This window comes from Xanthomarina gelatinilytica (assembly GCF_000348685.1).
GTDB lineage: Bacteria > Bacteroidota > Bacteroidia > Flavobacteriales > Flavobacteriaceae > Xanthomarina > Xanthomarina gelatinilytica.
Map to the genome: position 1 here is coordinate 57,672 of NZ_ANLA01000005.1, position 57,671 is coordinate 115,342.

Genomic DNA, 57,671 nt, shown 5'->3' on the forward strand with positions numbered 1-57,671 from the left:
GCTTATGGTGTAAAGTATTTACGTGGAACCGATGGTTTAAGGTTGAAACAAAAAATTGGCAATGGACAATGGAAACCTATTGCGGATTATAATCAAGTAGAACCAAAAGATGGGTATGACTTGTATACAACCATTAGTGTTAACATTCAGGATATTGCGCATAATGCGCTATTGCAGCAATTGGAGCACTACGAAGCAGAACATGGTTGTGTGGTTGTTATGGAAGTGGCAACAGGTGAAATACGTGCTATTTCAAATTTGGGAAGAACCAAAAACGGTTCGTATTACGAGAAATTAAATTATGCAGTGGGTGAATCGCATGAGCCAGGCTCCACATTTAAGGTCATGGCTTTAATGGCAGCTATGGAAGATAAGCTTGTGGACACATCTACAGTTGTAGATACCAAACAAGGTGTGAAAACTTTTTACGGAAGGAAAATTAGAGATTCCAAACATGGAGGTTATGGAAAAATTTCTGCAGCAAGAGCTTTGGAAGTGTCATCAAATATAGGATTGGCAACCATTATAGATGAAGCCTATTCCAAAAACCCTGAAAAATTTCTCAACCGTTTAAAAAGTTGGAATTTAGATAAGCCTCTAGGCTTGCCAATTTTAGGAGAAGGAAAGCCTGTGATTTACGAACCTGGACATTCAAAATGGAGCAAAAATGCTCTGCCTTCCATGTCTTATGGATACAATTTAAAGTTAACACCTTTGCAAACACTCACATTTTATAATGCCATTGCCAATAATGGTGTGATGGTAAAACCTACCTTTATTAAAGAGGTTAGGGAGCTGAACAAACAAATAGAGACCTTTGATAAAACAGTTATCAACAATAAAATTTGTTCTGATAAAACCATAAAGGAAATGCAGGAGATGCTCAAGAACGTTGTGGTTCGTGGTACAGGAAAATCTTTATACACGCCATACTTTTCTATGGCGGGTAAAACTGGAACGGCTCAAACAGAGTATTGGATGGACGATTGGGATGACAATAAAAGATATGTGTCTTCTTTTGCTGGATATTTTCCAGCTGAAAACCCAAAATATTCCTGTATAGTTATTATACATAAACCTAGTATAGAAAAAGGCTATTATGGAGCAGATGTATCTGGGCCGGTTTTTAAACGTATTGCTCAAAAAATATTTACAGATACTCCTATTATTGATGAAGTTGAAACATTGGAAGTTAAGCATGTTGCTGTAGAAAAGGAGTTTGATAGTTATTACAAAACGGCACAAACCTATAAAACCATTATGCCGAATGTGGTTGGTTTACCATTAATGGATGCTTTGGCTCTCTTAGAGAATATGGGACTTAAAGTTAAATTTCAAGGTGTTGGCATCGTAAAATCCCAATCTTTGGATAAAGGATTGAAAATCAAGAAAAACCAAACAGTAGTAATAGAAGCCTCATGATGATTTTAAAAGACATATTGTATAAAGTTACCCTCAACGCTGTTGTAGGGAGTACAAACCTGTCTGTTAAACACATGGATTTTGATTCCAGAAACATTTCAGAACACGATGTGTTTGTTGCAATTAAAGGCACTGTTTCCAATGGTCATGAGTTTATAGATATTGCTATAGAGCAAGGAGCCATTGCCATTGTTTGTGAAACCTTGCCAGAGAATATCAAGCAAGGGATTACGTATGTTCAGGTGGAAAGCTCATCAAAAGCTTTAGCCATTATGGCCTCAAATTTTTATCAAAATCCTTCTGAAAACTTAAAGCTTGTTGGTGTAACAGGAACCAATGGTAAAACAACTATAGCTTCATTGTTATATCAGCTGTTTAAAAAGGCCGGTTTTAAAGTGGGTTTACTCTCAACTGTAAGAATTATGGTTGATAACAAAGCATACAAAGCAACCCATACCACACCAGATTCCTTGACCATAAATAAATATTTAAAAGAGATGAATGATAAGGGTGTGGCTTATTGTTTTATGGAAGTGAGTTCTCATGGTATTCACCAACACAGAACCGAAGGCTTACATTTTCAAGGAGGTATTTTCACCAATTTGTCTCATGATCACTTGGATTATCACGATACGTTTGCTGAGTATAGAGATGTTAAAAAAACTTTTTTTGACCAATTGCCGGCAACAGCTTTTGCTTTGGTAAATGTGGATGACAAGAATGGCTTGATCATGCTTCAAAATACCAAAGCAAAGAAATATACTTACGCCTTAAAAGGCTATGCCGATTACAGGGCTCAAATTTTAGAGAACCAATTAAATGGTTTGTTGCTAAAAATAAATGAGAGTGAAGTTTGGACCAGACTTATTGGAAATTTCAATGCCTATAATGTGTTGGCCATTTATGCTACTGCCGAATTATTAGGTTTGGAGAAAGTGGAAACTCTAAGAATGATCAGTGAATTGGAGAGTGTGGCTGGGAGGTTTCAATATCTAATTTCAGATAACAAAATAACGGCCATAGTAGATTATGCCCACACACCTGATGCCTTAAAAAATGTTTTGGAAACCATAAACAGTATCCGAACCAAAAACGAAGAATTGATTACCGTTTTTGGGTGTGGAGGCAACAGGGACAAAACCAAACGTCCTAAAATGGGACATATTGCTTCGGCATTGAGCAGCAAAGTGATTGTAACCAGCGATAATCCAAGAAACGAAGCCCCGGAAAGCATCATGGAAGATATTGAAAAAGGGATAGAACCACAAAACTTCAAGAAAGTCCTGTCCATAGCCGATAGGAAACAGGCCATTAAAACAGCTTGTCAGATGGCAAATCCCAACGACATTATCTTAATTGCAGGAAAGGGTCATGAAACCTATCAGGAAATTAAAGGGGAAAGATTTGATTTTGACGATTTTAAAATAGTAAAGGAATTTTTAAAACAACTGGAAAAATAACCAAGGGTCACCTAGAGCACCTGTAGTCGAGCAGGTTGGCAAAAGGGCTTAAAAAATGAAATAAATATATGCTGTATTACCTATTCGAATATTTAGAAACACAGTTTCAGATTCCTGGAGCATCTCTCTTTGGTTTTATAACTTTTAGAGCTGCTTTTGCTGTTATTCTATCATTGCTTATTTCTACCATATTCGGAAAGCGTATTATTAAGTATTTACAAAAGCAACAGGTAGGGGAAACCATAAGGGATCTTGGGTTGGAAGGACAGGTAGAGAAAGCTGGAACACCAACCATGGGAGGTGTCATTATTATCCTTGCAACGCTTATTCCGGTTTTGTTGTTGGCTAAATTGGAGAATATTTATGTGATTCTTTTAATAGTTACAACGCTCTGGATGGGAACCATTGGGTTTATAGATGATTATATCAAGAAATTTAAAAAAGATAAAGAAGGGTTAAAAGGAAGGTTTAAGGTTTTGGGACAGGTAGGACTTGGTATTATTGTAGGGGCAACACTCTATTTTCACCCAGAAGTTACCATAAAAGAAAAACTGCCTATAGCGCAGCAACAGGAAATTCTGGCTGAAAACGCAAAGGTGGAGTCGTCCAAGTTGTTTCAAAATGAAGAGCGATCAACCAAAACAACCATTCCCTTTGTAAAGTCCAATGAGTTTGATTACGCCGAAATAATTTATTGGATAAATCCAGCGTGGGCCAAATATGCTTGGATTATTTTTATTCCCATTGTTATTTTCATTATCACAGCCGTTTCCAATGGTGCCAATTTAACTGATGGTATCGATGGTTTGGCAGCAGGCACTTCGGCTATTATAGTTTTAACCTTGGGTATTTTTGCTTGGGTTTCGGGAAATATTATTTTTTCAGATTACCTAAATATCATGTACATCCCAAGAGTAGAGGAAATCACCATTTACATAGCAGCTTTTGTAGGTGCATTGGTTGGATTTTTATGGTACAATGCTTATCCAGCCCAAGTATTTATGGGAGATACAGGAAGCTTAACCATAGGAGGGATCATTGCTGTTATTGCCATAGCTGTTAGGAAAGAATGGCTTATTCCAGTGTTATGTGGCATTTTCTTGGCAGAGAATTTATCTGTGGTTTTGCAGGTAAGCTGGTTTAAATACACAAAGAAAAAATATGGTGAAGGCAGGCGTATTTTCAAGATGTCACCTTTACACCATCATTATCAAAAATCAGGATATCACGAAAGTAAAATAGTTACCAGGTTTTGGATTGTTGGAATCTTGTTGGCAATTATTTCAATTGTGACTTTAAAAATCAGATAAATTTTGTCTTGCTTAAACAGTTGAAGCATTTCAAAAAAAACATAGAATGGCAAAACAAAGATTAGTCATATTGGGAGGAGGGGAAAGTGGCGTGGGAACAGCCCTTTTAGGAAAGGCGAAAGGCTTTGAAGTTTTTGTTTCAGATAAGAATAAAATTAAAGAAAAGTATAAAGACGTTCTTATACATCATGAGATTGAATGGGAAGAAGAAACCCATACGGAATCCAAAATTCTAAATGCCAATTTGGTTATGAAAAGCCCTGGGATTCCAGAAAGAGTGCCTTTGGTAAAACAGCTTCGGGAACAAGGGGTTCCAATTGTTTCAGAAATAGAATTTGCTGCCAAATTCACCCAGGCGACCCTAGTAGGTATAACAGGAAGCAATGGAAAAACAACCACAGCATCGTTAACGCACCATATTCTTAAACAAGAATTGGAGGTAGGCTTGGCCGGAAATATAGGAGATAGTTTTGCCAAGCAAATACTGGAAAAAAATTACCCAAACTATGTGTTGGAGATCAGTAGTTTTCAGTTGGACGATATTGTAGGGTTTAAGCCTCATATAGCAATAATTACAAATATTACCCCAGACCATTTGGACAGATATAATTATGAGTTTGAAAATTATATCACTTCAAAGTTTAGAATTGCCGAAAACCAAACAAAAGCAGATTATCTCATTTTTGATGCAGATGACCCAGTAATTGTGGATTGGTTGGAGAAGCATCCCGTTCAATCCACATTATTGCCATTTTCATTAGTAAAAAAAAATAAAAATGGCGCGTATTTAGAAAACGATAAAATTATAATAACAATAGATAACAACTCAATAGACATGTCAACAAAGGACCTAGCATTAGAAGGGAAGCACAACATTAAAAATGCCATGGCTGCTTCAACAGTAGCTCATTTATTACGAATTAGAAAACAAACCATTAGAGAGAGTTTGGAGAATTTTCATGGCGTGGAGCACAGATTGGAAAATGTGTTGAAAATTAACAAGGTTCAGTATATAAACGACTCAAAAGCAACCAATGTCAATGCCACGTATTATGCTTTGGAAAGTATGGATGCCCCAACTGTATGGATAGTTGGAGGACAGGACAAAGGCAACAACTATCAAGAACTCTTTCCGTTTGTAAACGAAAAAGTAAAGGCTATTATTTGTCTTGGTGTAGACAACCAAAAGCTGATGGAAAACTTTAGCTCTATGGTAGATGTCATTATTGAAACCCAGTCTATGAGCGAGGCTGTAAAAATAGCCTATAAGTTGGCCGAATCAGGTGATAATGTTCTGCTGTCTCCAGCTTGTGCCAGTTTTGATTTGTTTGAAAACTATGAAGATAGAGGAAGACAGTTTAAAGAAGCTGTAAGGAATTTATAAACCCAAATACCAATTGTTGACAAAGAGGTGGCTTAAGGTCTGGAATCGATAACATGAAAACAGTATTTAAAAACATAAAAGGAGACCGATTGATATGGGCGATTGCTGCTTTGTTGGCAATTTTCTCATTTCTTCCTGTGTATAGTGCTGCAAGTAATTTAGCTTATGTAGGAGACAGTGGAAATACATTTGCTTTCTTTTTAAAACATTTAATGCACCTGTTTTTAGGGTTTACCATTATGTATGGCGTCCATAAAATACCTTACAGATATTTTAGGGGCTTATCCATTGTATTGATTCCTGTTGTTTTGGTTCTATTGGTTATTACCATGTTGCAAGGTACAACCATAGAAGGAGCCAATGCCAGTAGGTGGATTCAAATCCCGTTGGTTAATATGTCTTTCCAAACATCCACTTTTGCTTTTGTGGTTTTAATGGTGTTTGTGGCTAGGTACATGTCTAAAATAAAAGATACAGAGATCACTTTTAAAGAATCCATTTTACCACTTTGGGTTCCCGTTTTCTTGGTATTGATACTTATTTTACCTGCAAATTTTTCCACAGCAGCCATTATGTTTGTTATGGTGTTGATGTTGGTGTTTTTAGGGGGTTATCCTGTAAAGTATTTAGCTGTTATAGTTGGTACAGGTATTTTGGCATTAACGTTTTTTGTGCTTATTGCAAAGGCATTTCCAGATGCTATGCCAAATAGGGTTGATACATGGATGAGTAGAATTGAAAGTTTTTCTGACGATGGTGATACCGAAGCGGATTACCAAATAGAAAAAGCGAAAATAGCCATAGCTACTGGAGGGATCCAAGGGGTTGGTCCTGGAAAAAGTATTCAGAAGAATTTTCTGCCACAATCCTCCTCCGATTTTATTTATGCCATTATTGTTGAAGAATACGGCCTGTTAGGAGGGCTTACCTTAATGGTATTCTATTTATGGTTGTTGTTTAGAATAGTGATAGTGTCGCAAAAGGCAGATACCATTTTTGGAAAATTATTGGTGCTTGGTGTGGGTTTGCCCATTGTATTTCAAGCCTTGATAAATATGGCAGTTGCAGTGGAGTTGTTTCCGGTTACAGGACAGACCTTGCCATTAATAAGCAGTGGTGGAACCTCGATTTGGATGACTTGTTTGGCATTGGGGATTATATTGAGTGTGAGTGCCAAACGGGAGGAAATAAAAGAACAAGAAGATAAGGAAGACAATCCGTTGGAAATTCTTTCGGAAGCCATATAAGTAATAAAGTTTAAAGTCAAGAAAATTAGTGTCAACTAAAAAAACATATAGAATCATATTGTCGGGAGGAGGTACAGGAGGCCACATTTATCCTGCCATTGCCATTGCCAATGAATTGAAGCAACGTTTTCCTGAGGCTCAATTTTTGTTTGTAGGAGCAAAAGACAGAATGGAAATGGACAAAGTGCCTCAAGCAGGTTATGATATTGAGGGGCTTTGGATTTCTGGAATTCAAAGGGAATTTACCTTAAAGAACTTAAGTTTCCCTTTTAAATTAATAAGTAGTTTGATTAAAGCGCGAAAAATCATTAACAAATTTAAACCAGATGTGGTTATAGGAACAGGTGGTTTTGCCAGTGGGCCTTTATTGCAAGTGGCCACTTCCAAAGGGATTCCAAGTTTAATTCAAGAGCAAAATTCCTATCCAGGAATCACCAATAAATTATTGTCCAAAAAAGCCAATAAGATTTGTGTGGCTTATGATGGTTTGGATCGCTTTTTCCCTAAGGAGAAAATCATTAAAACTGGAAATCCTGTAAGGCAGGGCTTGTTGGATATTGATACCAAAAAAGAGCAAGCCCAAGCAAATTTTGAGCTTAGTAAAGACAAAAAAACACTTTTTGTATTGGGAGGCAGTTTAGGGGCCAAACGGATTAATGAACTAATAGAAAAAGAATTGGATTTTATCCTTGCTCATAACATGCAGGTTATTTGGCAATGTGGAAAATTGTATTTCGACCAGTATAAAATCTATAATAACACCAAACACGTTCAAGTACATGCTTTCATAAACCAAATGGATTTAGCTTATGCAGCTTCCGATGTTATCATTTCAAGAGCAGGAGCGAGTTCGGTTTCAGAACTGTGTATTGTTGGGAAACCTGTTATTTTCATACCATCGCCAAATGTGGCTGAAGATCATCAAACCAAAAACGCCATGGCCATTGTAAACGAAAAGGCAGCTTTGTTGATAAAAGAAGATGAATTGGATGTGGATTTTGAAAATAAGTTTTCACAATTAATGGCTTCCATAGAGAAGCAAAATGAATTAAGCGAGAATATAAAAAAATTAGCATTGGTGCATGCTACCAAACAAATAGCAGACGAGGTAGAGGCATTGTTGCAAAAGTAGGTTTTAAATGAATTTAGACAACATACATAACGTTTATTTTATAGGAATTGGAGGCATAGGCATGAGTGCTTTGGCCAGATATTTCCATGCCAAAAACAAACGTGTTGCCGGATACGATAAAACCAAAACAGAGATCACTGACGCTTTGGAAACCTTGGGTATTCAGGTTCATTTTAATGATTCGGTGTCAAACATACCAGAGCCTTTTTTTAATTACGATACCACTTTGGTGGTTTACACGCCTGCGATCCCAAAAGACAACATGGAATTGGTTTATTTTAAAAATCAGCCTGGTTTCATGGTTTTAAAACGGTCACAGATTTTAGGCATTATTACAGAGAACACTTTTTGTTTGGCGGTTGCAGGCACTCATGGCAAAACAACAACGACCAGTATTTTAGGGCATTTGCTATACGAATGCCAAGTGCCAGTAACAGCTTTTCTTGGAGGAATTAGTGAAAATTACAATTCCAATTTAATTCTTAATGGAACCGAAGTAACTGTGGTTGAGGCAGACGAGTTTGATAGGTCGTTTTTAACGCTTTCTCCAGATATTGCATGTATCACATCAATGGATGCAGATCATTTGGATATTTATGGAGACGCTAAAGAGTTGGTAAAATCCTTTGAGGGGTTTTCAAAACGCGTGAAAGCACAAGGCAAGTTGTTTGTTAAAAACGGACTGCCAATTCATGGAATTACCTATGGAATTGAAGATGATTCAGACTATTCCATTCACAATATAACGATACAAAATGGGGTGTATGTTTTTGATGTTAAAACACCAGAAACCACCTTGGAAAATTTACAATTTAACCTACCTGGTAGACATAATCTGTCGAATGCATTAATAGCCTTGGCGATGGCTGTAGCGTATGGTTGCCCTCACCAACAGCTCGCCAAAGCTTTAGCATCCTACAAAGGGGTAAAACGTAGATTTTCCTATCACATCCAAACAGATGAGTTGGTTTTTATTGATGATTATGCACATCATCCAGAAGAGATCAATGCTGTTTACCAAGCTGTTCGAGAGATGTATCCCGGAAAAAAAGTGTTGGCTGTATTTCAGCCACATCTCTTCAGTAGGACAAGGGATTTTGCAGACGAATTTGCCAAAAGCCTGTCGCAGTTCGATGAGGTGATGCTATTGGATATTTATCCAGCTAGGGAATTGCCAATTGAAGGTGTGACATCTGCTTGGTTATTGGATAAAATGGAAACTAAAAACAAACAGGTAATCAATAAAACCGAGCTTGTTTCAAAAATAAAAGAGAGTCAGGCCCAAATAGTCTTAACCATTGGTGCTGGCGATATAGGAGAAGAAGTAAAACACATTAAAAAAGCATTGAGCGTTGCGAGTTAATTGGAATTACATAAAAATGGTTGCCCTACTGATATTGGTAGTGTTTTTATATGCTTTTTCTTCAGCAAAAAATAAGGATAGAAAAGTGTCTCAACCTATCATTCATTTTAAAGGGGACAACAACCTTTTCCTAACCCATGAGAATGTTAGTAAATTGTTAATACAAAATAAGGAGAGTGTTAAAAATAAGTCTAAAGAAACTTTAGATTTGAATGATTTAGAAGCTGCCCTGAATTCTAATCAAATGGTCAAGTCTGCTCAAGTGTATCTGTCTGTAAATGGACAACTTACGGTAGATATTGAACAAAAAAAACCTATAGCAAGAGTAAGTACACATGCATCTTATTACATAGATGACCAGGGAAGTTATATGCCTTTGTCACCTAATTACACTGCTAGAGTACCTCTTGTAACTGGAACTGTTGAAAAAAATAACCTAATACATGTTTTTAAGTTAGCTCAAAAAATTGAAGCAGATGCCTTTTTAAAGAAACATGTTATAGAGATTGAACAAACAGAAAAAAGCACATTTTTTTTAAAATTCAGACAATGCAATTTTACAGTCCAGCTAGGAAGTTTAAAAAATTTGGAAAAAAAAATTATGAATTTAAAAGCTTTCTATAACAAAGCTTTAAAAGAAAAATCGCTAAATCGTTATTCGAATGTTAATTTACAGTTTGATAGTCAGGTTGTGTGTACTAAAATATAAACTATGGAAAACAATATAGCAGTAGGATTAGACATAGGAACCACAAAAATTGTGGCCATGATTGGTCGTAAAAATGAGTATGGTAAGGTTGAGATTTTGGGAATAGGAAAATCCAAAAGTCTAGGCGTGCATCGTGGTGTTGTAAATAATATTACACAAACCATTCAATCTATTCAATTGGCAGCACAAGAAGCCGAAGCTGCTTCCGAATTTAAAATTGAAAATGTCACTGTAGGTATAGCTGGTCAGCATATTAGGAGCCTACAGCATAGCGATTATATAACCAGGCCAAATTCCGATTTGGTTATTGATGAAGAAGATATAGAACGATTGATCAATCAAGTACATAAATTGGTCATGCTTCCTGGAGAAGAGATCATCCATGTCTTGCCACAGGAGTATAAAGTAGATGGGCAAGCAGAGATTAAAGAGCCTATTGGAATGTACGGAGGCCGTTTGGAGGCCAATTTCCATGTGGTTGTTGGTCAGGTGTCTTCTATAAGAAATGTGGGGCGCTGTATAAAAAGTGCTGGTTTAAATCTAGAGGGCATCACCTTGGAGCCCTTGGCATCGGCAAATGCAGTTTTAAGTCAGGAAGAAAAAGAAGCAGGTGTAGCCTTAATTGATATAGGTGGAGGAACCACAGATTTGGCTGTGTTTAAAGATGGCATCATTCGTCATACAGCTGTGATCCCATTTGGAGGAAATGTCATAACAGAAGACATAAAAGAAGGATGTTCCATCATAGAAAAACAAGCCGAATTATTGAAAATAAAGTTTGGATCTGCCTGGCCAGGAGAAAATAAGGAAAACGAGATTGTATCCATTCCAGGGTTAAGAGGAAGGGATCCTAAAGAAATTACACTTAAAAACCTATCTAAAATAATTCATGCAAGGGTTGTGGAAATTGTGGAACAGGTTTACGTGGAAATAAAAAATTACGGTCACGAAGAACAAAAAAAGAAGCTGATTGCTGGGATTGTTTTAACAGGAGGAGGCGCTCAGTTAAAGCATTTAAAGCAATTGGTGGAATACATAACAGGAATGGATACCAGAATAGGCTATCCAAACGAGCATTTGGCAGGAGACAGTGACGACGAGATTACCAGTCCTTTATATGCCACAGCAGTGGGATTGGTTATGGATGGCTTAAAAAGACAGGAACGCAAAAAGGCCGAAAAAATTGAAAAACAGGCTGAGGTAGCGCCTCAAGTAGAGCCAGAAGATGTGGAAGAGCCACCTAAACAAAAACCGGAAAGACGTTCGTTTTTAGATAAATTGACGGAACGGGTAAAAGATTTTTTAGATAACGCAGAGTAAAGCTAAAAACCAACATAAAGAAGAATTAATCCAATAACGGATATTTAAAAATATCGCAAAAAGTAATAGAATAATTAAAAAACGAAATTCATGAGCAGCAACAAAGAATTCGAAAGCAATATTTCATTCGATTTACCAAAAAACCAATCGAATGTTATAAAAGTCATAGGTGTTGGCGGTGGAGGCAGCAATGCTATCAACCACATGTTCCAGCAAGGTATTAAAGGAGTCGATTTTGTAATTTGTAATACAGATGCACAAGCACTTCAAAATAGTGGTGTTCCAAACAAAATTCAATTAGGTGTTAACTTAACCGAAGGTTTGGGAGCTGGTGCAAATCCGGATGTAGGGGAAAAATCTGCTATCGAGAGTTTTGAAGATATCCAGCGCATGTTGGATACCAATACCAAAATGGTTTTTATTACAGCTGGAATGGGTGGAGGCACTGGAACAGGAGCAGCACCAATAATTGCTAAAATGGCCAAAGATCTGGATATTTTAACGGTTGGAATTGTTACCATGCCTTTTCAGTTTGAAGGAAAAATGCGTAACGAGCAAGCCCAAATAGGAATTGAAAACCTACGTAGTGTGGTAGATTCTTTGGTAGTAATCAACAACAACAAACTTCGAGAAGTATATGGAAACCTAGGGTTTAAAGCAGGTTTTTCTAAAGCAGACGAGGTATTGTCAACTGCTGCACGTGGTATTGCAGAGGTAATAACGCATCATTATACGCAAAACATCGATTTACGTGATGCTAAAACCGTATTAAGCAACAGTGGAACGGCCATTATGGGTTCTGCCACATCCTCAGGACAAAACAGGGCACACGATGCCATTAGCAAAGCCTTAGATTCCCCTCTATTAAACGATAATAAAATTACTGGAGCCAAAAACGTATTGCTGCTTATTGTTTCTGGTTCCCAAGAAATTACCATAGATGAAATAGGTGAAATCAACGATCATATTCAAAATGAAGCTGGTCATGGAGCCAACATCATTATGGGAGTTGGGGAAGACGAATCTTTAGAAGAATCTATTGCTGTTACCATTATTGCTACAGGATTTAATATCGATCAACAGGATGAAATCTCAAATACCGAAGCTAAAAAAGTGATTCATGCCTTGGAAGAGGACAAACCTTTTGAGCAAGATTTAACCAAAAAAGAACAGGCACCTCCAATTATTACTCCCAACATTGAGTTGGAAGAGAAAAAAGAACCACCAGTTGTGAAGCATACTTTGGATTTGGATGAACTGGAAGAGTTGGATGGTCCGAATCACATTTTAAGCGAAAATGAACTCGTTCCAACTACGGAAGCCATAAAAAATATGGATGTGGTTTACGATGAGGTGTTGGTAAATGCCGAGGAAGAAGATTTTGTGATTACTGAAGTTCAAAATACAGTTGAGGAACCAAAAATTGAATTTGAAGAAGAACAACAGATCACGCTTACTTTTGATATGCCCATAAGCAATTCGAACATAGAAAACAAGGATGATGACTTTGTGGTCCATGATTTGGACGAAAACATAAAAAAGATTCCTGTAAACGATTATGTTGAAATTATTCCGGTAACCGAAACCAATGAACATGGTGAAACCAGATATGCTTTGGATGATTATGTGGAAATAGAATCTGGCATCAACAAAAATCAGAAGCAAGAAAAAGTTATTGAGATTGCTGAAGAGTTGGACAAAGAAATAGTTTTCGAAAAAAAGGTTGTAAAACCACAGGAAACTGAGGAAACTTCTGGGGAAATAGACCCTATGAATACGCCAATTTCCGAACTGTTAAAAGAACGTGCAGAGGAAAGAAGACGTAAAATGAAGGATTTCAATTATAAATTCAATAATTCCAAAATTGATGATATAGAAAAGACACCAGCCTACAAACGTCGTGGGATAGATCTGGATGAGACACAACATTCATCAGAAACCAACATGTCTAAAACCAGTGTGAGTATAGACGATAACGACGACATACAATTTAGGAGCAACAATTCGTTCTTGCACGATAATGTAGATTAATTAATAGCAATTAAGTTTAGTTTTAGGGCTTCTTTCAAAACCCGAAGTGTCCATTGGATTCTTCGGGTTTTTCTTTTTTGTCACTCAAAAAATTTCTTGATAATGCATAAGCTTAGCAGTAGGTTTAACTGCATACTTTTTGTTATCTTCGTAGCCTCTTAAAATAGAAACAATGAGTCTACAGCAAGAAATCATGGCTGCGTTAAAAGAAGCCATGAAAAGCAAAGATCAAACAGCGTTAACAGCGTTAAGGGCTGTTAAATCGGCCATCTTATTGGCTCAAACAGAAAGTGGAGCCAAAGAAGAACTGACGGAAGAACAAGAGCTTAAAATACTTCAAAAACAAGTAAAACAGCGAAAAGACAGTGCAGCTGTTTATTTAGAACAAGGTCGTGAAGATTTGGCAGCTCCAGAATTGGCAGAAGCAGAAGTGATTTCCCAATTTTTGCCAGAGGCGCTTACCGAAGAAGAAATAGAAAAGGTAGTCGTTATGACCATAGAAAACATTGGAGCAGAAGGTATGAAAGATATGGGGAAAGTTATGGGGATTGTAAGTCAGGAATTGGCTGGAAAAGCCGATGGAAAGACCATTTCCAATATTGTAAGAGCTAAACTGTCTTAACAGAAAACCTACGGTCTACCAGGTTTAAAATCCAGTAGATCTTTTAAGGCCTGGTATCTGTCTGTCGGCAGGCAGGGAATATCAGGTTTATAGAATATGAAATCTTATTATGTATATGTTTTGCGAAGTGATATTGACGGAAGGCTTTATAAAGGTCACGCCAATGATGTTGCAAAGCGTTTAAAAGAACATAATACAGGAAAAACTAAATCTACAAAAGGATATTTGCCCTGGAGATTAGTTTACTTTGAAACTTTTAAAACAAAACCGGAAGCAATTTTTCGTGAAAAGTATTTTAAAACTGGAAGTGGAAGAGAGTTTTTGAAAGGAAAAATAGTTAGTTAATTAATGGCCTCGTAGTTCAATTGGATAGAATATCAGATTTCGGCTCTGAGGGTTGGAGGTTCGAATCCTCTCGAGGTCACAATAAATAAAACATCCAAACATCAAATCAGGTTTGCTTGCATTTGAAAGTTTGGGTGTTTTGTTTTTTTCAATTTATTTTTTTCTAATATTGTAAGATTAGATTTTAATTTCCATGCCCATAATTGCCCCAGAACAAGATTATTATATAGGACTATTTATTTTAGTTGTTCTGCTTGGGTTTTTACTTGTAATAGTTTCCATATGGTTGAGACAAATAGCAGTGAGTGTTTTTGATGGCATTGAAATGGGCTTTATGATTATAACAAAACGTCCCGTTTTTATATATTTCCATCCTTTTTTAAACAAGTTGTCGGCAAAGCAAGAAAGCATATTAAAACAACAATTCACCTTTTATAACAGACTGAATAAAAGAAAAAAAGCTTATTTTAAACATAGGGTAGCAACTTTTATCAAACAAAAACAATTTGTGGGGAACGAAGGGTTTTTAATTACGGATGAGGTAAAAGTGTTGGTTTCTGCAACTGCTGTTATGCTTACCTTTGGTTTTAGGGATTATATTATTAGATCCATAAAAACCATCATAGTTTATCCAACCCAATATTATTCAACCGTAAATGACGATTACCACAAAGGGGAATTTCATGTGAATCTAAAAACATTGGTGCTGTCTTGGGATCATTTCATGGAAGGATTTAGAATAGAAGATGATAAATTAAACCTGGCCATTCATGAGTTTGCACATGCCATTCATTTTAATAGCATCTACCAAAACGATATAAATTCGGTTATATTTCTGGACACTTTTAACGAACTGAGGGAATTACTTTCAAACAACGATGCCTTGAGGTCCCGGTTGGTTCACTCCGAATATCTAAGAAATTACGCCTTTACAAACGACTTTGAGTTGCTGGCCGTGATTTTAGAGACCTTTATTGAATCTCCCAATGAGTTTCATCAACATTTCCCTAAAATCTATGCTCTGGTAAAGCAAATGCTAAATTTCAATTTCTCTGGGTATTAATTGAATTTTTTAGAGTTTTAGTCTCTATTTCTTGGCAAGTTGCGTTATTGTGTTTCTGGAAATTGGGAATATAAAAAACAACCTGTTGTTGTATTAAAACGTCTAATACCAATTTCATGTTATCATCCTTTGAATCCATTAAGCATTCTTTTTTCAATAAGGTTTCAACTTGAAGTTTCATGTTTTTGTTATGATATTCCAATAAAAATTCGTTGTCGTAAAGTTTTATCAAACAATCGTTTTTGCCAAAATCCAGTATTGCTTGTGGGTTGGTTTTTAAAATGGATTTTTCATTGGAATAGGCTTTTTGTAGCACTTTGTAAAGCGCTTCAAGAACCCTGTTGACAGTTACGGAATTTAAACAGATTTTATGTTCGCAATTCAAAATAACATCGTAATTACATCTAACGTTGCACACCCCTTTTTTACCCCAAATCAATTCGTTGTATTGGGCAAAATTTCCCCAACTTCCAGGGCCAGTTGGACCATAAATCCCTACTGTAGGAATATTATAGGCTCCAGCAACATGTGTAATTCCAGCATCGTTGCCAATGTGGAACAAAGCTCCTGAAAGTGCTTCCCCAACCTCGTTCATGTCTCCTGTAATATAGCTTATATGCGACATGGGCTTTGAGAAATATGGTTCAATGGCAGGATCGTTTGGGCCCATAATAATTTTACAGTCTAAATAAGGAAAAAGTTTGGCTAAGGTTTCAATAAGTTGTGCGTATTTTTCCGTAGGCCAAATTTTAAGCAAAAAACCTGCACCATGATGAACTGTAAAATATTTCCGGCCCTTGGTTTTTTGTTGTTTAAAAAAGGGATACTCCTTATAGCTATTGTCTATTGAAATATGAAGTTTTGACACTGTATCTATATAATGCTGGATGGCATGTTGTTTAACTTTTTTATGGGTTGGGTATTTTAGGGCATGAGGCAAATCGTAGCCTCTAAAAGCGGGATAATTGCCAAGTTCGAATATGTGGTCAAAATTATCTTCTTTTAATCTGGCCACTTCTTCGTTAATAATATTGATATTTTTTAAGTGCTTGGAAAAAAAGGAAACCAATCTAGGAGCTACGGCAAAACTTAAGCTACTCGATACAGCAGCCAATTTATTGATGGCAGGAATGGCAAAAAAGATATCGCCTAGGCCACCATAACTTTTATAAACCAGGACTTGGCCCAAGGAAATTTCTTGAGGTTGTTTGTTTGTGTTTAAAATGGCTTCCACTTCAAGCCAGAAATCGTGTAAGGCAGCTTTCATTTCTTCTATAGCCTTTGGTTTATTGTCTGGATAGAAATCAAAGGAAAAAGTGCCAATTCTGTCGTTGCCAAGAATGTTACAACCAGAAAGAAATGCCTCTGCAGCCAATCTCCCTGATGGCTCAGGCCAAACAGGCTGACAAATAAAGGTTTTGGTCTGACCTAAAATCCCTAACACTTCTTTGTTTGAAACGGGCTCATGGAAACTTATATTTTCAGGAAGTGATTCTCTTAATTGGTTTTTTCCATAAACAGGAAATGTTTTGTCTGGATGAGCTTTGGCATAAGCAACATAAGCTTTTCCTCCTTTTAAAAAATTTAAATCCCCAAAAAAAGGAATACTGTCTTCATCTTTAAATTTTGAAGGCTGAAGATCTTCAACAGACACTGTAGGAGGCTTTATGCTATAGTTTGAAATGGCTTCGCCATAAAACTCATAATGGGATTGATAATGCTTGGGGGATTGAAATATATTCAGTTTGGCTTTGGCAAACAGTTTTCGGTACAGATGGAATTTTTTAGTGTCGCAACAGCTGCTAATCTTTCTGTCCACTGTGCAAATTATGTTACGTCTCACACAAAAATTGTAATCAAATTCTATTTTTACATAGGGTTGTTTGATGGATAATAGAAACTCGATTAGCTCTATTTCATAACGACAACGAGATGTGCTGCAAACCACAACCAACTGGGCCCAGTGAATGCTTTTTTTTGTAACTGAAATGTTTTTAAGATTATCTAATGTAACCTGAAACTTATTGCTAGAAGGATGTGAAATAAGTTGATTGATGGTAAGTTCGGCACCTCTGGGAGTTGATAAAGAGGTATCGTGCAAAAAAAGTATGTTCGTCAAGACATAGGGATTTTGAGACCCTTAAGTAGGGAAATTAAAAATATAATTGATATTAGCAATCAATTACCCGCCATAATAGCCATCATCATAATAACCATCGTCATAGTAACCGTCATCATAATAGCCATCGTCATAATAACCGTCATCGTAATAACCGTCATCATAGTAGCCATCGTCATAATAACCGTCTCCATAATAGCCATCATCAAAAGAGCCGTTGTCATCATCACTGCTGCAAGAAGTTGCAACAGAAGCTGTTATTGAAATAGCTGAGATTGCCAATAACGCCTTTCCTGATTTTCTTAAAAAGTGCCTTCTGTTCATGATTAAAACTTATATTTTAAAAGTAGTAAAAAAACAATTAATTGCAAAATTTATAATTTTAAACGAAAAAATATGAGATATTATTATGTATGATGACATTTATCATGATTTTTCGCATTTTTAATTCATAATTTTAGAACTGAATTTAAAACCAATAACACATGAAGAAAAGAGCACCAATTTCAGACATAATGACTAAAAAAGTCATCACCTTAAATCACACAGACGATTTGGAAACGGCTGAACGGATATTTAAAAGCAAAAAAATTAGGCACATTCCCGTGGTTAGTGGCGAAAAAATTATTGGCATGTTAAGCTATACCGATTTATTGAGAATCAGTTTTGCCGATGCTGTTGATGAAGATGAGGAAAATGTGGACACTGTTGTTTACAACATGTTTACCATAGAGCAGGTTATGGCCAAGAACTTAACCAGCGTGAGTTCTACAACCACAATTAAAGAAGTTGCAGAAATATTGGCTAAAAAAGAGTTCCATGCATTGCCAGTTGTAGACAACAACAAACTTGTAGGTATTGTTACCACCACAGATTTAATAAATTACCTTTTAGAACAATTCTAACCAATTAATTATTAGTTCTAACTTGAAAAAGCTCCGAAAGGAGCTTTTTTTTATGAATTGGCAATTTGTTTTAATTGTTTGATGGTTTCTGTAGGATTCTCGCTTTTAAACACATGGCTTCCTGCAACAAAAACATCTGCGCCAGCTTCCACCAGTTGTTTGATGTTTTTATCGGTTACTCCACCATCAATTTCAATTTTGGTGCTTAAACCTTGTTCATCAATCATGCGTCTTAGTTTCTTGATTCGGTTGTAGGTTATGTCTTCAAATTTTTGGCCACCAAAACCCGGATTTATGGACATGAGCAGAACCATGAAACATTTGGGTAAAATATCTTCCAACACCGAAACTGGCGTTGTTAAGTTTAAGACCACTCCAGCTTTACAGCCTGCATCTTCTATTTGGGTAAGTGTTCTGTGCAAATGCACTGTAGACTCGTAATGAACAGTAATAATATCTGCACCAACCTTAGCAAAGTCTTCAATGTAACGTTCAGGTTTTTCAATCATTAAATGCACATCAAAAGGTTTGGTGGCATGTTTTTTCATGGCTTGTATTACTGGCATGCCATAAGAAATGTTAGGGACAAAATGGCCATCCATAACATCTATATGAAACCAATCGGCATCACTGTTGTTTACCATTTCCACATCGCGTTGCAGGTTGCCAAAATCGGCTGCCAACATGGAAGGTGCTATTAATTTTGAATTCATTGTTGAGTTTATGTGTTGTTTCTGCAAAAATAGGTAAAAAAATGAAGCCAGAGTAATCAGCTCTGGCTTCTTTCATCAATCAAAAAACGAACAGTTTTCATATCCACAAAAGTGGATATATTATACTGTTTGTTGCTGTTATTTAGTAGTACTCATTAAAGATTACTATCCTAAATAGGTTTTTAATATTTTGCTTCTAGACGTATGTTTCAGTCTACGAATGGCTTTTTCTTTAATTTGTCTAACACGTTCCCTGGTCAGGTCGAATGTTTCTCCAATTTCTTCCAAGGTCATAGGATGTTGATTTCCTAATCCAAAGTACAGTCTAATTACATCTGCTTCACGAGGAGTAAGGGTTTCCAAGGCTCTTTCAATTTCCGTGCGTAAAGATTCGTGTAACAGATCTTTATCAGGATTTGGAGACTCACCACTATTCAACACGTCGTAAAGATTGGAATCTTCACCTTCAACCAAAGGCGCATCCATACTTACGTGACGGCCGGAATTTTTCATGGACTCTTTAACATCGTTAATGGTCATGTCCAGTTCTTTGGCTATTTCTTCAGCACTTGGTGGACGCTCATGGGCTTGCTCTAAAAACGCAAAGGTTTTATTTATTTTATTGATAGAACCAATTTTGTTAAGGGGCAAACGTACAATACGGGATTGCTCTGCCAAGGCTTGTAAAATGGATTGTCTAATCCACCAAACGGCATACGAAATAAATTTAAAACCACGTGTTTCATCGAAACGTTGTGCTGCTTTAATAAGTCCTAAATTCCCTTCGTTAATTAAATCTGGTAAGGTTAATCCTTGATTTTGGTATTGCTTCGCTACAGAAACAACGAAACGTAAGTTAGCTTTTGTCAACTTTTCCAAGGCAATTTGATCGCCTGCTTTAATACGTTGTGCTAATTCTACTTCTTCGTCTGCTGTAATTAAGTCAACTTTTCCAATTTCTTGAAGATATTTGTCCAACGAAGCAGTCTCTCTATTGGTAACCTGCTTGGTAATTTTAAGTTGTCTCATCTAATGAATGCCTATAAATAAGTTAAGTTGTTTCTTTAATGTTATGCTTATACGTTAAAAGAACAATTTTTGTTACAAAAGAAGCGGGTTATTTTTTTTAAAATTCAAAATAATCAGGATGTGCATATAATTTATTATCTTGATAGACTTAATCAAAACAAAACATATCCATATGAAAAAACTATTATTTCTATTTTTTGCTTGTAGTATGATGCACATTTCCGCACAGGACTTGTCCACTATGGCAAAGAGTGATTCCTCTTCGGGGAATTCCATGATTGAGAACTTGGCAGCAGATCAAGTAAAGAGTTTCACTAAAAAGTTGAATTTAAACGAAAAACAACAAGAGCAAGTTTCTGGATTGGTGGTAAGTCAATTAAAAAGCGAGAAATTTAAAAAGTTGATGGGCAGTCTGGGAGCTGATAAATTGATGGGTTCCAGTGATAATACAGACAGGATTCAATCGGCTTTACTGAGCGATGAAAGCTTTCAAAAAGAAATGGGCTCCATTTTAGATGAAAAACAAATGGAAGCCATGAAGACTTATATTCCTAAATAACGATTCATTTATAATAAAAAAAAAGCCCATCAAATTTTGATGGGCTTTTTTTATTAATTATAATTTAACAACTAATAGATGCTAATGTAATTATAGCATAATACTGTATGTTATTTTCTAGGTCATCTATTCTAACATAAATAGATTGATTATCTTCTGTGTTTATAAATGCAATGTCAGAGGCTAAAGCATTAATCATATTAACAGCATCGTCTTCTGTTAGGTAATAGCTTATCTCAAATGTATCTTCTAATTCTAAAGTATCAAAAATACAATAGGTATAGTCATCTAATATAAACTCTGAAATACCACTATCTACTTGTGTTTCGCATTCTTCGAAAATAAAGTTACTACATTCTTCAAAATTTGCATCACATCTTTGGTTTAAAACAAGTTCACGATTTTCATTTGTTAGTAGTAAAGAGTTTCCATCTATATACTCAACTTTCCAATCATAATTGAAAAAATCACCAGTTTCATCAGCATTAATTAGATTAATATTTATATGTAATTCATGTTCAATTATAAATACAGTCCAGGATCCATTAAATAATATACCATCCATAGTAAAGTTTGTAGCACCATCTTCTTCTATAAATATTCCACCTAAATATGTATTATCATAATTATAGCTATATCCAACTTTCAAAACACAGTTTTGTATTAGTGTGCTACACTCTAAAATTAACTCCTCATCTAAACAATAATCAATTGCGTCTTTTAATTCCTCCTTAGTATTAATAATAACTTCATCTCCAGAGAGTAAAGTACTTGTAATTGGAAAACTAATACTTATACTATATGTTAGGTCTATAGCTTCTAAAAAAGTACTAAACTGTGTGTCATCTTCAATAACTGTAGTTGAGACATATTCATTTGTTTCATTAAAAGTATAAATGGTTAAAGGGTATATAAAATTTATACAAGCAATGCTTAATTCTGGTTGTTCTTCGTCTGTTGCAATTTCTACGAGGTATTGAAACAAATCTGAATCTGCTTCAATAATTTCTACCGTATTATATTTAGGATCAGAATTGGTTATTATTTTGTCATCTGCATCATCAGAACATGAAGTTGTAAAAATTAATAATAATAGGAATGAGAGTTTGAGAATTTTCATAGTTAGTAGTTTTAAGTTTTTTACTTAGCAACAAAAACTATGCCTGAAAAGTGGAGTATTTTAAATAAATCAATTATTTATACTAAAGTAAAAAGCCCATCAAATTTTAATTTGATGGGCTTTTTTTATAAAACATAAAAGAAATTAATCTCTTTTATCTCCTCTTGGTTTTCTATCGTCGCGTCTGTTATCTCGTCCACGATTGTTACCTCTGTTGTCTCTATTGTTGTCTCTAGGAGGTCTTTCCTTAAACCCTTCAGGTTTAGGCAAGATGGCTTTTCTGGATACTTTTTCTTTTTTGGTTCTTGGATCCAATCCAAAGTATTTTACATCAAAAACGTCTCCCATGTTCACCACGTCCGATACGTTTTCTGTACGTTCCCAGGCCAATTCACTTACGTGCAGCAAGACTTCGTTTCCTGGAGCTTCTGTATATTCCACTACGGCACCAAAATCAAGCATTTTAATGACTTTTACTTCGTAAATGCTTCCAACTTCCGGTTTGAACAATAAAGCATCTATTTTTGCCAAAACAGCATCAATACCATCTTGATTGGTACCTAAAATCTCCACAATACCTTCTTCGGTTTCTGGATCTTCATTGATAACAATGGTTGTTTTGGTTTCTTTTTGTAATTCCTGAATAACTTTTCCACCAGGACCAATAAGGGCTCCAATAAATTCGTTTGGAATTCTTCTGGTTATCATTTTAGGAGCATGTGCTTTTACATCGGCATTAGGTTGTGCTATGGTTTCCACCAATTTATCAAGAATATGTAAACGTCCTTCCCTTGCTTGTTTTAAAGCTTTAACAAGAATTTCGTACGATAAGCCTTTTACTTTGATATCCATTTGGCAAGCTGTGATTCCATCTGCAGTTCCTGTTACTTTAAAATCCATATCGCCTAAATGATCTTCATCACCTAAAATATCAGATAAAACAGCATATTTGTCGCCTTCAGAAATTAATCCCATGGCAATACCAGAAACGGGTTTTTTTAATTGCACTCCAGCATCCATAAGTGCCATAGTACCAGAACAAACCGTTGCCATAGAAGACGACCCGTTACTTTCCAATACTTCACTAACCACACGCACTGTGTATGGGCAATCTTCTGGAACCATGCCTTTTAAGGCACGTTGTGCTAAGTTACCATGTCCAACTTCACGTCTAGAGGTACCACGTATAGGTCTTGCTTCCCCTGTTGAGAATGGCGGGAAGTTGTAGTGTAAATAAAAACGTTCTTCGCCTTCAAAAGACGGCATGTCTATTTGGTTGGCTTCCCTACTGGTTCCTAAGGTAACAGTTGCTAAGGCTTGTGTTTCCCCACGAGTAAAAATAGCAGAACCATGTGTTGATGGTAAATAATCCACTTCGCACCAAATAGGTCTAATGTCTGTGGTTTTACGTCCATCCAAACGCAATCCTTCGTTTAGGGTTAGGTCTCTAATGGCAGCTTTTTCGGCTTTACTGTAATATTTGGAAATTAAACCACCCAAATCTTCCAGTTCTTCTTCAGAAAACGTGGCTTTTATTTCCTCTTTAATTTCAGCAAAGGCTGAGCTTCTTTCGTGTTTGGAAGAACCTGCTTTGGCTACAGCATATACTTTATCGTAAGCCATCTCGTGAATTTTCTTTGCCAAGTCTTCATCTTCTCTTTCTGGCTCGTATTCACGTGTTTCTTTTTTGCCAACAGCTTCAGCTAATTTTACCTGAGCAGCACATTGTACTTTAATGGCTTCATGAGCAAATTTAATGGCTTCTGCCATTTCTTCTTCAGAAATCTCATCCATTTCACCTTCAACCATCATTACTGAATCGGCCGATGCACCTATCATCATGTCTATATCAGATTCCAATAATTGGGACTGAGTAGGGTTGATGATAAACTCACCATTGATACGTCCAACCCTTGCTTCAGAAATTGGTGTTTCAAAAGGAATATCGGATAACTGAATGGCTGCAGAAGCTGCCAATCCAGCCATGGCGTCTGGCATAACATCATCGTCATGAGACATTAATTGAATCATGACTTGGGTTTCTGCATGATAATCTTTAGGGAATAATGGACGTAATACCCTGTCCACTAAACGCATGGTCAATACTTCGCCATCACTTGGTCTTGCTTCTCTTTTGAAGAATCCTCCAGGATAACGTCCTGCAGCTGCAAATTTTTCGCGATAATCTACCGTTAAAGGTAAGAAGTCCACGTCGCTTTGTTGGTAATTGGAAACAACTGTACATAACAACATACATTTTCCTGATTGAACAACTACCGAACCATGAGCCTGTTTGGCTAATTTTCCGGTTTCGATGGAGATTTCTCTGCCATCGCCAAGGTCTATGACCTCTTTAAAAACTTTTGGAATCATAAATTTTTTAATTCTAATTAAACAATGGTCTCCGCCATACTGGACGGACAGGGTTGTGTTGTTGTAGTAGTAGAAAATGGCATGTAATGCCTGACCAATGAAAAACTATGAATAGCTTCTTATTTACGTATGTTAGACTCTTACGTATGAGTTATTTTAAAACAAAAAAGAGGCGCGAAGCCTCTTAATAATGTGATTATTTTCTTAATCCTAATTCTTTAACAATGGCACGATATCTCAAGATATCCTTTTTAGTTAAATAGTCAAGTAATGCACGACGCTTACCTACCAGTTTTACTAACGAACGCTCTGTGTTGTAATCTTTACGATTGTTTTTTAGGTGTTCGGTTAAGTGGTTAATTCTGTGCGTAAATAACGCAATTTGACCTTCTGCAGTACCAGTATCGTTCTTCCCTTTACCGTGTTTTGCGAAAATCTCTTCTTTTACTTCTTTAGTTAAATACATTCCAATATTATTTTAAATGATTTTTATGTATGGCCCAATTACAGTTGGACAGTGATGAAAGTTTTTCTTTCAAGCTGCAAATATACTACTTTTTCACTAATTGCAATCTTTTGTAAATATTTTATTTTGAGGGGATTCATAATTTTTTAACAAAAATCACGTTTTAACAACATCTTAACCTTAAAAAAAAACAATTATGAAAACCATGAAATTAAAAACCAAAACCCTTTTAAGTCTTTTGTTTTTAGGGCTTTTATTTACGGCTTGTACTGATAATGAATCTACTGAGCCGGTTTCTCAAGAAGAGGACCTTACCGAAATGGTACAATCTACTGAAATGGACCAAATTTCTGCATCCTTGGAAGATGTCATTATTGAAATATATGAAGATCAGGAAAGCGCAGAAGCAAAAGGGATTATGAACTCCAGAACAGCTTTTGATACTTGTGTGACTGTGAGCCTGGATATGGAACAAAACTTTAGGCAGTTGACCGTTGACTTTGCTGAAGGCGGCTGCATCATTAGAGGCCATCTATATGAAGGGCAAATAGTTATTACCTATGAGCGCGATCCACAAGCGCAAAACATTTTCTTAGGATATGTTTTAAACAACTTTTATTTTGATAACAAACATGTTATGGGGAACAATTCCATTTTAAAGGAACTTTCCAACGATCAAGGTAATCCTCAGTTTACCCATACGGTTGATTTAACGGTTGTTTGGCCAAATGGCATGCAAGCTTCCAGGGAAGGGCAGATTGTTAGGGAGTGGATTGAAGGTTTTGATACAGGTGATTTTACCGACAATGTATTTGAGTTTACAGGTTATTGGAATGCAAGTTTTGTAAATGGAGGTTCTCATTCTTATGAGATTATTCTGCCATTGCGTCGTGAGGTAACTTGCTATCATTTTGTAAGTGGTTCCATAGATGTGGAACGCACATTTTTTGGAGGCGTGTTAGACTATGGGGAAGGAGCCTGTGATAACTTAGCAACTTTCACCTTTACAGATGGTACTGAAATTGATATAGTTTTAAACTGATAAAGTTTTTTTTCATAAAGCAAAAAAATGCGACCATTATGGGTCGCATTTTTTATTTCATATCAAGCTTGTTTATTCCCTTATAGGTTGATTGGTAATCAAGTCAATATATAGATTCACTTTGTTTTTTAAGTGTTTTCTATGGGTAATAAAATCCAAGAAACCGTGTTCCAGTAAAAATTCAGAGGTTTGAAACCCTTCCGGTAGTTCTTGTCCAGTGGTATCTTTTACAACACGTGGTCCTGCAAAACCAATCAAGGCTCCAGGTTCGCTAATATTGATATCGCCCAACATGGCAAAGGAAGCTGTGGTTCCACCAGTTGTTGGATCTGTACACAAAGAGATGTAAGGGATTCCAGCATCTGCCAGTTGTGCTAATTTAACTGAAGTTTTGGCCAGTTGCATTAAGGATAAAGCTGCTTCCATCATTCTGGCACCTCCAGATTTGGAGATAATCATGAAAGGGATTTTCTTTTTTAGGGAATAGTCTGCTGCACGAGCAATCTTTTCGCCAACCACAGAACCCATGGAACCACCAATGAACGAAAAATCCATACAAGCAACAACTAAATCTTTTCCTTTGGATTTTCCAACGGCTGTCCTTACGGCATCTTTTAATTTGGTTTTCTCCATCGCCGCTTTTAAACGGTCTGGATATTTTTTTGTGTCCTCGAATTTTAAAGGGTCTTTGGATTCCAATTTAGGATCTAGTTCCTTAAATTTATTATCATCGAATAAAATTTCAAAATATTCCTTACTCCCAATTCTTACGTGGTAACCATCTTCTGGGCTCACATAAAAATTTTGTTCCAATTCTTTGGTATCTACTATTTTTCCAGTAGGGGATTTATACCACAAACCTTTAGGCGTGTCCTTTTTTTGTTCGGTTGTGGTTTGAATTCCTTTTTCTTTTCTTTTAAACCAAGACATATCGATTAACGATTTTAGATTTTTAAGTACCGATTTTAATAGTTTGGATAAAACCGATTCGTGTTAAGCTAGACCACAAAATTATAGTTTTGTTTTTAATAATGTGGAAACACTTATATTTTTTTATAAAGTATTTACATTGTTTAAATCTTCGAAAGCCTTTTTTAAACGTTCTACAAAGGTGTTTTCTCCTTTACGTAACCAAACTCTTGGGTCGTAATATTTTTTATTTGGAACATCGTCTCCTTCAGGATTTCCAATTTGTGATTGCAGATACGCTTCTTTTTCTTTCATATAATCCCTAACCCCAGACATGAAAGCGTATTGCATGTCTGTGTCTATATTCATTTTAATCACACCATAGCTTATGGCTTCACGAATTTCCTCAACTGAAGATCCAGACCCACCATGAAAAACAAAATCAATATGGTTATGGCCTACACCAAACTTTTTTGAAACGTATTCTTGAGAGTTTTTAAGGATTTTAGGTGTTAATTTTACATTCCCAGGCTTATACACACCATGTACATTGCCAAAGGCAGCAGCAATGGTAAATTGCTTGCTTATTTTGCTTAATTCTTCATAGGCATAAGCTACTTCTTCTGGTTGTGTGTAAAGTTTGGAATCGTCCACGTCTGTGTTGTCCACACCATCTTCCTCGCCACCAGTAATTCCTAGTTCTATCTCCAAGGTCATCCCCATCTTGCTCATTCTGGACAGGTAAGATTTGCAGATTTCTATGTTTTCTTCAATAGGTTCTTCACTTAAATCAATCATGTGGGAACTGTATAACGGTTTTCCGGTTTCTTTAAAATGTTGTTCGCTGGCATCCAGCAATCCATCAATCCAAGGCAACAGTTTTTTAGCACAATGGTCTGTATGTAAAATAACAGGAACTCCGTAAGCTTCTGCCATTAAATGGATGTGCTTGGCTCCTGCAATGCAACCTGCAATGGCAGCTTTTTGGTTTTCATTGCTCAATCCTTTACCTGCATTAAAAACACCACCACCATTAGAAAATTGGATAATAACAGGCGCATTTAAATCCCTTGCAGTTTCCAAAACACCATTGATGCTGTTGGAGCCTACTACGTTTACAGCTGGTAAAGCAAAGCCTTTTTCTTTTGCCAGTTTAAATATATCTTGAACTTCTTGTCCTGTTGCAACTCCAGGTTTAATGTTGTGAGCCATAATTATATAGTTATAAAGTTTGAAACTACAAAAATAAGAAAATTAAATAGCTTAGAACGGGTAATTGATACCTATGTTATAAACAGCGTTTGAAAAATTGTAATCGTTAAACCATCTATTGTTTTCAGGATAAGACGGATCGTAGGTTTTAAAGCCTATATCGAAACGGAACACAGCAAAGCCAAAATCGTATCTTAAGCCAAAACCTGAACCAATGGCAATATCTTTCAAGGATGCAAAATTGGTGAAGGTGGCCTTGGGGTCTGTAACATCATCAAAAACGTTCCAAATATTTCCTGTATCGATAAAGAGGGCTCCATTGAATTTTTCGAAGATGTTAAATCGATGTTCAATATTAAAAGCGAGTTTAAGGTTGGCTTCATTAAATTCGTCGTTACTGTCTAAACTTCCTGGTCCAAGACTGTAAGCGGTCCAAGCACGATTGTCGTTTGTACCGCCAGCAAAGAAACTCTTGGAAAAGGGAATGTTTGTGGAATTGCCATAAGGAATGGCTATTCCGGCAAAACTGCGTAGGGCCAAAACGTTTTTCTTGCCCAAGTCCCAATGTTTAATGTAATCGAATTCTGTTTTAACATATTGTGAGTATGCTACATTGAACATTTCGTATTGACCAGCATTGTTTTTTGGTAAATTTCCAATTTTGGAAATGGCAGAAAACAAGTTTCCAGCCAATTCTATCTTAAACCTAAAGATGGAAAACGTTTCGTCATACAAGTTTTCCCTGTTGTCTCTGGTGAAATTAAAATTGGTGGCAAAGATCAGGTTGTCTTCAGTAAGCCTTATTTTTCTTTCGTTTATGGAATACACATCATCGTATTCTTCGTCTCCAGGTTGTAGAGAGGTGTTGCCAGAAAGCACATCGTTAATAAACGCATCGGTTTGGTTGGGATATGCTAAGTCCTCTCCATTGTTGTAACCAATGTCTTTTGAGATGTCGTTTAAGGCATCGTATGAATTGCCATAGATGCCAAAATAGTTGTCTAGATTTAAGTTTTTAACAAACTGAATGTTGAATAAATCCAATCTGTTGGTTACTAAATTAGAGGCAAACCATTTGTAGTTAAAAATTCCGGAAACCGTTTGTTTATCTAGACCAACGTTGGTTTGACTGGAGGTAGAGATTGAAATCCTGGTACTTGGAAACATGGTTTTGGGAATGATTTTTTCGGTATTGAATGGAAAAAATAATCTTGGAATGGTAAGCTTTAAGTCGACACCAAGTTCGTTGATATCAAAAAACGGATCGCTTTCGTCTCCACCATCCTTGGAAGCTCCAATAGAACCAAATGCTGATAGTTCCAGTGTTTCGGCACCTCTAAACACATTACGCATAAGCAAACTTGGGTTAAAAGCCAAGCCAATAGATTGAATGTTGCTTTGAGACACTTCTGCACTAAAGTTTAAACCAAACTTTTTATAGGGAGTCAGTAAGATGTTGGCAGTGAGTGTGGTGTCTGGATTTTCAACATAGTCTATGCTTGGATGCTTAAACGTCTGTAAATTGTTAATATGTCTATAGGTATTGGATCTGTCTTTGTCCCTAAACACATCTCCAGGAGTTATAAAAATGGCATCAGTAATGGCTTTGGGCTTGAAGCGCATTTTGCCAAAACTATACAGGTTGAAATTTTTAAAGTTGGTGGAATCCACAATTTCCAAGTCTTTGTTCTCATAAGAAAAATCCGTGAAAACATTGACTTCTTTAATTTTGTAAATTTTAAAAGGTTCTTTGTAGGTGGAATCTTCGGTTCTAACAGACCTGTTTAAAATTTGCAATTCTACCTGAACTTTATTGTTGGTATTGATGGTGTCCATATCAAAATACACATAATCCTGACTAAAATGGTACACACCAGAATTCCTTAAGTCTTTTGTAATCCTGTCTTTTTCGTTGGCAAATGTAGCTGTTCTATATTGCTCGTTTTTTTTAATAAACGATTGCTTTTCGCTTACTTTATAGATGGAGTCTACTACTGGAGAGGCTATTTTTGTGGTAAGGGAATCTATAATATAGGGTTTGCCGGTTTTTACAAAATAGCTTACTGTGGCTTTTTTGTTTACCAAGGTATCGGTTTTTGAGGTGGCATCTACATTAAACCAGCCATTGTTAAAATAGTAAGCTTCCAGTTGTTTTTCAGATTTTTCAATCTTTTCCTTATTGACAATTACTGGAGCCTCACCTGTGGTTTTAAGCCAATTGTTAAAACCAATTCTGGCCTCGATATATTTGTCCAATTGTTTTTTGGAAAGAAAACGTTCAAGCCTTTTTCTTTTTTTTGGTTTGGAGTCTATATTGGCATTAACTATAGAATCGATATTGGGTCTGGCTGCATTGTAAATATAGAGCCTTAAAGGTATGTTGATGATTTTTTTGTTGCGTTGCTGAAACAACAAGTTGTTAATACGTTCTGTATTGTTCTTTTTACCGTTAACATAAATGGAGTTTTCTACAAGTAAGTGCTTGTCTTCAGGAACTCTTTTTACAGAATTACAAGAATACAAAAAACCAGTAATTACAATAAATAATACTATTTTTGAGAATTGTAGTTTCAAATACAAATAAATTAACTAGTAATAAAAGAGTTGGTGTTTTTTTAGAGTAATTTTCAGTTGCTCCAATCAAACTCAAAAATACATTATTTCAATTGAAAAATATATTTAAATAAGTTTGAATGTTATCTAAAAGTCAAATAAAAACAATAACGAGTTTAAAACAAAAAAAATACCGACTACAACAGGGATTATTTGTTGCCGAAGGTGTTAAGACCATTAACGAATTGCTCGCGTCCCAATTTAGTTTACAACAGTTATACACAACCAATTCCTTCAAAATTGATGCCAATCTGGAAACGGTTGTTTCTGAAAAGGAATTGAAAAAAATAAGCTTTTTAAAGACTCCAAATACTGCTTTGGCCATTTTTAAAATTCCAGAACCCAAAGCCATCAATACCAATCAACTATTGGTAGCATTGGACAATGTACGTGATCCGGGAAACTTAGGGACCATTATTAGGCTATGCGATTGGTTTGGCATAACGGACTTGGTTTGCAATATAGAAACGGTAGATTGTTATAATCCCAAGGTGGTTCAAGCCACAATGGGCTCAATAACCAGGGTAAATGTGAGTTATTTAAATTTGACTGATTTTTTAAAAACTACCCATATGCCAATTTTTGGAGCTTTTATGGAAGGGGATAACATCTATAAGAGCCAGTTGCCAAACAAGGGTATTCTTGTGCTTGGTAACGAAGCGAATGGTATTTCCAGAGAGATAGAGCAGGTAATTACCACCAAAATAAGTATTCCCAGGTTTGGCCAATTACAATCCACCGAAAGTTTAAACGTAGCTACTGCAGCAGCCATTTTGTTGAGTGAGTTTCGCAGAAGTGAAAGGTAATGGGCTGTTTGTTATCCGGTTGTGGCAAACCAACTTAACAGCTTGATCTTATTGAAACGTAAAGTTAATAAACACACCACGTGTTTTCATGGATTCTATGTTTCCAGTCCAAGGGGAATTAGGGTCTGCATCTCTAACCAGTTCATCGTTAATGGCAAAAACGCCACGAATGGATGGCGTAAACTTAAAGTAATAAAGATAAAAATCGATACCAAAACCTACTTCGTAAAAGTACATGTTTTTCTTGGTCCTAAATTTCCCAGCACTATTGTCGTCTGGGTTATCTTCGTTACTGGACAGGTTTAAAGCCGTAGAGATACCACCTACAATAAAGGGTTTAAAATTGTTTAAACGTTTGGTGGAAACCTTTAGCAACAAAGGTACGTGTATGTATGTGGATTTCACTTCCCTTTCTAAATCGGAAGGAGAAAAGTCTATTCCGTTAAAATAAGATTCAGGATACTCCAAGGTTCTGGTGGTTATGTATAAGCCAGGTTCCAACCTTAAATCCAGATAATCGTTTATTCGCATGTTTCCTACAAGTCCTACGTTAAAACCTGTAGATTTTGCGACTTGAATGTCTGGTTTGTCCTGTTTGTAGTCAAAATTGAAATCGTAACTGTTAAAACCAATAAAATAACCATAGCTTAAAAAAGCCTTATCAACATTTTCATCGTTTAATATTTTTTCTTTTGAAAACAGTTGTGCCGAAGCCAACTGGAACATGAATAAAAAAGCGAACAGAAAAATGATGTTTTTCATATTATTTTTTTGATGATGTATAAATTGTAGCCACTCCAAAAGTTTGTGGTCTGTTTACAACATTTATAAACCCAATTTCGCGCAAAATATTGTTTAAAGTTTCGCCATAAGGAAAAATGGAAGCAGAATCGCTTAAATATTTATAGGCGCTTCGGTCTTTGGAGAACAATTTACCAATAAGCGGCATGATATTTTTAGTATAGAGATTGTAGCCCTGTTTAAAAGGTGTTTTTGTGGGAACAGAGGTTTCCAAGATAACAAAGATGCCACCAGGTTTGAGTACGCGAAGTATTTCTACCAGACCTTTTTCCAGGGTTTCAAAATTTCTTATTCCAAATCCTACTGTAATGGCGTCAAATGTGTTGTCTTCAAAAGGTAAATTTTCAGAGTCACCAACCACCATTTCAATTCTATCCTGCAAAGACTTGTTCAATATTTTTTCTTTCCCAACATTCAGCATGCCTTCGCTAATATCCAATCCAATGATTTTTTCGGCATTGGTTTCAGCTAGATTAATGGCCAGATCACCTGTTCCTGTAGCAATGTCCAGAATGATATTTGGATTTGTGTCTGCAACCAATTGAACAGCTTTTTTTCGCCATTTAATATCTATACCAAAAGAAATAACACGATTCAATCCATCGTATTCCTTGGAAATGGTATCAAACATTTTGGTTACTTGTTCTTTTTTACCTAGCTCACTATTTTTATATGGCTTAACTTTTGTCAATGTGAAATTTTTGCACAAACCTACATATTTATTTTCAATTTAATTGAGTCCGTGAAACTCAAAATGCGTATTTGTGGGTTTTTATTTAGTATCATCTAAAATTAAGGAACATGAGAGAAAACAGAAAGTTTTTTTAGGATTATGGTAACTTAAAATCAAATAATTATATCTGGATATTTCCTTTAATAAATCTAATTTACAGTATATTTGCACTACTTTATTACTATTTAACACATGAAAATAATTATTGCTGGAGCTGGTGAAGTAGGATTTCATTTAGCAAAATTATTGTCTTACGAATCTCAAGAAATTACCTTAATAGATACCAATAAAGAGAGTCTAACTTATGCGGACAATCATTTGGATATCAAAGTTATAAGAGGAGATGCCACTTCCATAGCCATTTTAAAAGATGCCAAAATAGAATCAAGTGATTTGTTGATTGCGGTTACCTCTTCTGAAACAACAAACATAACAGTTTGTGTGTTGGCCAAACAACTTGGTGCCAATAGAACGATAGCCAGAATATCCAATACCGAATTTGTACACTATAAAGACGAAATAGGGTTTACCAAGCTTGGTATAGACGAACTTATATCACCAGAATCCTTGGCAGCCTCTGAAATAGAATTGCTATTAAGTCAATCGGCATTCAATGATAGTTACGAATTTGATGGAGGTGCCTTAACCATGGTAGGATTAAACCTATCAAGAACAGCACTTTTTGTTGGAAAAACAGTGCAGGAAGCCGCTAAAATTTATCCCGAAATACATTTCGTTCCAATAGCGATACAACGTTTTGGAACACAATATACCATTATTCCAAGAGGTGATACCCAATTCAAGGAAGGCGATAATGTGGTTTTTATTACTTCTGAAGGTGGTGGACAGGAGCTTTGTACCTTAACCGGAAAAATCAATACCGAGATAAGGAACGTAATGATTCTTGGTGGAAGTAAAATTGGTTATAAAACAGCAAGGGACTTGAGCAAACAATATCCAAACATCAAGCTTATAGAGAAAGATAAAGATCGAGCCTTTGATTTGGCAGATGAATTGATTGATGTTCTTGTAATTAATGGTGATGGGAGAAATGTGGACCTTCTGGATGAGGAAAACTTGAAAGACATGGATGCGTTTATTGCCGTAACCGGAAACTCCGAAACCAATATCATGTCCTGTCTTGTGGCAAAATCCAAAGGTGTTAGGAAAACCATTGCCTTGGTTGAAAATATGGATTATTTTGAACTGTCACATTCCATTGGAATTGACACTTTAATCAATAAAAAGCTATTGGCAGCCAACAATATTTTTAGATATATTAGAAAAGGTGAGGTTATAGCCATGACAAAACTCAATAATATGAATGCCGAATTATTGGAGTTTAAGGTAAAACCAACCTCCAAAATTTGCAACAAATTAATAAAGGATATCGATTTTCCTAGATCTGCCATAATTGGTGGGATTATAAGAAACGGAAAAGGGCATATTGCACTTGGTGATTTTAGGGTAGGTGTAGAAGATAAAGTAGTGGTTTGCTGCTTGCCAAGGTCCATAAAACAAGTAGAAAAATTATTCCTATAATTACTGTCTGTGAAACTTAACTACAAAATAATTTTTCATTTTTTAGGACTTCTGTTATTGTTTAATGGAGGGTTTATGCTATTATCGTCTTTAATCAGCTTGATCTATAAAGATGGTGTTACATTCAACCTGTTTCTTTCAGGAGGAATCACTATTTTGGTTGGTCTTTTGGTTATGTTCAACACCAAAGACCACAACAAGGAAATGAACAAACGAGAAGGTTATATAGTTGTTGCCTTTGGCTGGATTGTAATGACCTTGTCTGGAACCATTCCTTATCTGTTAACAGGAAGCATTACCAGTTTTACGAACGCTTTTTTTGAGACCATGTCTGGGTATACCACTACAGGTGCAACCATTTTAAACGATATAGAGATAGTACCCAAAGGGGTTTTATTTTGGAGAAGTTTAACCCATTGGATTGGTGGTATGGGAATTATTGTGCTGGCAGTTGCTATATTGCCTTTGTTGGGTATTGGCGGCATGCAAATGTTTGCAGCTGAGGCTCCTGGGCCAAGTGCAGATAAATTGCATCCAAGAATTACAGATACAGCTAAACGTTTGTGGTTGATTTATTTTGGTTATACAGCTGCTGAAACCATTTTGTTGAAAGTTGCAGGTATGTCTTTTTTTGATGCCATCAACCATTCCTTGTGTACACTGTCAACAGGTGGTTTTTCAACAAAAAATGCCAGTATTGCTTATTGGAATGGACAACCTATAATACAATACATTATAATTGTTTTTATGTTCCTGGCAGGAACCAATTTTGTATTGAGTTACTTTGCTTTTAAAGGTAAAATCCAGAGGGTTTTAAGGGACGAAGAACTTAAGCTATATTTCAAATTCATTGCCATTTTTACCATAATAGCAGCTTTGATCATTTATTTTAAAGCAGATTTAACAACTTCAACAATTGAACATCCCATGGTTTGGGGAAAAGCTGAAAGTTCTTTTAGGCATGCTTTGTTTCAAGTTATTTCTGTGGTTACTACAACCGGTTTTATCACTGCAGATTATACCTTATGGACTCCTTTGTTGTTGGTTTTCTTTTTTGGGCTCATGTTTCTTGGAGGTTCGGCAGGAAGTACTTCAGGAGGTGTCAAGGTGGTAAGACATTTAATCCTTATTAAAAATGGGTTTTTGGAATTTAAAAGAGCTTTGCATCCCAATGCTGTATTGCCTGTTAGGTATAACAATAAAGCGGTAACTGGAGATATTGTATTTAATATTCTGGCCTTTTTTATTCTATATATGTTGTCTTTTATAGTAGGAGCCTTAGTGTTTTCTATGTTTAACATCGATTTTATGTCGTCCATTGGGCTTTCGGCCTCTAGTTTGGGGAACGTGGGTCCAGCTTTGGGTAATTTTGGTCCAGTAAACAATTATGCAGCTTTGCCATCTCTTGGCAAGTGGTGGGCTTCGTTTTTAATGCTTATAGGACGTTTGGAATTGTTTACGGTTCTTATTTTATTAACCCCTTTCTTTTGGCGTAATCGATAGACAGTTTTTCTAATGTAACATTTTGTAAGTTTTTTCTACTAATAAGTAAAGCGCTTTTTTCAGATTGTTAACTGATGTTCTTTGAGTGCGATCTCAATAAAACTATCTTTTATATGTTGCCAAAATCGAAATCATACAAATGATTTGATGGGTTTTTACAGTTACTACGTTTCATTACAAAACACATATTATGGGTGGAGAAGGATCAATGATGCAAATGATTCATACTTTGAGAAACAATAAAAGTATGTTGAATAAAAGAAAAGACAGACGTGTTGTCAATACAAGCATTTCTGGAAAAAAACTTGAATTTCACAATACGTCAACAGAAAAAGATTTGTTGGAAATAAGATTAAAACTTCAAAAGGAAAGAAAACAAAAGCAAGTAAAAACAATCCTAGTATTTTGTGTTTTTATGTTCGTATTGATAAGCGTGTTTATTTATTTTCATTGATAAAAAAATCCACTGGAAATAGTGGATTTATATTCTTATTATGAATTGTTTTCTTAACTAACGGCTTCCTTGATGCGTTTAATGGCTTCAATAATTTGAGCCTGACTCGCAGCATAGCTTATTCTAATGCAATCTGGGTTTCCAAAAGCGTCACCAGTAACGGTTGCCACAAGAGCTTCTTCTAAAAGGTATAAAGAAAAATCCGTGGCATTGTGAATGGTTTTTCCTCTTAAGGTTTTCCCAAAGTAATAAGAAATATTTGGGAACACATAAAAGGCACCTTCAGGTGTGTTTGTTTTAAAGCCTTCAATTTCTGATAATAAATCGAGAACCAAATCCCTACGGATTTTAAACTCGTCTATCATGTATTTAACCTTGGAAGGAGGCTCGTTTAAAGCGGTAATGGTGGCACGTTGCGCAATGCAGTTCGCGCCACTTGTAATTTGTCCTTGCATCTTGTTACAAGCACGTGCAATCACTTCTGGGGCTCCTATATAACCAATTCTCCAACCTGTCATGGCAAACGCTTTGGAAACACCATTGACAGTTATGGTCCTATCAAACATATCTTCAAATTGAGCCATGCTGGCATGACCATCGGTTGTGAAATTGATGTGTTCATAAATCTCATCGGAAACCACGTAAATGTCAGGGTGTTTTTGAAGCACATCGGCTAGTGCTCTCAATTCTTCGGTACTATATAAAGAACCACTGGGATTGCAAGGAGAGCTGTACCAAATCATTTTGGTTTTAGGTGTGATGGCAGCTTCCAGCTGTTCTGGAGTCATTTTAAAATCGGTATCGATAGTCGTTTTTACTTCTACAGGAACACCTTCAAAAAGCTCCACAATATCAGCATAGCTAACCCAATATGGACAAGGCAATATCACCTCGTCTCCTTTATTTATCATAACGGAAGCTACATTGGCCAAGGCTTGCTTGGCACCAGTAGAAACAACAATTTGAGGTAAGGTGTAACTTAAATTGTTATCGCGTTTAAATTTGGTGATAATGGCTTCCTTTAATTCCACATAACCATCTACTGGAGAATATGAGTTATAATTCTCGTTGATGGCTTGAATAGCAGCTTCTTTTATGTAATCTGGAGTGTTGAAATCTGGTTCGCCAAGACTCAGTCCAATAATATCTTTTCCTTGTGCTTTAAGTTCCCTGGTCTTTGCTGCCATTGCTAATGTGGCAGAGGTAGACATGTTTAAAACTCTTTCTGAAAGTAAGCTCATGCTGTTTGGTTGTTATGTGGTGCAAAAAAGGGATTATGCCATGCTAGGCTTTCTTCCCAACATTTTCAATTGGTTGTAGTGTTCTGCTATGGCTTGCCATATGGATTGATATTCGTTATATGGCAAGCTAAATTCGTGGGCTGTTTCCCTAACGATTTTTGCTATGTTTTTATAATGAATATGACTGATGTGCGCAAATAAGTGATGTTCCACCTGTCTGTTTAAGCCTCCAGTATAAAATTCAACAATCCAACTTTTAGGTGAGAAATTTGAGGTGGTAAACAATTGATGGATGGCCCAAGTGTTTTTCATGTTACCGTTTTCGTCTGGTAAAGGCATTTCAGTATTAGGCATCACGTGTGCCAATTGAAAAATGACACTTAAAATGATTCCTGCTGTATAATGCATGATTAAAAACCCTATCAACACTTGCCACCAAGCGTAACCCAAGGCTAACGGTAAAACAACCCAAATGGAATAATATATAATTTTTCCTATAATTAACTTGGTCCATTGTGTGGCTGGATTAGGAAAATCGCCATAAGACAACTTTCTTTTCAAATACACATATGTTTGTTTAAAATCTGTGGTAATTGCCCAATTTACAGTTAAAAGACCATATAGTAAAAAAGCATAATACTTTTGGTATTGATGTATTTTCAACCATTTGGAATGCTTGGAAAAACGAATGATTCTACCAGCATCAATATCTTCATCATGACCTTGAATATTTGTATAAGTATGGTGCAACACATTGTGTTGTACTTTCCAGTTGTAATCGTTGCCAGCTAAGATATGTATACTGCTTCCCATGAGTTTGTTAACCCATTTTTTACTGGAAAAAGAGCCATGGTTGGCATCGTGCATCACGTTCATACCTACACCAGCCATACCAACACCTATGACCATCATAGACAATATTTGCAGCCAAGTAGGTAAGTCTACTGTTAATAAAAGGATCAAAGGACCTAAGAGTAAGGTAAACATGAAAACTGCTTTTAAATACAGTTTCCAGTTGCCTGTTTTTTTTATGTTATTTTCTTTAAAATAATCATTGACACGTTTGTTCAGTGTCCTGAAAAATTTTGCAGAGTCTGTTCTTGAGAACGATAATGTTTGTTTTGTCATGCTATTGTTTTTACTCAATAATGGAGATTTAAAATTTCTTTGGGGTTTGCCTCGTAATATAAATGCTTTTTTTGAAATGCCTCATGGGTTTGTCCTGAGGTACTTAACAATAATAGTACGTTTTATATACGAGTATCATATATGGTGCCAAATATAAATAATAATGATGTGTATCTTAATAAAGTTTTCATAAAAAAGCACAATAATTTATCTATTTTTGTCCAAAATTACAAATTCATGGAACTAATCCTTAAGTACTTTCCTAAGCTTACAGACGATCAAATAGATAAATTTACTAGGTTGGAAGGCTTGTATCAAGATTGGAATCTAAAGATAAATGTGGTATCGCGAAAGGATATAGACGAATTGTATTTAAGGCATGTGCTCCATTCCCTGGCCATAGCAAAAGTGATAGATTTTAAGCCTGGAACAAACATACTGGATGTTGGTACTGGAGGAGGTTTTCCTGGTATTCCTTTAGCCATTTTGTTTCCAGAATGTTCCTTTCATTTGGTTGATAGCATTGCAAAAAAACTGAAGGTTGTGGATGAGGTTGTTGAAGGTTTGGGCTTGGAAAACGTAAAAACTACCAATAAGCGCGTGGAAGACATTCATGGTACTTACGATTTTATTGTAAGTAGGGCAGTAGCTGCCATGCCAACTTTTGTGCATTGGGTAAAAGGAAAAATTGCTAAAAAACAAAACCATGAATTAAAAAATGGGATTATTTATCTTAAAGGAGGCGATTTAACCGAAGAACTCCAGAACTATAAAACCGTTCGCATATATAACATTACAGATTTTTTTCAAGAAGACTTTTTTGAAACCAAAAAAGTGGTGCATTTGCCCATGAAATATAAAGGTTGATTTGCAGAATATATATAACCAATAAAGCTTTCAATATTAAAAGGCTTTATTGGTTATTCACAACTCTTTTATTTTATAATGAGTTTTGTTCTCCATGTTAAACCTGTATGAGTGTCCACATTTAAAATATACATTCCAGAAGCAGCATTTACAGGAATGGCTGTTTTGTTGCTTAGGTTTGAATTTTGATGGTAAACCATTTTTCCTGTTAAATCCATTATGGAAATAGTTGCGTTTGGATATACTTTCGTACTCAACAAGGTTAAAGTGCTTGTAATTGGATTTTGCTTTAGTTTGATGCTGTTTTCCAAATACGTTTCCGTTACTAAGGTTTCAAGTAAAATTTCGTCTAGGGCAAATGCAACATTCCCTTCGGTTAGGGTTACGTGAGGTTCGTTGTCTGTTGGCATAAACCATGCGTCAAAAGGAGTGACACTGGTAGTTGCTCTAGCAGTTGTTATTCCATTTGGCGTGTGGAACCAATCAATTTCATTATTGGTAATTTCAAAAGCCATGGCGCTTACACTTGGAATAAAATTAAAATAATCGGTACTTAACGAAGCTAAAAATTCGCCTACCAAACCATCTGTAGATAAATCTTCAGTTAATTTCAGTATATCGAACAAACCACCAGAAGCAGCATCTACACCATTTGAATAAGTGAAAGCCCTGGAATCTGCATTGTTGATTCTATCGTTGGCCAGAGGGAACCACCACGCAAAATCCAAATGGACTTTACTGGTTTGAATTTGTGTGCCAGCGTTTGGGGTGAAAAAAGTTTCAACTTTCAAATCGGCTCCTGTCATCACATTAATATTTGCATTAAGAATTCTGGTGCCTGGATTTAGGTTATTCGCGTTGGCTGTGTTGTCTGGATAGCGATTATTGACTCCACTTCCATTAATTATGGCTATGTTTCTTGTTAACTCGGGAAATCCAGAAGCCGTTAAGCCATTCATCCTGGCGTCTAAAACAGCTTTAAAAGGATGTGCTCTTGGCAAGGCAAGTGAACTGTTAAAGGTTACTCCGTCGCTATTGGTTATATGTGGTTCAAATTGGTCTGTGAGCATTTGTCTGGCAGCCGAAGATTTCAACATGCCATCAATAATAGGTTGCAGTTCTTCCACGTTTTGGTCTCCAAGTACCCAAAAATCATCCAGTCCAAACGCTAAAAAATTAAATTGATGTTGAAATCCTATTGGCACGTTAGCACCATGGTGAGGCGCATCAAAAGAAATCCATAGTCTTGTTTCATGGTTCATATTTTGGTTTTCCATATAGTTAAGGGCATATCTGGAAATCAATCCACCCATACTAGGGCCAATAATAACATTTTCGGCTGTGCCAACTTTTTGGGCATTTATGGTGTTTATCAATTCCACCAAGAGCATGGCATTACGTTCAATAAAATCGACTCCTCCATCAATAACAGCTGCATCTGCCGTTCTTGTGTATATGGGGAAGTTTAAAATAACCACGTCAAATCCTTCAGTTCTCACTAGGTCGCCAAGATTTGAGGTAGTGCCATTGTCGTCAAAACCCAATAGATCGTAAAGTCCTGTAATGTCCCTTCCGTCTCCAGGATCAAAACCATCAACCAGAAAAATAGGCTTGTCCAAAACATTATCTGCACTTAAATACACTTCATATTCTCCAGTTCCAGGATACGAAACAGTTTCACCATAAGGGGATAGGTCTGGCGTGATACTGGCATTAAAGGTGGTTATGACACGATTGAAAAGAGAGTATAAATCAGCATTGGAATAAGTGATTTCAATGTTTGAATGGCGTATGATTGTTTCATCGGAATCAAGGGTTAATTTAAACGTGATTTCTTTTTTTCCAGCTTCCAAATAATCAACAACGATGTTTTGGTCCAGTACGATGTTTCTAAACCCTGCTCCATCATTAAAATCCACTTGTATGCTTTCAATAACCCGATCTGTTGTGTTAAAAATGTTTGAAGCCGATAACACAAAGCTGGTTTGCAAACCTTTGCTACTGCTTCTTAGAGGAGCTGTTAAAGTGATGTGTTTCTGCTCGAAAACAGGATTGTTATTGGTTCTTGTTAAAAAACCATCGGAATCTTTTCTTATGGTATTGTTTTGGAATGCTTCGTTTGTAATCGATTCATAATCACTATGAATGATGGCAAGGGGAATCACCTTGGTAAAATAACTTTGTTTGCTTTGTTCTTTTAAATGTTCCAAAGGAAGAAAACGATTTTGTAGGTCGCCATGTGCTATGGCTTTGTAAGCTTGATAAAAATTGTAATTGTTTATGGTTTTTTCATTGTAGGTTTCAAGTTCGAAAATTGGTGAACTTGTAATTAAAACCGAAGTTTCCATGTCTGAAACATCAAATTTTTGAAGTGCTTGCTTTTTGTCTTGTGCGAACACACTAGCAGATAAAAGTAAAAGTAAAGGGAAGTAGATTTTTTTCATCTTCAATATAGTTGGTTAGTAGATAAATATAATAAGTTCTATTTTTAACCGGATAATTGTAAGATAAAAGGCATAAAAAAACCCTTAAGAAGTAAACTTAAGGGTTTTTTGTATAAGGTTGTCTGTTGTTTATCCCAAGAAAGGGTATCTGTAATCTACAGGAGTCACAAATGTTTCTTTAATCAATCTAGGAGACACCCAACGCATTAAGTTTTGTGCAGATCCAGCTTTGTCGTTAGTTCCGGAAGCTCTTGCGCCACCAAAAGGTTGTTGCCCAACAACAGCTCCAGTTGGCTTGTCGTTAATATAGAAGTTTCCAGCACTGTTTTGTAAGGCATTGGTTGCTTCAACTATGGCATATCTGTCTGTTGCCAGAACAGCTCCAGTTAGGGCGTATTCGCTTGTTTCGTCAACCAGTTTTAAAGTTTCGGAATATTTGTTTTCATCGTATACGTAAATGGTAATTACTGGCCCAAATAGTTCAGTGCACATGGTTTCGTACTTAGGATTTGTGGTAACAATAACAGTTGGCTCAATAAAGTAACCTTTGGACTTGTCATATCCACCACCAACAATAATTTCAGCATCAGAAGCAGCTTTTGCTTCATCTATATATTTCGCCAATTTGTCAAAAGAACCTTCATTGATAACAGCTGTTATAAAGTTGGTCATGTCTTCCGGAGATCCCATTTTAAAAGACTTCACATCTTCTACCACGTATTTTTTAACATCTTCCCAAATATTGTTAGGGATGTAAGCTCTAGATGCAGCACTACATTTTTGTCCTTGGAACTCAAAAGCTCCTCTGGAAATGGCAGTTGCCACTTGTTTTGCATTGGCCGATTTATGAGCTATTATAAAGTCTTTTCCACCTGTTTCACCAACAATTCTTGGGTAAGTTTTATAGTTTTCAATGTTGTTCCCGATTTGTTTCCATAAACTTTGGAAAACTGGAGTGGAACCAGTATAGTGTAATCCTGAGAAATGTGGATTTGCCATAACTGTATCTGTTATCATTCCTGGGTTTCCAAAAACAACGTTAATCACGCCATCAGGAACTCCAGCTTCTTTAAATACATCCATGATAATTTTGGCTGAATAGATTTGGTTGTTACTTGGTTTCCAAACCACCACATTACCCATTAAAGCCATACAAGAAGGTAGGTTTCCGGCAATAGCCGTAAAGTTAAAAGGAGTTACGGCATAGGTAAACCCTTCCAAAGGTCTGTATTCAACACGGTTCCAAGCGTCGCTTGTGCTTTCTGGTTGTTCCATGTAAATATCTGTCATGAACTGGACATTAAAACGAAGGAAATCTATCAACTCACACGCAGCATCAATTTCAGCTTGATGAATGGTTTTAGATTGTGCAATCATAGTTGCTGCATTAATTTTAGCTCTGTAAGGACCTGCAATTAATTCGGCAGCTTTTAAAAAGATACCAGCACGTTGTTCCCAAGGCATTTGGGACCAAGATTTTCTAGCTTCAAGAGCTGTGGCAATAGCTTCCTCTACATGAGATTTTTCAGCTAAATGAAAGGTTCCAACTATATGCTTGTGGTCATGAGGAGGAGACATGGTTCTGGTATTGCCAGTTTTTACGTCTTTTCCGTTAATGTACATTGGTACATCCACTTGACTGTTATACATTTCTTTATAGGCTTTTAAAACAGCCTCTCTTTCTGGAGATCCTGGAGCATAACTTTTAACAGGTTCGTTAACAGCTATTGGTACATTAAAAAATCCTTTTCCCATGATTGTTTTGGTTTTGTAATTTGTAAAAATTTCAGCTGCAAAGGTACAATATTTTTACCGATTATCTTTTCTTTGTTATGCTAAAGACAAGTTAAAGTATTGGTTTTTTTGTAAGTTGTGCTTTGGTAACCAGACTCTAGATTTTATGTGTACAGTAACAGTAGTTCCTTTAGGGCATTCCAATTTTGTGTTGACATCCAATAGAGACGAAGCCCCAAGCAGAGAGACTTTGTCTCCAGATTTTTATATGGAAGGGGATTCCAAGCTTTTGTATCCAAAAGATAAACTTGCTGGGGGAACCTGGATTGGGGTTAGCAGCAAAAAGCGTCTTGTTTGTTTGTTAAATGGTGGTTTTACCAAACATGAACGACAGGACAGTTATAGATTGAGTAGAGGTGTGGTTGTTAAAGATTTATTGACCTCAGATTCTGTTTTAAAGACCATTGAAACATATAATTTAATGGATATTGAACCTTTTACAGTTGTTATGATTGAATGGCAAAAGGAGCTGCAATTGTTTGAGCTGGTTTGGGATGGAACAGCCAAGCATGTTAAAAAACTCCCTATGGAACCTCATATTTGGTCATCGTCTGCACTGTATACAAAAGCGATGAAACAATCCAGATACAATTGGTTTCAGGAGTTTCAGAAGCAAAACAGCCCAAATCCTGAGAGTATTTTGGAATTTCATCAAACAGCTGGTGCCCAACAAAAGGATTATGGTGTTGTTATGGATCGTGGCTTTGTTAAAACAACCAGTATTACACAAGTGGTAAAGAGCAACGGCATGGTAAACATGCTGTTTTTAAATCTTTTGAATGACCAACTGTCTCAAGCAACTTTTAATGTTGATACGTCTAAATAATCAGGAGTTTAGAATAAATAAAAACTTAAGAAAGTTATAGCGAAGGCTAATTTAAAGCATAAGGAGCGCTTAATTTAAACCTTGGAATTGTGACTTCAAATTTTTTGGATGTGTTAAGATTGATCATGCTATAAAATCCATACATGGCTCCAAAAGGTGAAGACAGCAAGCATCCTGATGTATAGGTATGCGATTCTCCAGGTTTTATAACAGGTTTTTTTCCAATAACACCTTCTCCAGAAACTGTTTCTAAATTGTTCAAGGCATCCAATATGGTCCAATGTCTTGCATACAACTGTACAGAGTCTTTGCTCTGGTTTTCGATAGTGATTTTGTAACCAAAGGCAAATTGGATCTTATAATTTTTATAAAAAGTGCCTTCAAAATTGGTCTCTGCCGAAATTTTAATCCCTTGTGTAACCTGTTGAACCATTTTTATTGGGTTTCTATTAATTGGAAAGTGCTAAAATAAAAAATTAAACGCTTAGTATCACAAAATATTAGACCATGTGCATGTTTAACAGGGTTTAATTGGTAATATCTATAGAACTCGACTCGCCAACACCTATAAGTCTGTCGTATCTGGCTCCTAGATCCCTATAGTAAACCAGTACTTTATAGTTGTTTTCCGTTTCATCGTGATTGCCACTAATGGCTCCTTCCTGTAGTTGGTTGTTTTCATCTACCAACACGTATTTATAACTGTAGAACCCTTGTTTTAATAATATTGGAACTTCGTAAACACCTCTAGCCTCATTAAAATACATTTTATTGGTTTGTGTCAATTCATAATTATTAAAATTCCCATAGACATAAATGGATTTGTTTAATAGTTCTGGTGTGGGTAATAACGAAAAGTGTATCCAAACATAATCTGCTTCAATCCAAGGTTTTTCGGTATATAACGCATTTATTACAAAATTTCCATTAATATCTGGGTTGTAAGTGTAAGGTTTGTTTGCCCTTACCACATCAGTAAACAGGTAATTATTGTACAGGTCGTCCAATTGAATATGCTCTATGGCAACGTTTGCACCTTTTACATCTTTATTTTCAAAAGACAAATATTCGTTGCCTCCCCAAAAAGTGGTTTCAGAAGTGTATTTGTAAATAAGCTCATTGCCCAAGGTGTACTGTGGTTTTACATTGGAAATGGCGGTGTTTAAATTGTTGTTTTGGATAATTAATGCCTTAACCGTTTCAGTTGGGTTGTTGAACATGATACTTGAAGAACTGATGTTTATATCCACAGTTTGTTTTTCATCCAGATATTTAACGTCTCTTGCTTTCCTTATAAACACACCTACATTTGCACTATTTTCGTAGAGCATAAACTTTCTTGAAAAAACTATTTCATCATATTCGTTATAAATATGAATCATATAATTCCCTGATTTTTTGAGTCCACGAGTCCTATCATTTGGAATAATTAAATTGTAATGAGAATAAATTTGATAGGTGTTAAAAGAGTTTTCGTAGTTTCTTATACGTTGGTTGTCATAGCCATTCATGTATTCGGCTTTGGTAAGGTTTGAAGGGGTCCAATCATAATCGTAGTGTTCAATTTTATAATAGAAATCTTCTTCGTTGCCATTTAAGGCATCAAAACCTAAAGCAATCCTGTCTCCCAATTTAATTATGGGAAGTTGGCTTTCTGGTGCTTCCCCTGTAAAAATGATGGTTTTAATGTAATCAGGAGGAGCTACTTCTACAGCTTGTCCAAAAAACAAACAAGGTATGAAAGCAATAAGCAGGAAATATTTGTGGATTCTTGTCATAATGTTTTATTTCTTCTGTAAATATAAACAATTTTTATGCCTAAGCATTTTTAACTATTTAGAATTGATATAAATAACAAACTTCGTGTAACTGTAGTATTTTTTCATATAGAAATTCGTAAATTTGCACGGATTTTTGAGTAGATCAAATATCTTAATCACATTTACTATTAACAAATAGATTTATAAACATGTCAAACGACATTAAGATTAAAAAAGGTCTGGACATTAAACTTAAAGGTGAAGCTGAAAAAGCGACTGAAAACGCTATTGTTAGCAACTACTGTACCTTAAGGCCAGAAGATTTCCATGGAGTTATCCCTAAATTGTTAGTAAAAGTTGGTGCCAAAGTGAAAGCAGGAGAAGCTGTTTTTTACGATAAATCCAACGAAGCTGTTAAATTTGCTTCGCCTGTTTCTGGAGAAGTTATAGAGATTTTACGTGGAGAAAAAAGAAGGATATTAGCTATAAAACTTCAAGCAGACAAGGAGCAGGTTTACCAAGATTTTGGAAAATTTGATGTCCAATCGGCAAATGGTGAAGCTGTTAAAGCACATTTGTTGGCTTCTGGTTGTTGGCCATTTATAAAACAACGTCCTTACGATATTATTGCTAAGCCAAACAGAACGCCTAAAGCCATTTTTATTTCGGGTTATGCTTCTGCACCATTGGCAGCAGATTTGGATTACACCTTAAAAGGAAAAGAAGCAGAGTTGCAAGCAGCAGTCACTGCCTTAGGGAAATTAACCGAAGGTAAGGTGCATGTATCTGTAGGCAAAAATAGCACTTCACCTTTAGCTGGTTTGTCTGGAATTACTTTACATAAAGTTTCTGGGCCACATCCTTCTGGAAATGTTGGAACCCAAATCAATAAAATTGATCCAGTTAACAAAGGCGAAGTGGTTTGGACTGTAAATGCTCAAGACCTGGTTATTATAGGGGAATTGCTTTTAACCGGAACATTCAATGCTGAACGTATTGTTGCTTTGGCAGGATCTTCCATAAAAAAGCCAAGATACTTTAAAACCAAAATAGGTAGCGAAATAGCAACCATGGTTTATGATAATGGTATTGATAAAGACAGCAATGATAGGATTATTTCCGGCAATGTTTTAACTGGAAAACAAGTTAGTCCAGATGGGTGTTTGGATTATTACAGCAATATAATCACTGTAATCCCTGAAGGAGATGATTATGAGTTTTTTGGATGGAACAAACCCGTATTCAATAAGGTTTCCACCTCTAGAGCCCTTACGTTCTCTTGGATGACACCAAACAAAGAATATGAGTTGGACACCAATACAAATGGGGAGCATAGAGCTTTTGTGCTAACAGGAAATTACGAAGAAGTATTTCCGTTGGATATTTATCCGTTACAAATCTTAAAAGCATGCATGTATACAGATTTAGATGAAATGGAAGCTTTGGGTATGTACGAAGTAGCTCCTGAAGATTTTGCCTTAACAGAATTTGTTTGTGTATCTAAACAACCTCATCAAGAGATTATAAGAAAAGGTTTAGACGTAATGATTAAAGAAATTGGATAATTATTCATTTCGTGTAGCGAAATGAAAAATACAACTTTATTCATTTCGTGTAGCGAAATGAAAAATACAACTTTATTCATTTCATGTAGCGAAATGAAAAATACAACTTTATTCATTTTGTGTTACGAAATGAAAAATTTTTAAAAAAAGAACCATGGGTTTAAAAAGCACATTACATAACTTAAAAGAAAAGTATAAGGGAACCAAAATGGCTCCAGCGTTCAATGCGCTACATACTTTTTTATACTTGCCAAATGAGACCACGCATAACGGAACTCATATAAAAGTGGCAGACGATTTAAAACGTACCATGAATACGGTAATCATGGCAATGATTCCTTGTTTGATTTTTGGAATGTTTAATGCTGGATATCAACATTTCGCAGCTCTAGGAACTCCTGTGGATTTCTTGTCCTGGGACGCTTTTTATATAGGATTGATTAAAGTGTTGCCACTGGTAATTGTATCTTATGGGGTTGGATTGGGAATAGAATTTTTATTTGCAATTATCAAGGGTCATGAAGTTGAAGAAGGCTATTTGGTAACTGGAATGCTAGTGCCTTTAATTGTGCCTATAGACACGCCTCTATGGATGCTTGCAGTGGCAGTAGTTTTTGGGGTTGTTATTGGGAAAGAAATTTTTGGAGGAACAGGGATGAATATCCTAAATCCTGCCTTAACCATTCGCGCCTTTTTGTTCTTTGCATATCCAACCTGGATGTCTGGAGATAAAGTATGGGTTCATGGTGCAGTTGCAAGAGATAAAGCCATTGCGGCAGGAGAAAATTTAGATGCTATTTCTGGTGAAACCATTTTGGGAGCTTTGGCTCAAGGTAAAGAAACAGTCTATTCCGTTGCAGATATGTTTTATGGATTTATTCCAGGTTCAGTAGGGGAAACCTCTACTTTATTGATACTATTGGGAGGTTTATTCCTAATATTCACAAAAATAGGTAGCTGGAGAATCATGTTGTCTTCAGTGTTAGGAGCCATTGTCATGGGACTAATTTTTAATGGTCTTGTAAATGCAGAGGTTATATCGCAAGGAAGTAAATTTTACGGGTTGATGAGTACTCCATATTGGGAACACCTGTTAATTGGAGGTTTTGCTTTTGGTACTGTATTTATGGCAACAGATCCTGTAACAGCATCTCAAACAAATAAAGGAAAATGGATTTATGGATTCTTAATAGGTTTTATTTCTATCATGATTCGTGTATTCAATCCTGCGTATCCAGAAGGTGTTATGTTAGCGATCTTATTAATGAACGTGTTTGCACCAACCATCGATCATTATGTGGTTCAAGGTAACGTGAAACAAAGAATGAAACGTCTTAAAGTTAAAAACGCATAAGAAATGGAAAAGAGAACAGATAAAAATTCATATACCATTATTTTTGCCATTGGAATGGTGTTGGTTGTTGGTGCATTATTGGCATTTACAGCGTCATCTTTAAAACCAAACATTATAGAAAACCAACGTTTGGAAAAGCAGCAAAATATTTTATATGCTATGGGTATTAACGATAACGACGAGTCCAGTGCTGTGTTTATCTCTACAGATAAAGCCCCTGAAGCTTTTAAAAATAATGTTACAGATCAATTGGTCATTACTGTAGATGGTAGTGGGAAAATATTGAAAACACAAACACGTGATGAATATTTTAACGAAACCAAACAAGAGCCTTACTTAATTGATGTTAAAAAACAAAAAGCAAATGCAAAGAAAGGTGAGCCAAGAAAATTACCTTTATTTGTTGGTCAAAATACGGAAGGTAAAACCGTTTATGTAGCGCCAATTTACGGCAAAGGTCTTTGGGATGCCATTTGGGGTTACGTGGCCATGGATGAAAACATGGTAGTTCAAGGTGCTTATTTTGATCACAAGGGAGAAACACCAGGTTTAGGTGCAAATATTAAACAGCGCTACTTTATGGATGATTTTTATGGAGAGCATTTGTTAAATGAAGCAGGTGTTTTTAAAGGGATAACCGTTGCCAAAGGTAATGCCGATCCTAAAAACGTAGACAAAACCGATAATGAGGTAGATGCCATTGCAGGTGCAACCATTACAGGTGATGGTGTAACAGCAATGATAAAAAGCGATTTAAAGCTTTACAAGCCTTATTTTGATAATTTAAAAAACAATTAACCTATGGGACTTTTATCAAAAAAAGATACGAAATTAATTACAGATCCATTAGCAGATAACAACCCAATTACCATACAGGTACTTGGTATCTGCTCAGCTTTGGCAATTACAGCAGAGTTAAAAGCTTCAATTGTGATGTCTATTTCTGTAATATTTGTATTAGGAGTTGGGAATGTTGTTATTTCTTTAATAAGAAACATTATCCCTTCAAAAATTAGAATTATTGTGCAACTTGTTGTAGTTGCAGCTTTGGTAATTATTGTTGATCAAGTCCTTAAGGCCTTTGCTTACGAATTAAGTAAAACCTTGTCTGTATTCGTAGGACTTATTATTACAAACTGTATCATTATGGGACGTTTTGAAGCTTTTGCTTTAGGAAACGGTCCATGGCGATCTTTCTTGGATGGAATTGGTAACGCACTAGGTTATGGTGTTATATTGATTATTGTAGGATTTTTTAGGGAGTTACTGGGATCTGGAACCTTATTGGGATATCCAGTATTGGGGAATCCAATTCCAGGAGAACTTTCTGGGCTATATGCATTAGGCTATGAAAACAATGGATTTATGTTATTATCTCCAATGGCCTTGATTGTTGTTGGAATCATCATTTGGGTACAACGTAGCAAAAATAAAGCATTAATAGAAGATTAATAAGGAAACAGTGTACAGTCACAGTTTACAGCACAAACTGTTCACTAAGACTGAGACTGAAAACTAAAAGAATATGGAACATATAGAATTATTTTTCAAATCGATATTTATAGATAACATGGTATTTGCTACGTTCTTAGGAATGTGTTCGTATCTGGCTGTATCTAAAAAAGTAAAAACGGCTGTAGGTTTAGGAGCTGCAGTAATTTTTGTATTGGCAATTACAGTGCCTTTAAACTGGTTATTGGATCAATTCCTTTTACAGCCTGGAGCCTTAACTTGGTTGGGCGCAGAATATGCCGATTATGATTTAAGTTTCTTATCGTTTATTATGTTTATTGCTACCATAGCAACCATGGTACAGTTAGTAGAAATAATAGTAGAGAAATTTTCACCTTCATTATATAATTCACTAGGTATCTTTTTACCACTAATTGCAGTAAACTGTGCAATTTTAGGAGGCTCCTTATTTATGCAATCTAGAGAGATAGCTACTTTAGGATTAGCAACAACCTACGGAATAGGATCTGGAATAGGATGGTTCTTAGCCATTCTTGCCATTGCTGCCATTCGTGAAAAAATCAGGTATTCAAATGTTCCAGCGCCATTAAGAGGCCTAGGGATTACCTTTATAATCACTGGATTAATGGCAATAGGTTTTATGAGCTTTGGTGGTATGTTAACAGGAGGAGACGATGCTGCCCAACCGGAAACAGAAACGGTTCAAGTACAGGATCAACCTGAAACAAAAGATGTTTCCCTTGTTAAAGAAGAGAACAATACAGAGGAAAATGGCATGTCTGATATGGAACAAAAAACTTTAGCCAACAACACAATAAATGAGTAACATGATAGTATTAGCAGCAGGTACATTAGGAACAATCATTATAACAGTAGTCGCTTTCTTAATAATTACATTGTTATTAGTTGCGTTGTTATTAGTGGTAAAACAAAAATTATCTCCATCAGGTCCAGTAAAAATCACTATCAATGGAGAAAAAACAATTGAAGTAGCATCTGGAGGTAGTTTACTATCAACTCTAGGTTCAGAAAAAATATTCTTACCATCTGCTTGTGGTGGTGGTGGAACATGTATTCAATGTGAGTGTCATGTATTATCTGGAGGAGGCGAAGCGTTACCAACAGAGACACCTCATTTTACACGTAAAGAATTACAGCAAGGGGCACGTTTATCTTGTCAGGTAAAGGTGAAACAGGACATGGAAATCACCATTCCAGAAGAAGTTTTTGGAATCAAGAAATGGGAAGCAACCGTTGTACGTAATTATAACGTGGCGTCTTTCATTAAAGAGTTTGTAGTGGAGATTCCGGAAGACATGGGTTATAAGGCAGGTGGATATATTCAAATTGAAATCCCACCATGTACTATTAAATATGAAGATATTGATATTACAGCTCATCCAGAAGAGCACGATACACCAGACAAGTTTCAAGCAGAATGGGATAAATTTGGTCTTTGGCCACTTGTTATGAAAAACGATGAAACAGTAGAAAGAGCATACTCTATGGCTTCTTATCCAGCAGAAGGAAGAGAAATTATGCTTAACGTTCGTATCGCTACACCACCTTGGGATAGAAATAAAAACGGATGGATGGATGTAAATCCAGGTGTAGCTTCATCATATATCTTTGCTCAAAAACCAGGAGATAAAGTAACCATATCTGGTCCTTATGGTGAGTTCTTTATAAACGAATCTGAAGCTGAAATGCTTTATGTTGGAGGAGGAGCTGGAATGGCACCTATGCGTTCTCACTTATATCATTTATTCAAAACCTTAAAAACAGGTAGAAAAGTAACCTATTGGTATGGTGGACGTTCAAAACGTGAGTTGTTCTACTTAGAACATTTCCGTGAGTTGGAAAGAGATTTTCCAAACTTTAAATTCTATTTGGCACTCTCAGAACCATTACCAGAAGATAACTGGAAAGTGAAAGAAAGTATTGATGCTCCTGGAGATGGTTTTGTTGGGTTTATTCATAATTGTGTTATTGATAATTATTTAAATCATCATGAAACACCAGAAGATATTGAATTATATTTCTGTGGTCCACCATTAATGAACAAAGCTGTTCAAAAAATGGGTGAAGATTTTGGAATCCCAGATGAGAATATCAGATTTGATGATTTTGGAGGATAAAGCTTCCAATCTAAAATAACCATAAACCCAATACGAAAGTGTTGGGTTTTTTTATGCTCACATTTTATAATTGTTTCGATGACATAGTATATTAACTTAAAAAGCTATTAATCATGAAACGATTTTTACTACTCACGCTATTATTGCTGGCAAGCACAATAGCAATGGCTCAAACCACATGGACTGGTCTTGGAGCTAATTCTAACTGGAACAATACAGACAATTGGAACACCAATATTGTCCCTACAGTTACTGATGATGTGATTATTCCAACAGGATTTACAGTTGATGTTAATGTATCAGCCTCCATTAAATCCATTCAGTTACAAGGAAATTCAACGTTAAATATTGGAAATAATTTAACTTTTACTCAGGCTTCAAATTTTGCTGGTGGCACAACAATTAATTGGAATTCAGGTTATATAACAGGAACTTCTACTTCGCTTACCAACAATGGAACAATAGCTGTATTCAATAGCAATGTTTTTCTAGGAAGCTTGACAACACTTATTAATAATGGACAAATAAACTTTAACGGAACAGGCGATATTTACATTGTAACAGATGCCGTTTTGAACAATGCAATTACTGGTACCATTTCATTTTTAGCAGATGGAGGTAGATTTTCAGAATCTGGTAATGGTTCTAACCTATTAACTAACGATGGTCTTATTGTGGTTACCCTTCCTGATGTTAACGACGAAGTCTTTATTAATGCCGAGTTTCAAAATAATGATGGAACCATTCAAGTCAACAATGGTATCTTGAATTTTAACAATGGAAGTCTGGATGCTCAAGTATTGACTGATGGGATTTATAATGTGGCATCAACAGGCATCATAGATTTTGATAGTGCCATTACCTTAAGTGGAAGTTTATATGGGGCTTTGAACGGTACTATAAATTGGCGAAATAATACCAAGGTAGCTTTGGGAAATAATGCATATTTTAATTTTACTGGAAATGCAACCATAAATTGGACATCTGGAGCATTGGTTGGTGGAGGCACTTTAACCAATAATTCCGTAATCAATCTGTTGACAGGAAATGTTTTTATAAATGATGCTTCAATATTGGAGAATAATTCAGAGATTCGGTTTACTGGAACAGGCGATATTTACATTGGTACTGATGGCGTAGTTAACAACACTTCGTTAGGTACCATTTCATTTTTGGCACATGCAGGTAATTTTGTAGAATCAGGAAATGGTACGAACATTTTAACAAACGACGGACTAATTGTTGTTGATCTTCCTGATGCTAACGACCAAGTCTATATTTATACTGAGTTTCAAAACAATGATGGCACCATGCAAGTTGATAATGGTATCTTGAATTTTAGTCATAGTGTTTTAGAAGCCCAAGTATTAACAGATGGTATTTATAATATAACATCAACAGGTACTATAGATTTTGATAGTGCCATCACTTTAAGCGGAAGTTTAACGGGAACAATAGACGGTACCTTAAATTGGCGAGGCAATACCAATGTAGCAGTAGCTGATACGGCATTTTTTGACTTTACAGGAAATGCAACCGTAAGTTGGGTTTCTGGAGCATTAGTAGGTGGAGGTACGTTGACCAATAACTCCACAATTGATGTTTTGGCAAGTAACGTGTTTATTTTTGATGCATCATCCCTAGAAAATAATTCAGATTTACGATTTACGGGAACAGGTGATATCTACATAAGTGTTGATGCCTTGGTTAACAACACAGCTTTGGGGATTATTTCATTTTTGGCGGATGGTGGTAATTTTTCAGAATCGGGAAATGGCACAAACTTATTGACCAACCATGGACTCATTGTTGTTGACCTTCCAGTTGTTAATGACCAAGTTTATATCAATACCGAGTTTCAAAATAATGATGGCACCATTCAAGTCAATAATGGTATCTTGAATCTTAATAATAGTGTTTTAGGCGCTCAAGTATTGACCGATGGAATTTATAATGTGGCAGCAACAGGAACGATAGATTTTGATAATAACATCACCTTAAGCGGAAGCCTATCAGGAACTTTAGACGGTACATTAAATTGGCGAGGCAATACCCATGTAGCCTCTAGTGATACGGCATCCTTTGACTTTTCTGGAAATGCAACCGTTAGTTGGGTGTCTGGGGCATTAGTTGGTGGAGGTACATTGGCCAATAACTCCACAATTAATCTGTTGACTGGCAACGTATTTATATACGATATGTCCTTGCTATTAAATAATTCTTTATTACAGTTTATAGGAACTGGAGATATTTATATTGATACAGATGCTGAATTAAGAAATAATGCCTCAGGTCTTATCGATTTTCAGACAAATGGTTCTGGTATTACACCATCAGGTAATGGAATTAACCTACTAAATAACCAAGGATTGGTAAAAAACACATCAGGAGGAAATGTGACTATTAGTGCCGAAACTGAAAACTCGGGTACTATTGAAGCTACATCAGGTGTATTGAGCATCTCTACGTCATTGGACAATCAAATTGGAGGAAGACTATCAGGAGTTGGAACTATTAACCTACCATCAATTGCTAACTTAACCAACGATGGAAATGTATCTCCAGGTTTGTCACCAGGAACCTTAACGCTTTCAGGGAATTATTTGTCTTCAAGCAATTCGGTTTTAGAAATGGAACTTAACGGACTTACACCTGATACACAGCATGACGTACTTGCTATTTCAGGGACAAACGTGATTTTTGAAGGTATGGTTGATGTTACCTTAGGATTTCAACCAAGTATAGGAGATACATTTACAATTGCAACAGTAAGTGGTACAATCGCTACAGGAAATCTTGTATCTCCAATTTATGCAGAATACGATTGTTTGCAATATACATTTGATGTGAGTTATCCAAATAACGATAGTGTTTTGTTAACTGTTTCAGATGAAGCAGATGTACACAATCCTGTTGTTATAACTCAAGATATAACTTTAACTCTTGATGCTACTGGAAATGCCAGTATTACTACAAACGATATAGATAATGGATCGACAGATAATTGTGGTATAGACACGATGAGTTTGGACATGGCAACCTTTACCTGTAACAATTTAGGAGCTAATACAGTAACCTTAACAGTTACAGATGTTAATGGGAATGTAGCTAATAACACCGCAATAGTTACAGTAGTGGATAATATATTGCCATTGGTTGTCACTCAAGATCTAACAGTGCAATTGGATGCTTTGGGGAATGCAAGCATTACGGCAGCACAAGTGGATAATGGCTCAAGTGATAATTGCTCCATAGCAAGTTTGGACTTGGATGTTACCGATTTTACCTGTGCCAATTTAGGAACAAATACAGTTACTTTAACAATTACGGACCAAAGTGGCAATAGTGCTTCAGCTTCAGCAACAGTGACGGTTGAGGATAACATAGCTCCAACCATAAATTGTCCTTCTGGATTTACAGTAGAATCTAATGGAGATTTCACTTTACCTGATTATTATTTAGATGGTCTCGTTACAGTTGACGACAACTGTGGTATTAGTAGTGTGGTTCAAACACCATCTGCAGGATCTATTTTACCTGATGGATATTATGATATAGATTTTATTGTTACAGATATTTTTGGGAACTCAAAAAGTTGTATGTTTCAAATAAAAGTTGAAGACCTTACCCTAAATGTCAATGCCTTTGAATTAACAGAATCCCACATTGTATTGTATCCAAATCCGGCAACAAATATGGTAACCCTAAAAAACAATAGCCATGTGAATTTAAAATCAGCTACAATTATTGATGTCAAAGGAAGTGTCATTCAAAAAATCAATTTGGAAGCTATGGGACCAAAAAAAACCATTTCGTTGCAGGATTATGCAAGTGGCGTTTATTTTGTAAAGATTTACTCCGAAACCTCTTCCATAGTTAAACGATTGATCAAACAATAAACAAGTTCGTTTCATGTTCTTTGTTTACAGAAAGAGGCTGTTCATGTATGTGATAGCCTCTTTTATATTAAATTATTTGATGAAGAGGATATAAAATATATCCATGCTCACATTTTTTGAATTTTCCGATGATATGTTATAGCTATTAATTATTAATGAGGGATTTCTTAATTATTTTTAGTTTTTGGTGAAAAGGGCTGTTATAAAAGACAGCCCTTTTCTATACTCACAAGTCATAATTAAGACATTCGTGGATATTTTCAGACACTGAGTAAAAGTAAAATTGTCATTTGTTTTATTTGTTACCTTGTCTTTTAAGGATTATTAGCAATATTGATAGTATTGCGAAACCAAGGATCCAATATAGATAATTGTTGGAAGTAGTTAGATTGATGGGTGACGTATCGCCAATTAGAACCAATCCAGCCCAATATTGTGGATTCATGGTTCGTCCTTTTGCTGTAGTTAAATAACTTAATTTGGCCTGTTGCAAAGCTAGGTCTTTATCCATACCATTTTTGATGTTCTTGTAAAACAGTTCAATAATTTCGGCACTGGATTGCTCATCCACTTTCCATAAGCTGGTTAAAATGCTTTCGCTTCCAGCATAATTAAAAGCGTGAGCTAAAGATATCATTCCTTCACCAGCCTGATATGATGGTTTTCCAGTTTCACAAGCCGTAAGTATCGCCAAATTAGATGATAAATTAATATTGTAAATTTCGTAGGTATATAAATAACCATCTTCTTTGGATGACGCGTCTGTTGATTTGGCAAAAACCAGTCTTGAAAGTTCAGGAGATAAGTTATTGGATTCTGCATGTGTGCCAATATGGATGATTTTGTGCTCTTTTGCACTGTTTTTAAAAATATGT

48 protein-coding genes and 1 tRNA gene (2 of these 49 cut by a window edge) are annotated in these 57,671 nt (G+C 35.9%); 30 read left to right on the plus strand and 19 right to left on the minus strand.

The genetic code is table 11. From position 1 onward, the window contains the following. From D778_RS04975 to D778_RS05040, 14 genes are all read left to right on the plus strand, one after another. Positions 1–1,422: the 3' portion of a penicillin-binding protein gene (locus tag D778_RS04975; RefSeq protein ID WP_007648300.1), read on the plus strand. The gene continues 531 nt to the left of window position 1, outside the view; only the last 1,422 of its 1,953 coding nucleotides appear in the window; its start codon lies beyond the left edge, outside the window; the stop codon is at positions 1,420–1,422. After that, complete coding sequence (locus tag D778_RS04980) at positions 1,419–2,882, plus strand: UDP-N-acetylmuramoyl-L-alanyl-D-glutamate--2,6-diaminopimelate ligase (protein WP_040491528.1); 1,464 nt, start codon at positions 1,419–1,421, stop codon at positions 2,880–2,882. Before D778_RS04975 ends, D778_RS04980 begins: the two co-directional genes overlap by 4 nt. Before the next feature lie 68 nt (positions 2,883–2,950). Continuing rightward, the gene (gene mraY, locus D778_RS04985) at positions 2,951–4,192 is read left to right on the plus strand and encodes a phospho-N-acetylmuramoyl-pentapeptide-transferase (RefSeq protein ID WP_007648304.1); all 1,242 of its coding nucleotides are present in this window, start codon (positions 2,951–2,953) and stop codon (positions 4,190–4,192) included. Positions 4,193–4,238: 46 nt separating this feature from the next. Beyond that, positions 4,239–5,576, plus strand: a complete 1,338-nt coding sequence (gene murD, locus D778_RS04990; protein WP_007648306.1) for a UDP-N-acetylmuramoyl-L-alanine--D-glutamate ligase — start codon at positions 4,239–4,241, stop codon at positions 5,574–5,576. Positions 5,577–5,629: 53 nt separating this feature from the next. Then, positions 5,630–6,823, plus strand: a complete 1,194-nt coding sequence (locus D778_RS04995; protein ID WP_007648308.1) for an FtsW/RodA/SpoVE family cell cycle protein — start codon at positions 5,630–5,632, stop codon at positions 6,821–6,823. A gap of 28 nt (positions 6,824–6,851) precedes the next feature. After that, on the plus strand, positions 6,852–7,955 hold the full coding sequence (gene murG / locus D778_RS05000; protein WP_040491532.1) for an undecaprenyldiphospho-muramoylpentapeptide beta-N-acetylglucosaminyltransferase: 1,104 nt from the start codon (positions 6,852–6,854) through the stop codon (positions 7,953–7,955). 7 nt (positions 7,956–7,962) lie between these two features. Then, entirely contained in the window at positions 7,963–9,318 is a 1,356-nt protein-coding gene (gene murC, locus D778_RS05005) for a UDP-N-acetylmuramate--L-alanine ligase (RefSeq protein WP_007648311.1), read from the plus strand. A 40-nt stretch (positions 9,319–9,358) separates the two neighbouring features. Next, positions 9,359–10,027, plus strand: coding sequence for a cell division protein FtsQ/DivIB (locus tag D778_RS05010; protein WP_316928583.1), 669 nt, complete (start codon positions 9,359–9,361; stop codon positions 10,025–10,027). Between the two features lie 3 nt (positions 10,028–10,030). Further along, positions 10,031–11,347, plus strand: coding sequence for a cell division protein FtsA (gene ftsA, locus D778_RS05015; RefSeq protein ID WP_007648315.1), 1,317 nt, complete (start codon positions 10,031–10,033; stop codon positions 11,345–11,347). 90 nt (positions 11,348–11,437) lie between these two features. Next, positions 11,438–13,378, plus strand: coding sequence for a cell division protein FtsZ (gene ftsZ, locus D778_RS05020; RefSeq protein WP_007648316.1), 1,941 nt, complete (start codon positions 11,438–11,440; stop codon positions 13,376–13,378). A gap of 172 nt (positions 13,379–13,550) precedes the next feature. Then, entirely contained in the window at positions 13,551–14,000 is a 450-nt protein-coding gene (locus D778_RS05025) for a GatB/YqeY domain-containing protein (protein ID WP_040491535.1), read from the plus strand. A 96-nt stretch (positions 14,001–14,096) separates the two neighbouring features. Beyond that, positions 14,097–14,345 carry a GIY-YIG nuclease family protein gene (locus D778_RS05030; protein WP_007648318.1) on the plus strand — a complete coding sequence of 83 codons (249 nt, stop codon included), beginning with the start codon at positions 14,097–14,099 and terminating at the stop codon, positions 14,343–14,345. 5 nt (positions 14,346–14,350) lie between these two features. After that, positions 14,351–14,424, plus strand: a tRNA-Arg gene (locus D778_RS05035). Positions 14,425–14,538: 114 nt separating this feature from the next. After that, positions 14,539–15,408 (plus strand): zinc-dependent peptidase, encoded by an 870-nt coding sequence (locus D778_RS05040; RefSeq protein WP_007648319.1) that lies wholly within the window; start codon positions 14,539–14,541, stop codon positions 15,406–15,408. On the opposite strand, the gene D778_RS05045 is transcribed toward D778_RS05040, so the two are convergent. Together D778_RS05045 and D778_RS05050 are read right to left on the minus strand one after the other, a co-directional pair. After that, positions 15,389–17,527, minus strand: coding sequence for a glycosyltransferase family 9 protein (locus tag D778_RS05045; RefSeq protein WP_155949889.1), 2,139 nt, complete (start codon positions 17,525–17,527; stop codon positions 15,389–15,391). The two genes, D778_RS05040 and D778_RS05045, sit on opposite strands and share 20 nt — an antisense overlap. Before the next feature lie 63 nt (positions 17,528–17,590). Beyond that, the gene (locus tag D778_RS05050; RefSeq protein ID WP_007648321.1) at positions 17,591–17,851 is read right to left on the minus strand and encodes a hypothetical protein; all 261 of its coding nucleotides are present in this window, start codon (positions 17,849–17,851) and stop codon (positions 17,591–17,593) included. Between the two features lie 161 nt (positions 17,852–18,012). Between D778_RS05050 and D778_RS05055 the strand changes: the two genes are divergently transcribed. Continuing rightward, the gene (locus D778_RS05055) at positions 18,013–18,432 is read left to right on the plus strand and encodes a CBS domain-containing protein (protein WP_007648322.1); all 420 of its coding nucleotides are present in this window, start codon (positions 18,013–18,015) and stop codon (positions 18,430–18,432) included. A gap of 50 nt (positions 18,433–18,482) precedes the next feature. Here the strand turns inward: D778_RS05055 and rpe are convergent, their stop codons facing one another. After that, positions 18,483–19,145 (minus strand): ribulose-phosphate 3-epimerase, encoded by a 663-nt coding sequence (rpe, locus tag D778_RS05060; protein WP_007648328.1) that lies wholly within the window; start codon positions 19,143–19,145, stop codon positions 18,483–18,485. Positions 19,146–19,310: 165 nt separating this feature from the next. Further along, the gene (locus tag D778_RS05065) at positions 19,311–20,174 is read right to left on the minus strand and encodes a sigma-70 family RNA polymerase sigma factor (RefSeq protein WP_007648330.1); all 864 of its coding nucleotides are present in this window, start codon (positions 20,172–20,174) and stop codon (positions 19,311–19,313) included. 172 nt (positions 20,175–20,346) lie between these two features. Here D778_RS05065 and D778_RS05070 point away from each other — a divergent pair, with 172 nt between their 5' ends. Next, the gene (locus D778_RS05070) at positions 20,347–20,733 is read left to right on the plus strand and encodes a hypothetical protein (RefSeq protein ID WP_155949890.1); all 387 of its coding nucleotides are present in this window, start codon (positions 20,347–20,349) and stop codon (positions 20,731–20,733) included. Positions 20,734–20,797: 64 nt separating this feature from the next. On the opposite strand, the gene D778_RS05075 is transcribed toward D778_RS05070, so the two are convergent. The 3 genes from D778_RS05075 to rpsO form a co-directional block, all read right to left on the minus strand. Continuing rightward, a complete protein-coding gene (locus tag D778_RS05075; protein ID WP_007648335.1) occupies positions 20,798–21,853 on the minus strand; it encodes a hypothetical protein in 1,056 nt (351 codons plus the stop codon). A 144-nt stretch (positions 21,854–21,997) separates the two neighbouring features. After that, on the minus strand, positions 21,998–24,226 hold the full coding sequence (locus D778_RS05080; protein ID WP_007648337.1) for a polyribonucleotide nucleotidyltransferase: 2,229 nt from the start codon (positions 24,224–24,226) through the stop codon (positions 21,998–22,000). Between the two features lie 196 nt (positions 24,227–24,422). After that, positions 24,423–24,692 (minus strand): 30S ribosomal protein S15, encoded by a 270-nt coding sequence (gene rpsO, locus D778_RS05085; RefSeq protein ID WP_007648339.1) that lies wholly within the window; start codon positions 24,690–24,692, stop codon positions 24,423–24,425. A gap of 196 nt (positions 24,693–24,888) precedes the next feature. Between rpsO and D778_RS05090 the strand changes: the two genes are divergently transcribed. Continuing rightward, positions 24,889–25,734, plus strand: coding sequence for a hypothetical protein (locus D778_RS05090; RefSeq protein WP_007648341.1), 846 nt, complete (start codon positions 24,889–24,891; stop codon positions 25,732–25,734). A gap of 72 nt (positions 25,735–25,806) precedes the next feature. On the opposite strand, the gene accD is transcribed toward D778_RS05090, so the two are convergent. The 3 genes from accD to tamL all read right to left on the minus strand — a co-directional run bounded on the left by accD (position 25,807) and on the right by tamL (position 30,429). Further along, entirely contained in the window at positions 25,807–26,664 is an 858-nt protein-coding gene (gene accD, locus D778_RS05095; RefSeq protein ID WP_007648343.1) for an acetyl-CoA carboxylase, carboxyltransferase subunit beta, read from the minus strand. Between the two features lie 123 nt (positions 26,665–26,787). After that, positions 26,788–27,855 (minus strand): class II fructose-bisphosphate aldolase, encoded by a 1,068-nt coding sequence (fbaA, locus tag D778_RS05100; RefSeq protein WP_007648345.1) that lies wholly within the window; start codon positions 27,853–27,855, stop codon positions 26,788–26,790. Positions 27,856–27,906: 51 nt separating this feature from the next. Then, positions 27,907–30,429, minus strand: a complete 2,523-nt coding sequence (gene tamL / locus D778_RS05105; RefSeq protein ID WP_007648347.1) for a translocation and assembly module lipoprotein TamL — start codon at positions 30,427–30,429, stop codon at positions 27,907–27,909. A gap of 119 nt (positions 30,430–30,548) precedes the next feature. Here tamL and D778_RS05110 point away from each other — a divergent pair, with 119 nt between their 5' ends. Next, on the plus strand, positions 30,549–31,274 hold the full coding sequence (locus tag D778_RS05110; RefSeq protein WP_007648349.1) for a TrmH family RNA methyltransferase: 726 nt from the start codon (positions 30,549–30,551) through the stop codon (positions 31,272–31,274). A gap of 48 nt (positions 31,275–31,322) precedes the next feature. On the opposite strand, the gene porT is transcribed toward D778_RS05110, so the two are convergent. Both porT and ubiE read right to left on the minus strand, forming a co-directional pair. Next, on the minus strand, positions 31,323–32,036 hold the full coding sequence (porT, locus tag D778_RS05115; RefSeq protein ID WP_007648351.1) for a type IX secretion/gliding motility protein PorT/SprT: 714 nt from the start codon (positions 32,034–32,036) through the stop codon (positions 31,323–31,325). 1 nt (position 32,037) lies between these two features. Further along, the gene (ubiE, locus tag D778_RS05120; protein ID WP_007648353.1) at positions 32,038–32,766 is read right to left on the minus strand and encodes a bifunctional demethylmenaquinone methyltransferase/2-methoxy-6-polyprenyl-1,4-benzoquinol methylase UbiE; all 729 of its coding nucleotides are present in this window, start codon (positions 32,764–32,766) and stop codon (positions 32,038–32,040) included. Positions 32,767–33,000: 234 nt separating this feature from the next. On the opposite strand from ubiE, the gene trkA reads away from it, so the two are divergent. The 3 genes from trkA (at position 33,001) to D778_RS05135 (ending at position 36,307) form a co-directional block, all read left to right on the plus strand. Beyond that, positions 33,001–34,350, plus strand: coding sequence for a Trk system potassium transporter TrkA (trkA, locus tag D778_RS05125; RefSeq protein ID WP_007648355.1), 1,350 nt, complete (start codon positions 33,001–33,003; stop codon positions 34,348–34,350). A 9-nt stretch (positions 34,351–34,359) separates the two neighbouring features. Continuing rightward, positions 34,360–35,853: a TrkH family potassium uptake protein gene (locus tag D778_RS05130; protein WP_040491542.1), complete on the plus strand. Its 1,494-nt coding sequence runs from the start codon at positions 34,360–34,362 to the stop codon at positions 35,851–35,853. 190 nt (positions 35,854–36,043) lie between these two features. Next, entirely contained in the window at positions 36,044–36,307 is a 264-nt protein-coding gene (locus D778_RS05135) for a hypothetical protein (protein ID WP_007648359.1), read from the plus strand. 53 nt (positions 36,308–36,360) lie between these two features. Here D778_RS05135 and D778_RS05140 read toward each other — a convergent pair whose 3' ends face one another. Next, positions 36,361–37,548 carry a pyridoxal phosphate-dependent aminotransferase gene (locus D778_RS05140; RefSeq protein ID WP_007648362.1) on the minus strand — a complete coding sequence of 396 codons (1,188 nt, stop codon included), beginning with the start codon at positions 37,546–37,548 and terminating at the stop codon, positions 36,361–36,363. Between the two features lie 33 nt (positions 37,549–37,581). Then, a complete protein-coding gene (locus D778_RS05145) occupies positions 37,582–38,676 on the minus strand; it encodes a fatty acid desaturase family protein (RefSeq protein ID WP_007648364.1) in 1,095 nt (364 codons plus the stop codon). A 237-nt stretch (positions 38,677–38,913) separates the two neighbouring features. On the opposite strand from D778_RS05145, the gene rsmG reads away from it, so the two are divergent. After that, the gene (gene rsmG, locus D778_RS05150) at positions 38,914–39,543 is read left to right on the plus strand and encodes a 16S rRNA (guanine(527)-N(7))-methyltransferase RsmG (protein WP_007648366.1); all 630 of its coding nucleotides are present in this window, start codon (positions 38,914–38,916) and stop codon (positions 39,541–39,543) included. Between the two features lie 68 nt (positions 39,544–39,611). Here the strand turns inward: rsmG and D778_RS05155 are convergent, their stop codons facing one another. Beyond that, the gene (locus D778_RS05155) at positions 39,612–41,987 is read right to left on the minus strand and encodes a T9SS type A sorting domain-containing protein (RefSeq protein WP_007648368.1); all 2,376 of its coding nucleotides are present in this window, start codon (positions 41,985–41,987) and stop codon (positions 39,612–39,614) included. Positions 41,988–42,116: 129 nt separating this feature from the next. Continuing rightward, positions 42,117–43,742 carry an L-glutamate gamma-semialdehyde dehydrogenase gene (gene pruA / locus D778_RS05160; protein WP_007648370.1) on the minus strand — a complete coding sequence of 542 codons (1,626 nt, stop codon included), beginning with the start codon at positions 43,740–43,742 and terminating at the stop codon, positions 42,117–42,119. Between the two features lie 145 nt (positions 43,743–43,887). Here pruA and D778_RS05165 point away from each other — a divergent pair, with 145 nt between their 5' ends. Beyond that, entirely contained in the window at positions 43,888–44,607 is a 720-nt protein-coding gene (locus D778_RS05165) for an NRDE family protein (protein WP_007648372.1), read from the plus strand. Between the two features lie 46 nt (positions 44,608–44,653). Here the strand turns inward: D778_RS05165 and apaG are convergent, their stop codons facing one another. Together apaG and D778_RS05175 are read right to left on the minus strand one after the other, a co-directional pair. After that, entirely contained in the window at positions 44,654–45,040 is a 387-nt protein-coding gene (gene apaG, locus D778_RS05170) for a Co2+/Mg2+ efflux protein ApaG (RefSeq protein ID WP_007648374.1), read from the minus strand. 94 nt (positions 45,041–45,134) lie between these two features. Beyond that, positions 45,135–46,385: a type IX secretion system plug protein gene (locus D778_RS05175; protein ID WP_007648376.1), complete on the minus strand. Its 1,251-nt coding sequence runs from the start codon at positions 46,383–46,385 to the stop codon at positions 45,135–45,137. Between the two features lie 191 nt (positions 46,386–46,576). Here D778_RS05175 and D778_RS05180 point away from each other — a divergent pair, with 191 nt between their 5' ends. The 7 genes from D778_RS05180 (at position 46,577) to D778_RS14135 (ending at position 56,796) form a co-directional block, all read left to right on the plus strand. Next, positions 46,577–47,932: a Na(+)-translocating NADH-quinone reductase subunit A gene (locus D778_RS05180; protein ID WP_007648378.1), complete on the plus strand. Its 1,356-nt coding sequence runs from the start codon at positions 46,577–46,579 to the stop codon at positions 47,930–47,932. A gap of 154 nt (positions 47,933–48,086) precedes the next feature. Beyond that, positions 48,087–49,286 carry an NADH:ubiquinone reductase (Na(+)-transporting) subunit B gene (locus D778_RS05185; protein ID WP_007648380.1) on the plus strand — a complete coding sequence of 400 codons (1,200 nt, stop codon included), beginning with the start codon at positions 48,087–48,089 and terminating at the stop codon, positions 49,284–49,286. Between the two features lie 3 nt (positions 49,287–49,289). Further along, a complete protein-coding gene (locus D778_RS05190) occupies positions 49,290–50,084 on the plus strand; it encodes a Na(+)-translocating NADH-quinone reductase subunit C (protein WP_007648382.1) in 795 nt (264 codons plus the stop codon). Between the two features lie 3 nt (positions 50,085–50,087). Continuing rightward, positions 50,088–50,738, plus strand: coding sequence for an NADH:ubiquinone reductase (Na(+)-transporting) subunit D (locus D778_RS05195; RefSeq protein WP_007648383.1), 651 nt, complete (start codon positions 50,088–50,090; stop codon positions 50,736–50,738). 73 nt (positions 50,739–50,811) lie between these two features. Continuing rightward, positions 50,812–51,585, plus strand: coding sequence for an NADH:ubiquinone reductase (Na(+)-transporting) subunit E (gene nqrE / locus D778_RS05200; protein ID WP_007648385.1), 774 nt, complete (start codon positions 50,812–50,814; stop codon positions 51,583–51,585). Between the two features lie 4 nt (positions 51,586–51,589). Beyond that, positions 51,590–52,897, plus strand: a complete 1,308-nt coding sequence (gene nqrF, locus D778_RS05205; protein ID WP_040491558.1) for an NADH:ubiquinone reductase (Na(+)-transporting) subunit F — start codon at positions 51,590–51,592, stop codon at positions 52,895–52,897. Positions 52,898–53,010: 113 nt separating this feature from the next. Continuing rightward, positions 53,011–56,796 carry a T9SS type A sorting domain-containing protein gene (locus D778_RS14135; protein ID WP_007648389.1) on the plus strand — a complete coding sequence of 1,262 codons (3,786 nt, stop codon included), beginning with the start codon at positions 53,011–53,013 and terminating at the stop codon, positions 56,794–56,796. A 295-nt stretch (positions 56,797–57,091) separates the two neighbouring features. Here the strand turns inward: D778_RS14135 and D778_RS05215 are convergent, their stop codons facing one another. Further along, positions 57,092–57,671, minus strand: the 3' portion of a protein-coding gene (locus D778_RS05215) for a CHAT domain-containing protein (RefSeq protein ID WP_007648401.1). It continues 2,666 nt past the right edge of the window; the window shows 580 of its 3,246 coding nt (coding positions 2,667–3,246); its start codon lies off the right edge, out of view; its stop codon occupies positions 57,092–57,094.

Coding starts and splice junctions, on each gene's coding strand:
- D778_RS05075 (WP_007648335.1), bottom strand. CDS start 21,853: ATGAAAATTCTCAAACTCTCATTCCTATTATTATTAATTTTTACAACT.
- D778_RS05030 (WP_007648318.1), top strand. CDS start 14,097: ATGAAATCTTATTATGTATATGTTTTGCGAAGTGATATTGACGGAAGG.
- D778_RS05110 (WP_007648349.1), top strand. CDS start 30,549: ATGTTATCTAAAAGTCAAATAAAAACAATAACGAGTTTAAAACAAAAA.
- D778_RS05070 (WP_155949890.1), top strand. CDS start 20,347: ATGAAAAAACTATTATTTCTATTTTTTGCTTGTAGTATGATGCACATT.
- porT (WP_007648351.1), bottom strand. CDS start 32,036: ATGAAAAACATCATTTTTCTGTTCGCTTTTTTATTCATGTTCCAGTTG.
- murC (WP_007648311.1), top strand. CDS start 7,963: ATGAATTTAGACAACATACATAACGTTTATTTTATAGGAATTGGAGGC.
- D778_RS05025 (WP_040491535.1), top strand. CDS start 13,551: ATGAGTCTACAGCAAGAAATCATGGCTGCGTTAAAAGAAGCCATGAAA.
- D778_RS04995 (WP_007648308.1), top strand. CDS start 5,630: ATGAAAACAGTATTTAAAAACATAAAAGGAGACCGATTGATATGGGCG.
- D778_RS05065 (WP_007648330.1), bottom strand. CDS start 20,174: ATGAGACAACTTAAAATTACCAAGCAGGTTACCAATAGAGAGACTGCT.
- D778_RS05145 (WP_007648364.1), bottom strand. CDS start 38,676: ATGACAAAACAAACATTATCGTTCTCAAGAACAGACTCTGCAAAATTT.
- D778_RS05090 (WP_007648341.1), top strand. CDS start 24,889: ATGAAAACCATGAAATTAAAAACCAAAACCCTTTTAAGTCTTTTGTTT.
- ftsZ (WP_007648316.1), top strand. CDS start 11,438: ATGAGCAGCAACAAAGAATTCGAAAGCAATATTTCATTCGATTTACCA.
- rsmG (WP_007648366.1), top strand. CDS start 38,914: ATGGAACTAATCCTTAAGTACTTTCCTAAGCTTACAGACGATCAAATA.
- D778_RS05165 (WP_007648372.1), top strand. CDS start 43,888: ATGTGTACAGTAACAGTAGTTCCTTTAGGGCATTCCAATTTTGTGTTG.
- D778_RS05080 (WP_007648337.1), bottom strand. CDS start 24,226: ATGATTCCAAAAGTTTTTAAAGAGGTCATAGACCTTGGCGATGGCAGA.
- D778_RS05190 (WP_007648382.1), top strand. CDS start 49,290: ATGGAAAAGAGAACAGATAAAAATTCATATACCATTATTTTTGCCATT.
- trkA (WP_007648355.1), top strand. CDS start 33,001: ATGAAAATAATTATTGCTGGAGCTGGTGAAGTAGGATTTCATTTAGCA.
- fbaA (WP_007648345.1), bottom strand. CDS start 27,855: ATGGCTCACAACATTAAACCTGGAGTTGCAACAGGACAAGAAGTTCAA.
- D778_RS05180 (WP_007648378.1), top strand. CDS start 46,577: ATGTCAAACGACATTAAGATTAAAAAAGGTCTGGACATTAAACTTAAA.
- rpsO (WP_007648339.1), bottom strand. CDS start 24,692: ATGTATTTAACTAAAGAAGTAAAAGAAGAGATTTTCGCAAAACACGGT.
- D778_RS05135 (WP_007648359.1), top strand. CDS start 36,044: ATGGGTGGAGAAGGATCAATGATGCAAATGATTCATACTTTGAGAAAC.
- pruA (WP_007648370.1), bottom strand. CDS start 43,742: ATGGGAAAAGGATTTTTTAATGTACCAATAGCTGTTAACGAACCTGTT.
- D778_RS05050 (WP_007648321.1), bottom strand. CDS start 17,851: ATGAACAGAAGGCACTTTTTAAGAAAATCAGGAAAGGCGTTATTGGCA.
- accD (WP_007648343.1), bottom strand. CDS start 26,664: ATGTCTTGGTTTAAAAGAAAAGAAAAAGGAATTCAAACCACAACCGAA.
- D778_RS05040 (WP_007648319.1), top strand. CDS start 14,539: ATGCCCATAATTGCCCCAGAACAAGATTATTATATAGGACTATTTATT.
- murD (WP_007648306.1), top strand. CDS start 4,239: ATGGCAAAACAAAGATTAGTCATATTGGGAGGAGGGGAAAGTGGCGTG.
- apaG (WP_007648374.1), bottom strand. CDS start 45,040: ATGGTTCAACAGGTTACACAAGGGATTAAAATTTCGGCAGAGACCAAT.
- mraY (WP_007648304.1), top strand. CDS start 2,951: ATGCTGTATTACCTATTCGAATATTTAGAAACACAGTTTCAGATTCCT.
- D778_RS04980 (WP_040491528.1), top strand. CDS start 1,419: ATGATGATTTTAAAAGACATATTGTATAAAGTTACCCTCAACGCTGTT.
- D778_RS05185 (WP_007648380.1), top strand. CDS start 48,087: ATGGGTTTAAAAAGCACATTACATAACTTAAAAGAAAAGTATAAGGGA.
- D778_RS05175 (WP_007648376.1), bottom strand. CDS start 46,385: ATGACAAGAATCCACAAATATTTCCTGCTTATTGCTTTCATACCTTGT.
- nqrE (WP_007648385.1), top strand. CDS start 50,812: ATGGAACATATAGAATTATTTTTCAAATCGATATTTATAGATAACATG.
- ftsA (WP_007648315.1), top strand. CDS start 10,031: ATGGAAAACAATATAGCAGTAGGATTAGACATAGGAACCACAAAAATT.
- D778_RS05155 (WP_007648368.1), bottom strand. CDS start 41,987: ATGAAAAAAATCTACTTCCCTTTACTTTTACTTTTATCTGCTAGTGTG.
- rpe (WP_007648328.1), bottom strand. CDS start 19,145: ATGAATTCAAAATTAATAGCACCTTCCATGTTGGCAGCCGATTTTGGC.
- D778_RS05055 (WP_007648322.1), top strand. CDS start 18,013: ATGAAGAAAAGAGCACCAATTTCAGACATAATGACTAAAAAAGTCATC.
- D778_RS14135 (WP_007648389.1), top strand. CDS start 53,011: ATGAAACGATTTTTACTACTCACGCTATTATTGCTGGCAAGCACAATA.
- D778_RS05195 (WP_007648383.1), top strand. CDS start 50,088: ATGGGACTTTTATCAAAAAAAGATACGAAATTAATTACAGATCCATTA.
- D778_RS05140 (WP_007648362.1), bottom strand. CDS start 37,548: ATGAGCTTACTTTCAGAAAGAGTTTTAAACATGTCTACCTCTGCCACA.